Origin of the sequence: Dolichospermum planctonicum (genome assembly GCF_005402965.1) — a bacterium.
Classification (GTDB): domain Bacteria; phylum Cyanobacteriota; class Cyanobacteriia; order Cyanobacteriales; family Nostocaceae; genus Dolichospermum; species Dolichospermum planctonicum.
In genome coordinates this window covers 1-57,671 of record NZ_BJCF01000020.1, presented here as the reverse complement: position 1 = coordinate 57,671, position 57,671 = coordinate 1, and the positions used below count along the sequence as shown (strand labels likewise).

The following is a 57,671-nucleotide window of genomic DNA, read 5'->3' as shown; positions in this document are numbered from 1 at the left end:
CAGCATTTGGCCATCGGGCTAAGGAGGCCATATATGTGGTTTTTCCAGAAGTGCGATCGCCTATAATTCGTAATACTGCACTACTTTGTAATGGGGGCTGATTTTTATTCTTAAATAAATTAAACATCTTCTTTCATCCTCTTACCTGTACTTAACCAATAGAGAGGTGAAATCATGCCATAGGGCGACCAGTTATCAGTTTCTCGTAACACTGAATATCTGCCCCCTTGTCCTAATTCTTCCTTACGATTGGGGCGCGGATCTTTATTTCTTAAAACCCCAAAGGTAGATATGGCATAAAACTGTAAATTTTTATGAGAAATATTGTCTTTTAAAAATGACAGTGTTTCCGGGAAATGAATAGCAAATAAATCATTTTCAGGATCTAAACGACCAGGCCACAGTTCCCCCCGTTCACATTTACTCATGGCTACAGCTAACCGTAAATCATGCAATCTTCCCTGTTTATCCATTAAATCTATAAACCTTTTAAAGACTCGTTTATAAAATTTATCCGTTCCTTGTCTCCACTCTGTTAATAGAATTAAACACCCTTGAGTATCTTTACTTAAACACTCATTCATAAATTCTTCATGTAATGGATCGGTAGAGACTGATTCTAACTCTTTAAAAACCTCTCCTGGATAGTCTCGCACAGCTAAGTTTAGCTGCTCTAGTTTTCGCCATTTTTTCTGAATTTCAATCATGAATGAATAGACTTTCAAATCATCAATTGATTTCACATATTTCTGAGTAGGTTCTAAAGATGCACCCTCTAAAATAATGTTTTCCGCTTTGTCTGCTAATTCTTTGGTTTCTTCATTCAATGCTTGCACTTTAAAATTTTTCTTTTTCCATGTTGCTTTTCGTGGTTGATAAGCCAAAGCCGCTAAATAAGTAGTTTTGCCAGAAGCCTGTGGTCCGATGATATGAATGTTGCTCATGTTACACCCTTTTAACTAATTAATTATTTAATTATTTCAACAACGGAGAATGATGAAGATAGTCCCAGCAATATACAGCAAGTAGCTTTGAGTGAGGTACACCTTGTGCGGGCAAGATGCCCGCACCACAAGAGTTTTATTATTAATATCTGTACTTCATAAACGGATAACTGCTGTAATTTGCGGCTATACAAACAAAGTCCGCAGAAAGTGGACTAAATAAATGATGAATTTCCAATCAGTACCGGCGGGTTTTGCCTGTGTAGATGGGATTTCTCATGACCGGTGCTGGTTTCAATCCCTGAAAAAACCTGAAAAAATCTGTTTAACACAATTCCCACCTATTTCGCTAAAAAACTACCCAAATAAATCCAAGGTAATTCTAATAAACCTCGATGATGAATAGATGTAATGAAACACCGCACCGAGCCACCGGAAAGACCATTATTTAATTGTTCTAATTGGGAATAAATCGGACGAAAATATCTTTGTAAAACATAAATATGCCGCTGCTGCCAGTTGAGGGAACTACCATAGGGCTTATAAGCTAGTTTACCACCTTCCTTGGTCAAATCACAAAATAAATCAGCTTTATTGATACAAATCGCTAAATGTCTGACATTAGGACATTGGTGATGAAAAAATTCTACCCACCTGTCAAAACGATTACACCATTGTTTTTGCGTGGCAAACTGCTCCACATCCGTACCCGGTTGTAAATCCATGCCCCGATGGGGTGGCAGAATCAGTAACAGTCCCTCGCTGTTACGAAGAGTTTGTAAAAATTGATTCCATCTTTCAGGACCATCCTTTTGCAAATTCCTGTCCCACACCTCCCCCGCTGTATCAATCCAATCTACCACCATTTGCTTATTACCAGACGGTAGCCGCACCTCCATCTCCAAATACCTGGGGTGTGGCATTTGCCGAGGTGTTGCGTAGGGCTGTGAGTTCTCATCCAACAATTGCACCCTCAAATTGTCATAATCGAGATTGGCAACTTTGACATATTCACCTTTGGGGTTGACCAACTCTAGGGCCAAGTGAGTCTTACCTGTTGCGCGATCGCCTATGTATACTACTCCCACCTTGATTATCTTTAGTACATTGGGTATATTTAAGTGCCATTATACAATAATTGTTTTGATACAAATAATCATTTTTAGATCAAGTTTTAAGTTTTGAAAAATTAATCATAGCTTCCGTAGGTTGACATGAAAAAACCAAGCCCTGTAAAAAATCTAAAAAAATCTAAAAAAATCTAAAAAAATATACAGCAGTTTCCGATATTCACAAAGTACAGATATTAATAATAAAACTCTTGTGGTGCGGGCATACTATGGCTAACGCCACGCTACGCGAACGACCAAGTGTTACAGTGAGCTTGTCGAACTGCTCAGTACAAGTCTTGCCCGCACAAGGTGTACCTCATTCAAAGCTACTGGCTGTAAAATCGCTGAAAACCTCTTGCATTATACAATATAGAAATTAGGTGCGTTTTAACTTACACACCTAAATTTACTTGATATCTAATAAGGATCTGAGTCAAATCTTCCCCGCTTGACACTTCTGAGATAATAACCTCGTGACGGTAGTTTATTCAAATCAAAACTGTCACCTTGAGGAACTCTCCAAATTTTATAGTCGTGATAAGTGAGAGGAGTTCCTTTTTCACAAACTTCTGGGGGATGATCTCCTAACACAAAATAGGCTGCACCTTTACCCATAACTTTAGCAATACCATATCGATCAATCAACAAAGAAGTTTCTTCACTAATTGCTATCCCTAAAGCAGTTGAAGATACACCATCTTGAATTTGCCGAGCAATAAAAACCATAATTCTCCCCATTCTTTTGCGTTCATTAAAATGGGTATCAATAATAGTCCCTCGCAAATGCTTCCACTGAAAAAAGTTATAGGTAAAAGTAATATTTCTGTAAGGGTCATCAAGGGCTTCGTAAGTTTCAATGCTATCCACACAAGCGCAAGAATCATAAACATATTCACTTTGAATCATTGCCCCGGCACTTGTACCACCAATAGCACCACCTTGATCATAAACCGACTTGATAGCAACTTCTAATTTAGTATTTTTCCAGTGACGAATATATTCACATTGATCACCTCCAGCAAAGAAAATTACTCCAGCATTTCTGACTTTATCAAAAATATCCGTTCTGTTCGCTTCTTGGCGGTTACGAATGATGAGAGTTTCTACATATTTGACACCTTTCATGGAATAAATTAACTGATTGTAATCATCCTTACCAGCAGCCCGAATCACTAAAACATTAACTTTAATATCGCTGTTACTACCCCCCCTGACTTGATTAATCATCCATTGAATGGCATCATCAACATCAGTACCACCACCACCTAAGTTATGAACAGGACCGGCTAGTTTAGGTAATTGATAAATAGGTTCAGGGGGAGGAGTTTGGTGATCAGCAATGATATCCTTGAGGAACTGCTTTAACTGTGCTGTCAGACGGCCGATAATTTGGTTTACCACCCTCAACAAGCTGTTTTTTGCATTCTGCAAATGCCTGGATATATTTGGGAATGCTTTTGTCATATTCAAATCTTGTCAAGCAAACAGCAATCATTTCTAACTCTCGCATTTGAGGAGCTAAATTCCCAGCGTACAGGGTTTGTACTGTTTTTTTACGGCTAATAATCAGAGTAGTCTTTAATTCTCCTCAGAGAAGATGAATGCAGTAGTCTAAATTAATATTAAATTAATATTAGTTTGGTTAGTTTGGGCAGTTATCAACCGCGTCTACACAGACAAAACCCACCTGCATGGGTTGAGAAACCCTGATTTCATCAATTACCGTTTTTTATCACTACCAGATAATTTCTCCTCGTTCTTTGACTGTTCTTTTGTAAACCATTTCTGTTTGCTGACCTAATTTTGGCCAACTAAATCGTTTTTCTAAATCTGCATAGGCATTATTTACCAACCATTGACAATAATCTGGGTTTCTCAAAACTTCTAAAATTCCCCAAGCTACAGAGTCAGGATCATTTACCCAGGTAGTAATTCCCGTTTTTGTATGTTGAACTACTTCAGGAAAACCACCAGTATCGGAAACTATCACTGGTACGCGAGAGGCAAAACTTTCTAAAGCCACAATACCAAAGGGTTCATAAAGACTGGGGAAAACCGCACAGTCGGCGATAGTTTGAAATCTATCTAAGTATTCATCAGAGAGAAACCCGGTAAAGTAACACTTGTGCCAAATTCCTAAATCCCAAGCTTGACGTTTTAGATGTTCAGTATTACCGCCGCCGACTATGATAAATTTAACATTACCGCCCATTTCCCAAAGCACCTTGGGAGCAGCATTAAGTAACACAGGTACGCCTTTTTCGTAGGTCATGCGACCAAGATAATAAACAATTTTTTCATCATCCGTGGCAAATTGTCGCCGAAAATCTTGAGGATGAAAATCTTTGTCATGTCGTTTCTTTTCTGGGCGAATACCATTATATATTACGTCAATTTTATCACTAGCAACAGAAAGCGATCGCCCGATTTCTCGACGCATATATTCACTACAAACGATTACCCGCCAAGCATTTTCAGCTAGTGCATATTCTTTATTATGAATATAGCGTTGGGTATCATTGTGAATACCATTATAACGTCCATGTTCCGTGGCGTGAATGGTGGCAATTAAGGGAATTTTAAAGATATACTTAAGAGCGATCGCAGCATCACCAACTAACCAATCATGGGCATGAATCAAATCAAATGGCTCCTTTTCCCTCAACAACTTACCACCATAAGCGCCCATACTCTCATTTAAATTCACCACCCAGTGAAAAAAATCGTTACTAGCAGCCACGTGGACACGATGAATATGAATCCCCTCAACGACTTCATAAAGGGCTGCTTGACCAAATTCAGGGGTAATGAGGTGAATGTCATGGCCTAACTTGATCAGTTCCGGGTACAACTCAGCAACGTGACGAGCAATTCCCCCGACTATCCTGGGTGGAAATTCCCAACTCAGCACTAATATCTTCATTGACTTGACTCCCCGATGATTGACAAAAAAATCCAAATATATAAAAACTATATTTATAGCAGGGAACAGGGAAAAGAAAATTAGAAATTAGAAATTAACGAAAACTGCTCCTGAAAAACCGGACAAAATAGGACATCATTCAACAATTGTACTAAATAAATCATCTCAGGGTAATGGATAGCCGAAGCGGTTATACAAATTTATTGAATTTATCGAATAGGTTGGGTTAAAATAATACAGGACATATTATAAATAAATTCACCAACGGGGGAAGAAAAGCTAATGCAAATCATCCGTCTGCCGGTACTTTCAGACAATTATATATTTTTACTGCATGATCCACAACAGAATATTGCGGCTGTTGTTGATCCGGCCGAAGCGCAACCAGTATTAGACGAATTGACAAAATTAAATGCTGATTTGGTAGCAATTTTTAATACTCACCATCACGGTGATCATGTGAGTGGAAATACTCAATTGATGAAAAAATTTCCCCAAGTGACAGTTTATGGAGGTGCGGAAGATAGAGGCCGGATTCCGGGACAGCAGGTATTTTTAGACAACGGTGATCGCGTCCAATTTGGAAATCGTACTGCTGAGGTGTTGTTTGTTCCTGGCCACACCCGCGCTCATATTGCTTACTATTTCCCGCCAGAAAGCCCAGGAGAGCCGGGGGAATTGTTTTGTGGTGATACATTGTTTGCTGGTGGTTGTGGTCGTTTATTTGAAGGTACACCGGGGCAAATGGTAGCATCTTTAAATAAACTACGGGCTTTACCGGATGATACTCGCGTTTGGTGCGCCCATGAATATACTTTCAGCAATTTGCGGTTTGCTGTGACTGTAGACCCGGAAAATGCGGATTTGCAAAAACGCTACCAGGATGTTAAAACTCAACGGGAGGCCAATGAAGCCACAGTTCCATCACTTTTGGGAATAGAAAAACTCACAAATCCTTTTTTGCGTTGGGATAAACCGTCTTTACAAGCAACAGCGAAAAGTCATGAAGAAGTTCAAACCTTTGCCCGGATTCGAGGCATGAAGGATAATTTTTAGTCTGTACTGCATTTAATTTGTAGAATGATAGCGGGCAGGTATAGCGGGCAGGATGCCCGCACCACAAGACTTAGCTATATTAAGATTGTATATAGGGTTTGCTGATAGCGTAGCGTGGCGTTAGCCATATAAACCTAAAACCATTTATTAACAAAGGGTTTCGCGGATTTTTACCATAAAAAAGTGCCAGGTTTTGGCTAATGGTGTCTGAAAATGAATTGCATTTTTCTTTGTCGGATTTGGAAAATTGAGGATATCCAGACAGTTAAAACTGTTCCCAGTTAAGAGTTAAGAGTTCCCTTTTAATTTTTAATATTTTTATTTATGGGATTTAGTATTGCGATCGCTCCCCAAATTTCGCTACAATATCAAGGCTGTGGGTATGTTCAAAGTCGCTGAGGATCAAGCTACAATCTTGTCAGCCACACTGATGACATCCAAATAACTAAGATATTACAAAGAAAAGCGAAAAACAATGGCGAAACGTGTGCAATTGGTTTTAACAAAAGATGTCAGTAAACTGGGAAAAATCGGCGACTTAGTAGAAGTAGCTCCCGGTTATGCTCGTAACTATCTGATTCCCCAGAGTTTAGCAGATCGGGCGACACCGGGTATTCTCAAACAAGTAGAACGGAAACGGGAAAAAGAACGCCAAAGACAATTAGAACTCAAACAACAAGCAACTGAACAAAAAGCAGCTTTAGAAACAGTTGGTAACTTAAAAATTGCCAAGCAAGTTGGTGAAAATGAGGCTATTTTCGGTACTGTTACTACCCAAGATGTAGCAGATGCTATTTTAAAAGCGGCTAATCTAGAAATAGATCGTCGTGGTATTACCATTCCTGATATTAGCCAATTGGGTACTTATAAAGCGGAAATTAAGCTCTATTCTGAAGTAACAGCAGAAATTAATATTGAAGTCGTCTCTAACTAACGGATTTCAATTTTAGATTTTGGATTTTAGATTTTAGATTTTAGATTTTAGATGGACTCCAGTAATTAGTCCGGGGGCTTGTCAATTTTGGATTTTAGATTTATACCCGCATAAATTCGGCGGAATCAGATTCAGACTAGGTATGAATTTTCAATCTTTAATCCAAAATCCAAAATTTAAAATCCAAAATTTAAAATCTAAAATTTGGTGAATTACAGCTTTTGGTATAGTTAAAGTATAAATACAAACTATAAGAATCCAATAAACCTAATGGCTGAAGAACTGAGTTTTCAAAGTGATGGTAGTAATCGCCTACCACCACAAAATATCGAAGCAGAGGAGGCGATTCTAGGGGGTATTTTACTAGATCCGGAGGCTATTGGTCGAGTGAGCGATCGCTTAGTCCCCGAAGCCTTTTATATTAGCGCCCATACAATAATCTATCAGGCCGCTTTGCGTCTTCATACGCAACAAAAACCCACAGATTTGCTTTCCATCACCAGTTGGTTAACAGACAATGATCAACTAACAAGAATTGGTGGAAGAAATAAATTAGCCACACTAGTAGACCGCACGGTTTCAGCGGTGAATATTGATGCTTTAGCAGGGTTAGTCATGGAAAAATACCTGCGACGACAATTAATTAAAGCAGGTAATGAAATTGTACATCTGGGTTATGAAACAGAAACAGAATTACCAATTGTTCTAGATCAAGCCGAACAAAAAGTTTTTAATGTCACCCAAGAAAAACCCCAATCAGGATTAGTTCATATTGGTGATACATTAATTAATACTTTCCAAGATATTGAAACTCGTCATCAAGGTATTGCTTTACCAGGAATACCCTGTGGTTTTTATGATTTAGATGCTATGACTAGCGGTTTTCAGCGTTCTGATTTAATTATCGTAGCTGGGAGGCCGTCAATGGGGAAATGTCTCAGTTATGATTCAGAAATCGTCTTAGCAGATGGACAAATTGCCACAATTGAAGAATTATATCAGCAACGGCAAGGTTCATTATTAACATTAAATGATGATTGGAAATTTACCTTTACCCAACCATCTGCATTTGTAGATGATGGAATTAAACCAGTTTTTCGCATCACAACTCGCTTAGGACGGGCAATTGAAACCACAATTACTCACCCATTTTTAACTATTAAAGGTTGGCAAAGATTAGAAAATTTACAAGTAGGAAATAAGATTGCCATCCCTCGCAAAATAGATGTGTTTGGAACAGAAACTATCCGCGAGTGTGAAGTCAAATTATTAGGTTATTTAATTGGTGATGGTGGTTTAACTAATAGCACTCCTAGATTTACAAACAGCAACCCATTATTGCAAACAGATTTTTCTGAAGCAGTAACTGAATTTGGTGGTTTGTCAATAACAAGGGAAGATTCCCCAGGACAACAGACACCTTCATTATGTGTTGGATTAGAAAAATTAGGTTTATGGGATAAAGATGCTCATAATAAAACTATCCCAAACATTGTCTTTAAATTAGAAAAATCACAATTATCATTGTTTCTAAATCGTCTTTTTGCCACTGATGGTTGGGCTACTGTGCTTAATAGTGGTCAATCACAATTAGGTTATTGTACAGTCAGCGAAAGACTAGCAAGACAAATTCAACATCTGTTGTTAAGATTTGGTATTATTGCTGCTTTGAAAAAGCGGTCTGTGAAATATAATAATACCCGTAGACCAGCATGGCAATTAGATATTACTGATGCTTTATCTATCAAAAACTTCATTGCAGAAATTGGCATTTTTGGCAAAGAAGCAGCATTAGCAAAAGTTACAGCAGCAATATCTCAAAAAAGATATCAAACCAATCGTGACTTAATACCTGTAGAAATTTGGGAACAATTAGCAGCAGCTAAAGGTAGCGAAACCTGGAGTAGTTTAGCAAAACGATCTGGGATTAAAAGCTATACCAATATTCATGTCGGTAAACGGGCATTAACAAGAGAAAGATTATGGATTTTAGCCACTGCATTAGACAAATTACCACTTCAGCAATTAGCAAATAGTGATGTATATTGGGATGAAATCATTTCCATTGAATCAGTTGGTAACAAACAAGTTTATGATTTAACAATTCCTAAAACACATAATTTTGTCGCTAATGATATTTGTGTTCACAATACCGCCTTTTGTCTTAACCTTGCTCATAATATTGCTGCTGGTTATAAACTACCGGTGGCTGTTTTTAGTTTAGAAATGTCCAAAGAACAACTAGTACAAAGACTATTAGCTAGTGAAGCGGGAATTGAAAGCAGTTATTTAAGAAGTGGTCGCATTAGTCAAACGCAATGGGAACCGTTAAGCCGTGCTATTGATAAGCTTTCAGAAACACCAATGTTTATTGATGATACGGCAAATATTACAGTTACACAAATACGAAGTCAAGCCCGAAGACTGCAAGCAGAACAAAATGGAAATTTAGGATTAATAGTCATTGATTACTTGCAATTAATGGAAGGTGCAGGTGATAATCGTGTGCAAGAATTATCAAGAATTACCCGTTCTTTAAAAGGTTTAGCGAGGGAATTATCTGTACCGGTTCTTGCTTTATCACAGTTAAGTCGGGGGGTGGAAGCAAGAACTAATAAACGGCCAATGTTATCTGATTTAAGAGAATCGGGATCAATCGAACAAGATGCGGATATAGTAATGATGTTATACCGTGATGAATATTATTCACCAGATACTCCAGATAGAGGAATTGCCGAAGTGATCATCGCTAAACATCGGAATGGACCAACAGGAACAATCAAACTATTATTTGATCCTCAATTTACAAAGTTCAAAAATCTAGCCAGACAAAACAGTTGGTAATATGTTAAAAAAATACTTTTTTAGCTTGATATTTCTATTTATCAGTATCCAAATTGGTAGCATTCAGAAAGTAGCTGCAGCACAAACAGTAGTTCCAGAAGTTACTACTAGCAAATCCCTTTGTCCCGCTCAATTATCATCAACAATTAATACTATTATCAATCGGCCTCAATTTAGTCGAGGACGTTGGGGAATTTTAGTTAAAACATTATCATCAGACAAGATTCTTTATAGTCAAGATAGCCAGAAATATTTTATTCCCGCTTCTAATATTAAGCTATTTACCACTGCTGTAGCATTACAGAAATTAGGTTCAGATTTTCGGATTCGTACCTCTATTTATGATGATGGTAATGGTATTTTGCGTGTAGTGGGTAGGGGAGATCCGAGTTTTAAAAACCCTCAATTAGTATTATTAGCAAAACAACTTTATCAACAGGGAATTAGAGAAATTAATCAGTTAATTGCTGATGATAGTTATTTTCAAGGTGAAGTAGTTCATTCCAGTTGGGAATGGGAAGATATACAGGCTGATTATGGCGCTCCTGTTAATAGTTTAATATTAAATGATAACGCTTCTGGATTAAGTTTTTTACCCCAAAATATCGGACAACCATTACAACTAAAATGGGTTGAACTTACAGAAGCATATCAGTGGAAAATTGAGAATAATACCATTACTACTCAAGCAGATAAACCCGGTTTTGTAGAAATTAACCGCGATTTAAAAGGACAGATTTTGAGGATAAAAGGACAATTAGCGGTAAATTCCCAACCGGAAATTACTGCTATAGCTGTATTTGATCCAATTAGCAATTTTTTAAAACAATTTCGTCATAATTTAATCATAGCAGGAATTACCGTTCAAGAAACTGTAATTAGTAATTTGAATAAAAATAAAAATGGCAAAGAAATAGCCGCAGTAGAATCTCCACCTTTGTCTGAATTATTAATAGAGACAAATGTAAATAGCAATAATTTGTATGCTGAGGCTCTACTCAGAAGTTTAGCTATTAAAAAACCAAGAGAAAAAGATCAAAATACGGCTGATATCGGATTACAAGTTATGAAAGAAACCTTAACTCAATTAGGAGTTGAACCAGAAAGTTATGTAATTGTAGATGGTTCTGGGTTATCTCGCAAGAACTTAACCACTCCCGCAGCTTTAGTACGAGTTTTACAAGCAATTGATAAATCACCTCAAAGAGAAATTTTTCGGGCTTCCTTACCCATTGCAGGTATGACAGGTAGCTTAAAAAATCGCTTGATTAATACTGCTGCTGTGGGAATTGTCCAAGGAAAAACCGGTTCCATGACAGGAGTTTCTGCTCTTTCTGGATATGTAAATTCAGCTAATTATGAGCCTTTAGTTTTTAGTATTATGGTGAACCAATCTGAACAACCTAGTAAAATTGTGAGAACAGCAATAGATGAAATTGTGGTTTTATTAACCCAATTAAAACGATGTTAAAATAACTTTAAGCAATGCTACCGCGTTTTCTGGCTTCTTTAGAGGAAATACCGACATTTTTAATCCCAGCTTTGATCATTTGTCGTTCTAAAAGGGCAAAAAAACGGGTCCTGTCACCACCTCTGACTACAGCCTGATTATGGGCTTCCGCAATAGCCACAGGATAACCGTATCCTTTTTGTACTTGTGCCAACATTAGTCCTAGTGCTTGATCAAACATAGTTTGATTGGCGACAACCCAAGCAGGGACTTCAATCCGGGCGATTTCTGTACCGACATGGACGTAACAAAAATAAATAATTTGGTCGTCATACAATTCTAAAATTCGCGCATTACTCCGCCATAATGGTCCTCGTTGTCCAGGTTGGAGTTGGCTAGTCATGATGCTTGTATCGCGCAAAGTATCAAATTTTTTACAAGGTACGTATTCTAGTTGGTTGGGGCAATAGGTGATACAATCGGGGACAGGATAGGGACAAGCCAAAAACCGTAAAAAGTTAGTGGCTTCCGTGCTGCGAGAGGCACTAAGATAACCCATGAGGGGTATTTGAGCTTGTTGGAGTTTTTGCCAGGCCTCTAAAATAGGTGGTAAAATGCGATCGCGGGCATCCATCGGTAACTGATCTAAAAACCAGTATATTAACGAACCATCAACCATGGCTAAAGTTGGTGCTGCTGTTTTCACACTACAGGCCAGTTCAGCTAATACCGTAGCCTCCGAAGCAGTACGCCGATAACCCATCCATTCTTCCGCTCTAATTCCCCATTGACGGGAGATATATAAATCTTCGGGGCGATAAAATATCTCCGGTAGACTATCGAGAATGGGGTGAAGATTTTGACCATAGTGTAAAACCACCCTGCCGATATTGAGTAAGTAACAATACGCAATTTCGTGATGATTAGGGGCAATTTGCGAACCATCAGTAGAAATGACAGTATGAATTTTCGGGGGAACAGGAATAGTAATACAGGTTTCTAGGGGTTCAATTGGTGTAGCATTAGCAAAGAGAATCCGATTGTGCCATTTTTCCTGACGTTCAACTAACTCCTGTTGACACTCTACAGCCTGTTTAAAAAATTGTTGTGCTAATTCTAACCGCTGATGACTCGCGGCCACTTCTGAAGTCAAATGTTGACTGAAACCTTGCATTTGTCCCGATATTTTTGTTAAATCAAGCATAGTGTTTGTAGTTGTGCGAATAGATGTAAATACTATATAATTAACAACTGTATGCTAATAACTGGAAAAATGGTGTCATGAAAAAATGGAAATTAACAATGACAATCCTTCTATTCGGAATTATATTATATACTCCAAAAGTGAGTGGTAAGAATTTGGCAAGTATTTCCGATACTAGAATCAAATCATCACTGTTAGCACAAGCTGATAAAAAAGAGGCTATCATCTATTTTCATAGAGGAATTAACCGCCATACATCAGGAGATATCAAAGAAGCAATTGCAGAATATAATCAAGCCTTGAAGTTACGTCCTGATTTTGCTGAAGTTTACTATAAACGAGGAATATCTCGCTATAAACTGGGAGATTTAAAAGGAGCAATTTTAGATTATAATCAAGCAATCAGCCTAAATCCTAATTATGCGGGTGTTTATAATCATCGCGGATTTACTCGTCATGATTTGGGAGATTTCCCAGGAGCTATTAAAGATTTTAACCAAGCATTAAAGCTGAATCCTAACTTTCCTGAAGCTTACCAAAATCGAGGTATTACTCGCAATGCTTTAGGTGATAAACAGGGAGCAATTAGCGATTTAAATACAGCAGCTAACTTATTTCAAAAACAAAAAAGAATCAGTAATTATCAAGAGGTAATTAATCTTATTAATAAGCTCCCCGATTTGTCTAAGAAGTCGGGGATGTAGATATTCTAGATATTGGTTAAATTACAACCAGGTTGCAAAATCGTAAGTAAAATGAGAAAGTGATATTAGTTGAATACGGGAATCATTTTTTCCTGCTTCCCGTTCTAATGAAGTATTATAACCCCAATCTGCGAGAAAAAGTTTTACATGATTTAAGTCTGATTGTTGTTGCACTAATTGTAAAGTTTTTAATCTATCTTCAACAAACCATAAATTAACAGTTTGGGTATTTGCTTTCTTGATTAATTCTCGTAAAGTTGCATATTTTGGGCGTTTTACCTCTTTACCAAAAATATTTTCTGATGGTAAATTAACTCCTTCTTGTTGTAACAATTGCTTGACAAATCGCCCTTCTTTAGTAGTGACAATATATAACTGAACTTGAGTCTCAAGAGTTATTTTCAGTCTTTCAATTACACCAGGATAAAATCTATGTAGACTTAACCAACCATCTAAATCTTTCTCAATCCATTCATCTCGCAAATTATCTAATTGTGTAGAAACTGCTTTTGCTTCTAAGTTATTTGCTACTAAAATTTCGGCGGTAATAGTTGTCCATGATTGCAGGATTTGAGCATCAGAAAAACCTGCAATTAAAGCTTTAATTAAAACAGGCATTTCCCAACCGGTTTCAATTACAGGACGTAAGCGATAGAATCTCAAAGCTAAATCATCTGGTAGTGTATCGTCAACCGGCGACCAAATTTGACAGTAGGTACGCCATGCTACCTCAAAATACTCAATTAGTCCATCGCAAACCACTCCATCAAAGTCTAAAGCCAAAATCGTGGGACTATTTGCTGTCATTGTTCTGAGGTGAAAAACTGCTTTTGTTAGTTTACCGCACCTTGATAGCCAGATATGTAGCGATTAACCTTTAAAATAGCAAATAAGAAATAAAAACATAAAAACATAAAATTATTTTAAAGTTTTTCAGTACTCCTATGGAAATGGAGCAGAATATTAATGTATTAATATTATCAATAATATCTCAAGATGTAAATGGGGGCATCAAAACCATGCAAATCAAACTGATTTCCGAAAATAAACTGACACAGGAGCAGGAAGAACAGGTTTTTAACCTGCCAGTAGCTATCGGCAGGGATATGAGTCAACTTCCTGCGGTTATCAATGGTGAAACGGTGTCTCCTATAGTTTTATTAGACTCTCATAAGCAAATTTCTCGCTTTCATGCTCAAATTACCTTAGAAAACAATCAGCTTTATATAGAAGACAAGAGTGCCAATGGCACTCAAGTTAACGGTGAAAAACTACTTAAACAACGTCGGACTTTAATCAGTGGGGATAGACTGGGAATAGGTAACTACACCATTACCGTTATCCTCATTCGATCTGGGGATGAGAATATTACCATTGTACTTGAAGGTAAGTCCACAATTTTTAACCCCCAATCGGAGATTATTCCCGTATCTAGGGTGCGGAAATTACCAGATTCTCAATCATCCATCATTTTTAATCCTTATACGGATGCTTTAGAACAACAAACTCCCGACGCTGTACCCATTCAAATAGCGGGTTTTCCCTATAATTTCAACTTTTGGAATGCAGAAAAGGTTCCCCTAGAAGCTATTCGTCGCAGTGGTATTTTAGTCAGAGAAACAGAATATGTGGCCTGCGGGGGAGGAATGGGCAGTTTTGTTTGGGTGGATATGTTGAGAATTGCGGGAGTTAAACCGGAAAATATTAAAGTTTTGAGTGTTCAAGACAAACCTTATAAACGCTATGAAAGCCTACTGAAAAATTGTCAAATTCCCCGACATAAACGAATTCGTTCCGGTTCAGATTCCTGTCCTGATAATATTTGGGGCTGGCCAGGATATGCTTTAAGAGATGCTTGGAGATCCTTCTTTTCTGGACAAGTTGGTGCAGCTTTAGGATTTTTGTGGCAAGTTTTTGCTGAACCTGTTTATGCAGATACCTACACCCCCCGTGGACGAGATGTATTTGAGTCCATGGACCGGGAGAGCGATCGCATTAGTTGGGGTAAAATGTTAGAATATGGCAGTATTCGTAGTCTACGACAAACGGAAGACGGGCGTTATTGTATTGCCTATTCCACTTCCAACCAAGAAGACGGAAATCACCAATTTTTATTAGCTAAATATGTCCATCTCTGCACAGGTTATCCCGCAATCAAACTACTACCAGACCTGGAAAAATATCGTCAAGAATATCCCGAAGAAACAGGAAATTATAAAACAGTAGTTCAAGGTTATGAACCCCATGATCATATTTACCAACAATTAGAAAAAAAAGGCGGTACTATTGTCCTTCGTGGGTCGGGAATTGTAGCCTCACAAATATTAGAAAGGCTGTATGAAGCCCGAAAAATGAAACATATTCAGGTAATTCATTTAAACCGAGACCCCCGCAAAGGTCAAGAATTTCAGCCAGCTAAACGCTACGTAGAAAATGATTGGGAATTTCAACCTTTTAACTGGCCAAAAGGAACTTGGGGCGGTGATATGCGAACAATGCTAGAAGCCGCTGACCCGTTAAGACGACGGGAATTATTACAGGCTTGGGGGGGAACAACCACAGCTAGTCGCAAAAAATGGCGCGACATTGTTCGTCAAGGAATAGCTCAGAAATGGTATGAAATTCATTATGGTTTAGTCACCAAACTAGAACGTAATTCCCAAGGTCAAGTTGTTACTCATGTAGTCACTAGCAAAGGTCAAAAAACCCTAATTGCTGATTTTGTGATTGACTGTACAGGATTGATTTCCGATCCTTTAGAAAGTCCATTTTTAAAAGACCTAATACTGCATTACGACCTAGATTTTAACCCAGAAGGACGTTTTCATGTAGAAAACAACTTTGAAATCAAAAAACTGCGAAATAATCGTTCTCGCATATATGGGGCAGGAATTATCACCTTAGGCGGTCCCTACGCCCCCGTAGACACATTTTTAGGACTACAATATGCTGCCCATCGTTCTATCGAGGCTTTGGCTGCTGTAAAAGCTCCAGGAGTCCGCTATATTCAGGGAATTTATTCCCTTTGGCAATGGCTAAAATGGGCATTGAATCAAAAGCCTTAATTTTTCAATTCCAGAATTCCAGGACTTACGGAAAATATTCCTCAAACCCTCATTTCTCTGTGTTCTCTGTGCCTCAGTGGTTCGTTATTCCGTGACTCATGCGTAAGTCCTAAATTCTTCTGAATTTTTTCTAAAAACCTTAATTTACACTACTTCTCATATCATTATGACTCCAACTTTATTCGGACGCTGGCAAACACGAATTTTTTTGTTAGCAACAGTGGGAATGTTAGTTTCTCTGCTTTTTTATGGGGGATATTTAGGCATTGCTTCCAACTTAGTTTACTTTTGGGTTGTGTTTTATGTAGGTTTATTTGGCATTGCTTGGGATGTTTTGTATGATTTTCTGCAAAAATATCTCTGGGACCATGACTGGCCTGGGGTATTTCAACTTTATGCAGGAGTTATAGAAGGGGTATTTCTGGCTTTAATAATTGCCAATATCGGTTTACCTCATATTCCTAAAACCGAATTTGACTTAACCAGATTTATTCAACATTATGGGTTAGTTTGGTTAGCCGTTTATTTATCTGCTTGGGTAGTTATGCGGTTATTATTTCCCCGTTGGCGTTTTCGCGGTGGAGAATGGATTGGTAAATGGCCGAGAATTTCTTAATAACAATTTCTAACAAGACAATTCTTGCCACTTTTCCATCATTCTATTTAACATCTGTTCAAAAAATTCCCTCTTGAGGAAACTGGAATCTAGTCCCCTCCCCTTATCAAGGGGAGGGTTAGGGTGGGGTAAGAACCTGATATTGTCCTAAAACAAATAAACATTTTTATGAATCACCAGTTTATGAATCACCAGAATTTTATCGCTTTGATCACATCCTCAATATTCATGGTGGGGTTAGCTTCCGGTTATCGTTCTCAAGCAACCACTACAACCGTTATTCCCAGCCTTCAACCCACCAACCATGGTAATTTTGCTCCAAATGCTATTCAAAGGCAAAATACCCCGGTTAATACCCCTTTTAAGCTGGCTGGTAAGGTGTTTAATCTACAAGACTCTTTTGTTTTAAAAGGTTTTGATGCTGTAGCCTATTTTCAACAAGGAAAAGCAACCCCAGGTAATGCTAATTTCACCTATAAATGGCAGGATGTAAATTGGCGATTTTCCACAGCCGAAAACCGCAACCTATTTATGAAAAATCCTGAAAAATACGCTCCGCAATATGGAGGATTTTGTGCTTGGGCTGTCAGTAGAGGATATACTGCACCTATTGACCCTAATGCCTGGAAAATTGTGTCCGGTAAGCTGTACTTAAATGTTAATTTGGACACTCAAAAACGCTGGGAAAAGGACATTCCTGGAAATATTCAAAAAGCTGATCAAAATTGGCCTGGTATAGCTAGGAAAATTCGTCGTTAATGAGTACAAGTAGGTCGGGTTAAGCGACAGCGCAACCCGACGTTCATGTTGGGTTTCATGCTTCAACCCAACCTACAAACTTTATCTATTTTTTGTAAGTCGGGTTAAGCAACAGCGTAACCCGACGCTCATGTTGGGTTTCATGCTTCAACCCAACCTACACATCTACAAATCTTATACATCTGAATATATCTAATAAGTTATTTAAATCATTCTTCAGCAAAAAAGCATAAGTACCCTATATTAGCCTATATTCTCAATAATCTTGAGAATTTTCTCAATAAGCTAACGCAAAAAGTTAATTTCAGGGCTTGCAATTCTCAACTATTTTTTGTATGATTTTTTTAGATAGAATCTGCTTGGGCTTTTTTTAAGAAAAAACCTTAATTATCGTCAATGGGTTTTCAAGAAATATTATACTAATACTAATATCTTCAAATCTGATCAAGGTTGTGGATGTAGTGGGTAATTCATCAATTACCCATAAATTACTCAGCTGTACTGCATTTAATTTGTATAATTCTTGCGGGCATCTTGCCCGCACCACAAGAAATAACAAGAAATAACAATATCAGGATTATTGGATCTAGCTGCGTAACAGCTTATTGTGCCGAAAATCTTGCTAATAACTCCCCACGAGATGATTGTAGAAGTAAAGGAGTAAATTCTTCTCTACTCATAGCCATCAGGGGGTTAATAATTCTTGTCAATTCGGCATCAACTTCACCAAAACGCACTTGTAGAATACTCTCAATGATAGCGCGTCTTTCCCTCTCTACACCAGTCCTAAGTCCTTCCTGTTGTCCTTCTTGTCTTCCTTCTTCTCGTCCTTCCTGGAGTCCTTGTTTTCTCAGTTCTTCTAATTGTTGTTGATACATTTGGGATAATTTCATAATTAACTCCTGATCATCCTGATCAATATCTTGTTCTTGACGCTGACGTGCCGATAACACAGCAATTAGGTTATGTACTAATTCTATGACATCTGCTAGAAACGGACTATTATTTGTCAGTGTTTCCAATTCTTCCACCGCTTGTCTTTGTACTTTTCCCTTACCTAATATCCGCAAAAACAGGGTTTCGGGTGTACTGGGTAATTGATGAATACTCACAATGACGGTTTTAAATCCTTTACCAAAAAGGTAAATCCCCTGACCCCAGTTTTCCTCATCCAAACTAGCATTAAAGCTATCGAGGATTTCTACTGATACTGTAGGAGTCAAAATCCACAAATTAGCTAATTCGGATTCATTTATTCGCGTGTCATTGCGTTTAGCTTGACGTTCAACCTGGGCATGAATGTCAAATAATTTACCCATACAACTGCGGATTTCACTTCTACCCACAGCATTGCGAAATGGTTCAAATACCGCATAATTAGCCGCCATTTTCCCTAATACGCCTAGTGTTGCTAGGTTGGTGGGTGGGGATGAGGGGATAAATAATACGTCAATTTGTCTGACTTCTGCGGTGATGTCTTTACTGGTTTCTACTTGTCCATAGGGTGTTAATAGTTCTGTTAGATATTGTTTAGCAAATTGATCATGTATAAAGCGAGTCATTTATTTTAACTTTAATTAGTAGATATGGGTTATATAGCAATCCTAAATGAAATGTGAATATCTCTTATTTTCCTACCTCTGTGTCCTCTGTGTCTCTGTGGTTCGTTAAAAAAACTAGTTTCATGCTTCAACCCAACCATTCAGCTTTATCTATTTTTTGTAGGTCGGGTTAAGCGACAGCGCAACCCGACGTTTATGTTGGGTTTCATGCTTCAACCCAACCATTCAGCTTTATCTATTTTTTGTAGGTCGGGTTAAGCGACAGCGCAACCCAACGCTCATGTTGGGTTTCATGCTTCAACCCAACCTACAAATCTAGGTTTTTAGGTGTAATGTGTTTATTAAGTAGGGTGTGTTAGCGACAGCGTAACGCACCATCATCAAGGATTATTATACATATGAATATATCCAATAAGTTATTTAAATCATTCTTCAGCAAAAAAGGACTAGTACCCTATATTAGCCCATATTCTCAATAATCTTGAGAATTTTCTCAATAAGCTGACGAAAAAAGTTAATTTCAGGGCTTGCAATTCTCAACTATTTTTTGTACAATCTTTTTAGATATAATCTGCTTGCGCTTTTTTTGAGAAAAAACCTTAATTATTGTCAATGGGTTTTCATTCAAGAAATATTATACTAATACTAATATCTTCAAATCTGATCAAAGTTGTGGATGTAGTGGGTAATTTATGAATTACCCATAACTGATAAATTACTATTGTGCCGAAAATCTCGCTAATAACTCCCCACGAGATGATTGTAGAAGTAAAGGAGTACTTAAGACTTCAAACGAAAAGACTTAATCATGGTTTGTTCTACATATTGAAGAAATACGTCATAGACTTGTTCTTCGGCTCGATAGGTCAGAATATAAACTTTTGAATTACTGATAGTCCAAACTTCCATAGCTTTAAACCTAAAGTTATTAATTTGATCTTCACCTGTATAAACTATTTGATATCCCTCTCGATTATCTATTTTTTTCGATTGCTGTTCAAGAATTTGGACGTTTTTAACGGATTTTTTAATTTGTTCGATAGCAGCCTGATTATACTCTGATAAAGTCTGAGATTTTTGTATATCTTCAATACGGATAAATAGCCCTACTTCGAGATTCAGACTAGAAGTATTAGGGAATATTTTGGCAATAGTTCCCCCGGTTAACGGACTATATTGTTGTTTTTCAGCCTTCCAATCTTGAGGATATTTGATCTCAATTCCAAATTGTTTATCCTCAAATAGTTGACCAGGAATAGTTTTAATATTTACTTGTGAGTCTTGATTTTGATAGCGATAAATAGCTATCAAAACCCCAGTAGTCGTCAAAATAATTGCTGTTATCAATAAAACTTTAATAAATTGAGGTTTGGGAGGAGAGATAATTTCTGTCGTTTGATCATCACCATTATTTTTATCACTAGGATCATCTCCTTTATTTAGAGCTTCCATTACTTCCTGTGCTGACTGGAATCTATGATCAAGATCTTCTTGGAGCATACGCTTTAGTATCTTACCTAAATGTTCACTAATATGGGGATATTTTTGCCAATTCCAAAGATTATTAACATCGCGGGAATCGTCTGGAAATTCACCTGTTAATAATTGCACACAAGAAGCAGCTAAAGCATATAAATCACTGGAATAATCAACCTTTTCCCCTCTGATTTGTTCTAGGGGAGCATAAGCAGGAGTTCCAAAGACCATAGATGTTTCTGTGGTGTCAATATCACCTTTTATCACTTGTTTAACTGCTCCAAAGTCAATTAAATAGAATTTGTTATCTTCTTCTTTGGAGTGCATAATATTACTAGGTTTAATATCCCGGTGAATAACGTTATTTTTATGGATAAATTTTAAAACAGGTAAAATATTATTTAATAAGGCCAAAACCTTGGCTTCTGAGAAACGTCCTTGTTGTTCCAGTTCCTTTTTTAGATCCTCTCCTTCGATATATTGTTGAACCAAATAATTAAACTCCTGTGGGGTACTGAGTTCGGGGTCAGTTACAGTTGAGGAAAAATAATCATATAAGCAGGGAATGTTACCGCTTCTATCTCCTAAATCTTCCAGAACCTTAGCCTCCTTTTCAAAGGCTTTTTTAATCCCTGCAACTATTTCAGGAGAATGATGACTATCAATTCGTAATCGCTTGATCACACAGTAGCGCTGAGTAAGCGTATTTAAATCAATAGCTAAAAAAGTGTCCCCAAAACTCCCTCCTCCTAAACGTCCAAGAAGTTGGTATCTTCCTCTGTTTCCAGTTAAAATCGGGAGTTGTCCTTGGATCTCATTCATTTTCTTTCCCCTGGGTGGCTGCACTCTTGATCTAACACCTCAAGAATATAATAACGGTAATTGTGAACACTTTTCCAGTTTAGTAAAATAACGGCAATTAGCGATCGCTACTACACAAACAAAGTCTATTTACGTGGAATTATGTAAATATAAACCAGCATTAAATGTAATAAAAATACCGATTTGATAATTTGATAATTTTATTTCCTATTCACACTAGGAATCAAAATCCCATGTCGAGGACTAAACAATAAAGCCAAGGTAAATAAACCAGAAACCACTAATACAATAGCTGGACCAGAAGGTAAATTATAAAAGTAGCTAAGATACATTCCGCTAATACTAGAAATTACCCCAATTACCGCCCCTAAAATCATGACTTGATGTAAACGTTTGACTAATAAATAAGCAGTTGCACCAGGAGTAATTAAAAGCGATAATACTAATATTACTCCCACAGCTTTCATACTGGCAACAATTGTCAAAGCAATTAACAACATTAAACCAAAATTTAAACGATTAACTGGTAAACCAGCAGCTTGCGCTCCTAAAGGATCAAATGTGTAAAATAACAGTTCCTTATATAATAAGAAAACTACCATTAAAACAATAGCTGCAATAATAGCTGTATCCCTGACTTCATCAACAGTTACCCCTAAAATATTACCAAAAAGAAAGTGATTCAAATCAATTTTATTATCCTTTTGAATGACTGTAATTAAAGTAACTCCCAGAGCAAAAAAAGCAGAAAAAACTATGCCCATAGCAGCATCTTCCTTAATGGGAGATCGGGTTTTAATTAAGGCTATGGCCATGGTACTTAAAACCCCCGCAATAAACGCCCCAACAAAGATATTAGCACCAATCATGAAGGCTATAGCCAGTCCTGGTAATACTGAATGACTAATAGCATCTCCCAGTAATGCTAGGCGTTGTACCATTAAATAACTACCGACTATAGCACACAATAATCCTACTAGTATGGCGATGATTAAGGAACGTTGCATAAAGCCATATTGCAACGGTTCAATTAGTGTTTGCAACATAGATGAAAATGAACCACGAAGGCGCAAAGAACGCAAAGGAAGAGGGGAAGAGAAGATATTTATTAATTATTATGCTGCTTCAGCAAAGTACATGACTTTTCCACTATAAGCCCGATTTAAGTTATTTTCTGTTAACACCTGTTGGCGTGAACCGGTGGCGATTAATTCACAGTTTAGTAAGATTAAATCATCAAAATGGGTAATAGATTCACCTAAGTCATGATTAACTACTAAGACGATTTTATTGGCTTTTGCTAGTTCTTGAAAGACTTCAAATATGATAGTTTGGGTTTTTTGATCAATACCTACAAATGGTTCATCAAAACAGAAGATTTCGGCTTCTTGAGTTAAAGCCCTGGCTAAAAATACCCGTTGTTGTTGTCCTCCTGAAAGTTCACCAATGGGACGATTTTTTAATGCTTCTATTCCCACTTTTGTTAATGCTTGTGTGGCTATTTGGCGGCTGACTGTAGAGAAACTACGTAACCAGCCTGTTTTTTTAATACGCCCCATCATGACTACATCCCATACGGTGGCGGGGTAATTCCAGTCAATTTGACTACGTTGGGGTACATAAGCAATTTTCTCTAGTTGCTGGGTTAAGGGCTGATTTTGGTATATAACTTGACCGTTAGTGATGGGAACTAACCCTAAAATAGCTTTCATTAATGTACTTTTACCTGCACCATTGGGTCCAAAAATACCTGTTATCTTTCCTGGTTTAATTGTGCAGTTAATATCTCTTAATGCTTCCTGTGTCCGATAATTTACATTTAGATGGGTGATATTGATCTGTGTAAGTATATTTGCTGAATTTTTGGTAGATAGACTAGATTTTCGGTAATCAGAAATGTTTTGCATAACTTTGATTAAAATAGTTATTTTTTGAGTTTACTATAAAAATGAGAAAAATATGAGAATATCTATAATTATCTATAATTAGAAGTAATCACTGAGATAAATGAAACTAATGCTTAATACAATGTATGACTTTTACTCCCTTTCTAGGACAAAAAAGGGGTTGGGAGTTAGGTTTAATCCCCTTTGTCTGGGAATGTTGGTATCTTTGGCTGTAATGGGTTGTACTCCCAACTCCTTACACGGAGGAAATAATCCGCCGCAGGTTGTAGCGACGAGTACCATTATTGCAGATTTAGCTGAAGAAATTGGCGGAGAAAAATTACAAATTACGGGAATTTTGAAACCTGGTGCAGATCCTCATATGTATGAACCAGTACCCGCAGATAGTCGAGTTTTGGAAAAAGCTAATTTGATTTTGTACAACGGTTACAATTTAGAACCGGGAATTATTAAGTTAATGAATGCGACTGGAGACAAAGCGCAAAAGTTAGCTGTGGGGGAAGTTGTCAAATCCTTAAAATTAGATAAAGGTAAAGGGAAAATTGTTCCAGATCCTCATGTTTGGGGTAGTGCAGAAAATGTTATATTGATGGTGAAAGCAATTAAAAATAGTTTAATCGCTTTGTCACCAGCAGATAAAAATAAGTTAACTGAAAATGCAGATAAGTTAATTGATGAATTACAACAATTACATCTTTGGATTTTAGAACAAATCCAAACTATTCCCCCAGAAAACCGTAAATTAATTACTACTCATGATGCTTTTCAATATTATGGAAATGCTTATAAAATAACAATTGCTGGAACTTTAATCGGGATTAGTACGGAGGAACAACCAAGCGCCCAAACGGTGAGAAAATTAGTAGAATCAGTGAAAAAAATAGGTGTCCCAGCGATATTTGCAGAAACAACAATTAACCCAGCTTTAATTAAAACAGTTGCAGAAGAAGCAGGGGTAAAATTAGCACCAACTTCACTTTATTCTGATTCCATTGGGGTAAAAGGTAGTAATAGTGATACTTATATAAAAATGATGGTTGCAAATACCCGCACTATTGTTGAAGCTTTGGGTGGGAAATATACACCATTTCAATTAAAGAGTAAAAAATAAGGATTAGATCCCCAAATTCTTAGAGAATTTGAGAATCTTGTTGGTCATTCAACTTTCCCCTTTCCCTAACTAACAAACTTGTTGACGAGTTGCTTCTGCGTCTATGGGTTTAATCAGAAAAATCTTGAACATATACCAAAAAATCATCAAGACTAAGGGAATTTTTTGGAAATATTTGATAATTCCCCAATCGTTGATTTTGTTGAGATCAATTATTTTCTGATTATACAATGCACATTGTTCTAAATACCAGAAGAAATAGGGATGATTGGTATTTAAAATAATCGGAAATGCTTTAGCTGCGGTTTTGTTAGTTTCTTCAATTACCTGATTATTGTATTTACGAGGATGAATACCTAATATTTCATAGAAATTACCTCTTTCAAATACTGTCATGGTGTGAGTTGCAAAAACGGTTATTAAGAAAAACCGTACCCATAACCGAGATTTCCAATTATTCCATAATTGAGGTTGAGAACGTAACAAAGCTTTGAAAAAATCACCGTGTCTATTCTCATCTTGACACCAACTTTCAAACTTCCGAAATAGAGGATAAAATTGGTATTCGGGATTTTTTTCCATGTGACGATATACTAAAATATAACGCCAATAACCTATTTTTTCCGATAGATAAACCGTGTAAATAACCCACTCTATAGGGAAAAATGTATAGGTGCGATTTTTAGTCAGATAACTTAAGTCAAGGGAAAGGTTAAAATCAGCCATTGACTTATTTAAAAACCCCGCATGACGGGCTTCGTCTCGTGCTAAATAAGCAAATGCTTCTGATAATAAGGGGTTATTCTCCTTGAGACGACGGGATAATTCTTTAAACAGTAAAAACCCGGAAAATTCGGAAGTACAAGAACGTTCTAAAAAGTCAATAAAAGCCAGTCGTTTTTCACCAACAATGTGATCCCAACCTTGCTTAAATTCATCATCTCGTATAAAGTGATGACGATTATAATCTGCTTTGAGTTCCTCAATTACAGCCCTTAATTCCGTTTCATACCCCGAAATATCCATTTTGGCCACTGTGTCAAAATCAGTGGTATAAAAGCGGGGTGTTAATAGTGTTTCTTGAACGGGTGTTTTTACCCCCGATTTCGGTAACTCAACTGGGGGTTTATCCAACGACCTAACCATAAGTATTCCTTTTGCCATTGTCTGCCTTAAAATTATATAAGCATGAATATTTGTTATTAGTCATCAGTTAAATTATTGAAACTAATTCTTACAAAAATACTGAATTATCTAGGATTTATTTATGGTTTAAATACCTATTTACTAAACAAATGTATTTAGGAAACTATAAATAAATATGAATACTTTTATAGTTATACAAAGAATAATAGTTAAATAATTTCAGGAGCGGTAAAAATAGCCGAAATTACTATTGATAGTAATTTATGCTGGACATTTATGCTGGAGATTTGTGCTGGAGAAATTATGCTGATAACTCTATTCATATAGAATAGCAATTTTCTGTAATTATATCGGCTGTGAACTGATAAACGAGTCGCTAAAATTTGGAAAAGAACACTACAGACATCAACAAGAGGGAAGAAACAATGAGTAATAATTTAGCAATGAAACTGCGTGTGGGAACGCAACAAGCGCATACAAATTCTGAAAATGTCGGTTTCATGAAATGCTTTATCAAAGGAGTTGTAGACAAAAATTGTTTTATTCAATTGTTGAGTAATTTCTATTTTGTTTATAGTGAACTAGAAGCAGCAATTGAGAAACATAAACAACATCCTGTAATTAGTTTAATTTATTTTCCCGAACTAAATCGCCAATCTTCCCTCAAACAAGATATGTTATTTTATCATGGGAATCAATGGCAAGAAACCATTAAACCTTCATCTGCTACTCAAACTTATATTGCGCGTATTCAACAAATTTCTACCCATGAACCCGCACTATTATTAGCTCATTCCTATACTCGTTATTTGGGTGATCTTTCCGGTGGCCAAATGCTCCAAAAAATTGCTCAGTCAGCCTTAAAACTGTCTGGATATACAGGAACTTCCTTTTACAATTTTGAGCAAATTCCCGACAAACAGGCTTTTAAAGAAAAGTATCGTCAAGCATTAGATAAACTCCCCATTGATGATACAAGTGCTGACAAAATTGTCGCAGAAGCTAACTATGCTTTCAAATTAAATATGCAGATATTTCAAGAGTTAGAAAAGATTTTAATAGAGACTATTGGTAAAGACACTTACAATAGTTTAATTTGAGTCTCTGCATAATTGACAAAGATATAATTCATCACTCAATTAATTTTGAACATGATGAATTATATAAAGATGCTCAACAAGATGCAAACATCTTATGTATTCTCTTCCTCTATTTTCTCTGTGTCTGGAGTGGTTCATTAAAAAAATAATGTTCACCACAAACAAATAGGATAAATATATTCTATTTGTTAATAGCTAAATCCTAAATTACAACATTAAATCGAAATTGGGAAAATCAATTGTGATTATTTCCAATCATCACACAAATTCACTGGAGACTATAATGGTTTTTCTATTACCTGGTGTTAAGTTTGATTTTGATCTAATTCAAAAGTATGATACTCGCGCTCCTAGATACACAAGTTATCCCCCAGCAACAGAATTAACTGATACTTTCACAGCGGAAAATTTCCAAACTGCAATTACCGCTTCTAATCAAAGAAAAACTCCCCTATCTTTGTATTTTCATATTCCTTTTTGTCAAAGTGCTTGTTATTTCTGCGGTTGTAATACTGTAATTACTAATAACAAGAATATGGCTATACCGTATCTGGAACATTTAGAACAGGAAATCAAAAATACCTCAGCTTTAATTGATAAAAATAGACAAGTTTTACAAATTCATTGGGGTGGAGGTACACCGAATTATTTAGAACTTGAACAAGTGGAATTTCTCTGGAAAAATATTACTCGTAATTTCCAAATTGCGGAAAATGCAGAAGTTTCTATCGAAATTAATCCCCGTTATGTGAACAGAGAATATATCTTATTTTTGAGAGATATTGGCTTTAATCGCATTAGTTTCGGGATTCAAGATTTTCACCCAGAAGTGCAAAAAGCAGTGAATCGAATTCAACCAGAATCACTACTTTTTAATGTCATGAGTTGGATTAAGGAGGCTAATTTTGATAGTGTCAATGTAGACTTAATTTATGGTTTACCTTATCAAACTTTGGCAACTTTTCGGGAAACATTACACAAGACAATGGCTTTAGATGCTGATAGAATTGTCGTCTTTAATTTTGCTTATGTACCTTGGATTAAACCTGTACAAAAAATGATTCCCCAAGCAGCATTACCGGGAGCAGAAGAAAAGTTAGATATCCTGAAAATGACAATTGAGGAATTAACTAATCATGAGTATCTGTTTATTGGGATGGATCATTTTGCCAAAAATAATAATGAATTAGCGATCGCTCAAAATCATGGTACACTAAAACGTAATTTCCAAGGTTATACTACCCACGCGGAAACTGAATTATTTGGTTTTGGGGCTACATCTATTAGTATGTTGGAAGATGCTTATGCTCAAAATCATAAGGAATTAAAGGACTATTACAAAGCAGTCGCAGCGGGTGTAATTCCTATTAGTAAAGGTATTCAATTAACCCAGGATGACATTATTAGACGGGATGTAATTATGTCAATAATGTCTCATTTTCATCTCAATAAACTAGAGATTGAACAGAAATATCATCTTGATTTTAATAAATATTTCTGCTACGAACTCCAAGAATTACAACCCCTAGAAAATGATGGATTAGTCAATGTATTTACTGATGAGATCCATATTACTGATATTGGGAGATTGCTGGTGAGAAATATTGCGGTTCTCTTCGATACTCATACAAGAAATAGAGAAACTAAATTCTCTCGCGCTATTTAATTTTGCTGAATTTTTGCAGTAAATTTAATCAAAATTGGTATGTAATTATGATTTATCAATAAGTCCTAATTACATACCTTTTGACTGATACAGATTATGTCATTAGATAGAAATAAATAATATTAAGCTTTGATAAATTTGACATGAGTTGAATTTTTTTAGGAAGCAATCAATGAATATTATTACTTGGATGATTTTGGGACTATTAGCCGGTGTAATTGCTAAATCTGTCTATCCTGGTTATCAAGGTGGAGGAATGATATCTACGATGATATTAGGTATTGTTGGTGCTTTTATTGGTGGAACTTTATTCACTCTCATTCGCACAGGAACTTTACAAATTACATCTGCATCTTTAAGTATTCCTGGGGTAATAGTAGCAGTTATTGGGGCAATTATTGCTATTTATTTATGGGGATTATGGCAAAGGGGTAGCAGAGTATAATTTACTAATCGTTAGCTATTGATATAGCATTAATTAAACTCTTTTTCATTAATATAAAATGTTGGGTTGACGCAAGAAAACCCAATATCATATTGTCAAAACTTTTGTTAGCTTTGTTAGCTTGCACTGTATCAGACATTTTTACGGTTTGATTCGAGATTCCTCAGATTGAATCTAATTTAGGACTTACATAAAATTTCACTTACAAGCTTATTCTTGCCTACTGATAATTTATTTATGTAGCAATATATCCATAATAAGCTGTGACGCAGCTAAATTGTACATTCCTAATACAGTCCTAACATAGTTAAATCTTGTTGTGGGGGCATCATGTCCGCTATAATTATACAAATTAAATGCAGTACATTTGAGTACCTACACTGCTTGATATTTTTTAAACATCATTTACCAAACCCAGATAATTTTAAATTCAAACCAAAGAGTCACTAGCTTATATGAATATAACTGTGCCTATATCTTATGGAGTATTTTTGGTAGATTTGATTGATAATACAGCCAAAAAAAGCATTAACTATGAAAAAACTCAACTTAACGAGGTTTAAATCGTTGTAACTCCCATTCTTTAGCGATAACATGAGAATAAGTTTACTACAAGCTTTTCATTTCTCGTTTAGCTGAAATTTTTTTTATGGAAATTCAATTAATCAATATCGGGTTTGGTAATATCGTCTCTGCTAACAGAGTCGTGGCCATAGTTAGTCCAGAATCTGCTCCCATTAAACGGATTATTACCGATGCTAGGGATAGAGGTCAACTGGTTGATGCTACCTATGGAAGACGCACTAGGGCGGTAATTATCACCGATTCTAGTCATGTAATTCTCTCCGCAATTCAGCCTGAAACCGTAGCCAACCGGTTTGTCATTTCCCGTGATCATCATGTTGTAGATAATTAATCACCGGAATAGTTATCAACCCAACTCTATTTGTACCATATCCTCCGTACCATCTCGATTAGACTGGTTTTCTGTCACCAGTGCTACAAATTCTTTAGTCTTGATGCTAATTTGAACAGTGCGGATCAAAGGTGCAGCCGCAAAGGCTTATATTGTAGATATGCAAAAATCTCAAGTCCCAAATTCAAAATAGCAATTAGTTGTTTTACCAGCTAAAACAAGACTAAGGAATCATGTACACTTATTAATTTATTAACTCACTCTTTTCACGGATAATGCCAGTCTTACCTTTCTATTATGCTAAAAATACCCAAGAATGTCCGACCTTGGGCAAACTAATTGTTTTAACAGGTCCTAGCGGAGTCGGTAAAGGCACTTTAATGAATGAAATTCTCCAGCGTCATCCAGAATTATATTATTCAGTCTCCGCCACGACTCGTTCTCCACGTCCAGGAGAAATAAATTGTCAAAAATATTACTTTATTACCCGTCAAGAATTTCAAGAATTAGTGACTAAAGGTGAATTTTTAGAATGGGCAGAATTTGCTGGTAACTTTTATGGTACACCCCGTGCAGCGGTGCTTAACCATATTCAGTCGGGTAAGTTGGTGCTATTAGAAATTGAATTAGAAGGGGCAAGGCAAATCAGAACTGCCTTTCCTAGCGCCCTGAGCATTTTTATTTTACCACCTTCATTTTCAGAATTAGAAAACCGGATTCGTGGACGGGGACAAGATTCTGAGGAAGCAATTTCTCGTCGTCTCAAACGTGCTGAAGCAGAAATAGCCGCTGCTAATGAATTTGATTTACAAATTATCAATGACGATTTTGAGCAAGCTTTAAAGGAAATAGAGAAAGCTATTTTTGAATAAGTATGTGGTAATGGGTAATTGGTAATGGGTAACATTAGTAACTACTACCCATTACCAAAAATCAAATTAACCCAATAAACCTTGGATTAAACCAGAATTACCTGTCAAGAAGAAAGCGACTACTGCACCACCGATACCACCAATTAAGAAAGCACTGGCGAAATTATTCCAGCTTTCCTTGGAGTTGAAAGCATCAACTGGAGGATTAGGTACAGCAATACTAGCAAGGGCTTTATCAGGATTGCTATTTGCATATAAGGATAGGCAAGCTGTTAAAATCACAACTAAGCCAACACTGCCCAATAAACCAGCTAAGTTAGCGTTGGGGGCGTTACGTAAAGGACCTAATTTGTCAAAAGGTCCAAATAGCAAGTAACCATGAGCCATACCAACTTCTAAACCGCGTCTAAAAGGATTCAAACCAGCGCGGTATGCCGGCAAGTTGCTAATAAACCACTTCACCAAAGGAGCGGAATTGATGGGGGTTTCTAGATCGCCTTTTTGCGGATCACGTCCTGCTGCTATTGCCATAAGTATTTTTAGATTCCTTGAATCACTCTTGTTAGTTTGTGATGAATTTACTACTTGTGTTGTTTGCTGGCCTTCAAATGATAAAGGTGGCTTTTTCTATTAGAAATAATTTTTCTGAAAACTGCCATAAGCAAGTTGAGAAAAATTAATTTTGCCACTTTCTAATTTAGAAAAGTATGAAACCCATAAATAATGGATAATATACGAGTTTCATACATTAGCAAAGATTGCTGATTCGAGGGACACTTTTACCTAATTAGGTTTGACACTCAATTAGACAATCTACCAGCAAAAGCTAAGTAAATTAGCTTTTTTGAACCGTATTTTCAACCTATAGGGGGTGAAAAAGTAGGTCAGGGAAGAAGCGATTAAATTCAATTAAAATTCCTGCTGTGATTGTCAACCAGATAGTTGCCGCAACAGGAGCAGTGGAGATGAATGTAATCAAGTAGTTAGTTTCGTTACCTTTTTCAGCCATGAATTTAGTCTCCAGAATAAGTGAGTGAAAACAAGTGAATTAACGTGGCGAAACGGTAATTTCTGAATCCTTAGCTGTTAGCTCGCCGGAGAGCAATTCTTTAATTGCTGCTGCTGGCCAAGCAAAACCAGAGGTGATAATAGGTAGAGCAATACCCAAATCAATTTGGATTTCTTTTTGTTCGGCATTCGCTCCGTTTTTAATCGCTTGTAAATAAGCACGGCCTACCCAACCAATCCAACCAGCAATGTAGAGGAAAAGAATACTGGGGATCAAGAAATCTCCAGCATGATTCAGGCTGCCATCTACAATCAAGTGGGGATAGCCTTCGGGTCCACAGAGAGCCTGAGAATAACGTTCAAACCGCTTTTTACCTGATTCGGGGTCAGCGGTGGTATTGCGGGCATTTAGTGCTAGCTCTTGAAAGGCGGGAGAGTCTTTGCAAGGTACAAGGTTAGCCCCTAGTGCTTGCGCTGGAGGAGCAAAATTGAACCAAAGGGTCATCGCCAAAAGCAAAGCAAACAATCGTGTCATGGAGTTGTTTCCTTTTGTTACAAAACGAGAAGTTCCTTGTACAAAACGAAGCGGCTTGTACAGTCTTTATTTTAGATAACTAGGAAGTTATCATACTCTTGGCTGGGAATAGAGTAAAGTTTAAGTCAACAAAAGTTAAAGCTTCTCAATCAAAATATAGGAAAGAGGCAAGAGAGAATATATATTGGTCAGTTTCCTGTTCCCTGTCACCTGTTCCCTGTCACCTGTCACCTGTCACCTGTTCCCTGTCACCTGTCACCTGTCACCTGTTCCCTGTCACCTGTCACCTGTTCCCTGTTAAGAGTTCCCTCTTCCCTAATTAATTATGACAACCGTTTTAGCCATTGAAACCAGTTGTGATGAAACTGCTGTTGCAATAATTAACAATCGTCAGGTCTGTAGTAGTATTGTTGCTTCACAAATTCCTGTTCATCAACAATATGGTGGCGTAGTCCCAGAGGTAGCATCACGTCAGCATTTAGAAACGCTGAATTACGAAATAGAACAAGCGATCGCCTCTAGTCATCTAAATTGGAGTCAGATTGATGGTATAGCTGCCACTTGTGCGCCTGGACTTGTAGGGGCATTGCTGGTGGGATTAACAGCCGCCAAAACCCTGGCCATGGTACATGAAAAGCCTTTTTTGGGAGTACATCACCTGGAAGGTCACATCTGTGCGACTTATTTGACTGAGCCAAGTTTAAATCCTCCCTTTCTTAGCTTACTTGTTTCCGGGGGTCACACAAGCTTGATTTATGTCAAAGATTATGGTATATACGAAACTCTGGGGGAAACCCGTGATGATGCAGCCGGTGAAGCTTTTGATAAAGTAGCGCGGTTATTAAAATTGGGTTATCCCGGCGGACCAATAATTGATCAACTATCACAAATCGGTGATCCCCAAGCCTTTACATTACCGGAGGGAAAAATTTCTTTACCAGGTGGGGGTTATCATCTTTATGATTGTAGCTTTAGCGGATTAAAGACAGCAGTATTACGTTTAGTGCAACAATTGGAAAAAGAGGGTAAAGAAGTACCAATAGCGGATGTAGTGGCTAGTTTCCAGGATACTATAGCGCGATCGCTGACGAAAAGAGCGATCGCCTGCGCTCTTAATTATAAACTAGACACTATTACGGTAGGCGGTGGTGTAGCAGCAAATAGTGGACTCAGAAAGCATTTACAAGCAGCAGCCAATAAACATAACTTGCGGGTTCTTTTCCCCCCCCTAAAATTTTGCACTGACAACGCGGCCATGATTGGCTGTGCTGCTGCTGAACACCTCTCCCGTGGTCATAGATCATCTATGACATTAGGAGTGCATTCCCGGCTCTCCCTGAACCATGTCATGAAGTTATACGAAAATTAATTTCCAACCTATTAATTTAATATTAATTAATATTAATAAGGACTAATAACTAATGACCAATAACTACTGACTGAATATGTTCAGCGACGGCTTCCGGTTGCTCTAACATAGCCAAATGCCCACAATCAGGAATTTCAATCACATTATCACCAACATACTGGAAAAGCCAATGAAAACTGGCCAAATGGCGGACATATTTCGGTTCCATTACTTTATCGTCAGCACCCGCTAAGAAATATACTGGCTGCTTCAATTTCGATACTAACTGGGGTAAACAGTTAATTTCTTGTTCCGTAGTAGATGCAAAAAGAGTTCCCAGAGCAGCTTCTGGATCAGCTACAATAAAATCAATTAATCTTTGACGCGCCCAATATCGCTCTAAAGGACGCAATACACTAGCTTTAGTAAATAACAAATCAATTAAAGGCATTTGCGAAAGCCAACGGGGACGGACTTGTAAAAATTTCTGTCCTGCGGCACGGAATTGCTCAAATGCTTCTTTAAGATAAATTCCACCACCGGCATTAATACAAATTACACCTTGAATACAATCATGTAATTGGGCCGCTGTCCACAGAGCAATAGTACCACCCAAAGAATGACCTATGAGCCAAGCACTAGAAATATTCAGATGTTTGAGAAGAACGGCTAAATCTTGAGCATAAGCGAATGGAGAATATAAGGAATCCAAGGAAGAAGTAATCATGCTAGAGTCTGTGGGAGTCAGTTCTATATCTGAATCTGATGTTACCTGGGACTGTGATTCACCGAACCCTCGTAAATCGTAAGATAAACACTGTAAATCTAGTGATAGACGAGAAATTACGGGTTGCCAGTATACACGGCTATTTAGCCAACCGTGGATAAATACTAAAGTATGGGGACATGATGTAGGAGCGGTTAGCTCATAAGTATGTGGAACACCTAAGATTTCTATTGTTGCCATAGTTAAATATCGTACCCATGATTTTGGGTGCGAATAAATACAACTAAATACAAACAGGAAAAGAATAATTCAAAAATTCAACAAAACAAAAATTAAATTTTGAACTAGCTGAATTATCTAATTCTACAGTGTATCAGTTAAATTACCTGTTATTCTTGTGTCATTGAATTTGATATTGATTAGCTGAATCTCAGCTTAAACTTGTCTATTTATGTTTATGAAAGTAGTGCTGAAGAAATTTATGACTTAAACCAGAAACATAGATCAATTTGGGAAAAATTTGGACTTTCGACGAGTTTTATAGAGTAGTACGAAAACAAAATGCTAAAGTTAAAGGTGATTGGTAAGAAACACCCGATAACTCGCTATGGTCATAGCGATGTTAAATGTGAATCAACACTCTTAAAAAGTGGTAACCAATTTCAGTCATACTACCCGAACTGCGTTGGCATGGGTTTTTGGAAAACTTGGTTTAGCACTCCTGAATCTTTAGCGACAAATAAAACTGCTGCTGTTAACGAGCATACAGCGGCCGTTGAAAGTAATTCTAGTTTAGATAAGGATCAAATCATTTTCAGTACGGAAAGAGATATTGACCTGTATGAATTAGAAGAACTCTGTGACGCAGTTGGCTGGTCACGTCGCCCTCTGAGAAAAGTAAAAAAAGCTATTGAGCATAGTTTCCTCGTGGCCTCTATGTGGCAAGTACGAGGAAACAAGAAGCGTTTGATTGGTTTTGCCCGTGCTACCTCAGACCATGCTTTTAATGCCACCATTTGGGATGTAGTGGTTCATCCTGATTTTCAAAGTAGAGGACTAGGTAAGGCATTAATGAAATATGTCCTCAAAAAACTGAAGAATGAAGAAATTAGTAACGTGACTCTTTTTGCTGACCCTCATGTTGTAGATTTCTATAAGACTATGGGCTTTATGTCCGATCCTGAAGGTATCAAAGGAATGTTTTGGTATCCTCAGTAATTTGGTGTGGATGAGGCATTGGGGAATAGTCGCGGTAATTTAAAATCTAAAATTTGGTGAAAATTCCGGGAAAATCCTGGTTTGTGCCTGATTTCTCCCAGGATGTTTTCCATAGTCTGATTTTTTATAGATTATTGGGTTTGCATTTATTCTTTTTTATGATATGATGAGTCAGATGAACCAAAAAAACATAATTTAGGTTATGTAGAACTTGGTTTTGATAGATTTACGGGATGTAGCGCAGCTTGGTAGCGCGCCTGCTTTGGGAGCAGGATGCCGCAGGTTCGAATCCTGTCATCCCGATTTTTATGTCAAGGTGGTTGTATTCCGCTAACTCAGCAAAGTTGCAAATGGAAACATTACAGCATCCAGGCAGGTTATAATCTTTTTGCGGAGCAACTTTACAAAAATTTATGAGTAATCCCCTTGTGCAAGCCTTTTTCGTGGGCAGAGCAGTAGCCGAAGTGATTAATGAGCGTGTAGAAGTCGCCTTGACTGATGCTTTGAGTGAATTGGGCAAATTTGATGCTGAAGCTAAAGAGCAGCTACGCCAGTTTACAGAAGAAGTGATGGCACGAGCTAATCGGGCTGCTGAATCCTCTGCAACTGGAAAACCGGCAAATAGTTCATCTGGTGCAGATTCTTTAGATCTACAGACCGAAATTGACGAATTAAGGGCGGAAATCGCTCTATTAAGAAGTGAATTGCAGAAGTATCGCAATGCTGCAAAATAGGTAATGGGTAATGGGTAATGGGTAATAGGTAATGGGTAATGGGAAAATTCCTCCCAGCTGCCCCAACCGCCCAGATCCCTTACCCTCCCAGCTTCTCCTGCTCCCTCTCAAGCCGACGGTATAAGAAAAATATGGAACAAGGTTACTCAGGCAAAGCATACCGTTGGAATCGGGAAGAATACTCTAGCAAACGCCGCTTTGTGGATATTTGGTCTTTTGTCTTGACCTTGATGTTCAAAATTTGGCGCTATAGCAAGCCCTGGAGTTACCCCGGTGGTATGACGGAAGCCAAGCAAGCAGCTAGACGCAAAGCCCAAGCAATCTGGATTAGAACTACATTCTTGGATTTGGGTCCGACTTTTATTAAGGTGGGACAGTTGTTTTCTACTCGTGCTGATATTTTCTCGACTGAATATGTAGAAGAGTTATCTAAGTTACAAGACAAAGTTCCAGCATTTAGTTATGAACAGGTGGAAGGAATTATTGAACAGGAGTTGGGTAAACCAATTTCCTCACTTTTCCAAGATTTTGAACCTGTTCCCCTGGCTGCTGCTAGTTTGGGTCAAGTCCACAAGGCTACTCTATATACTGGTGAGTCCGTCGTTGTTAAGGTGCAAAGGCCTGGACTGAAAAAGCTATTTGAAATTGATTTAGACATTCTTAAAGGTATTGCCCGTTACTTTCAAAACCACCCCAAATGGGGACGAGGTAGAGATTGGATGGGTATATATGAAGAATGTTGTCGCATTCTCTGGGAAGAAATTGATTATCTGAATGAAGGTCGCAATGCCGATACTTTTCGCCGCAATTTCCGCATTTATAACTGGGTAAAAGTACCGAGAGTATATTGGCGTTATGCTACTTCTAGGGTAATTACTTTAGAGTATTTACCTGGAATTAAAGTTAGTCAGTATGAGGCCTTGGAGGCTGCGGGTGTAGACAGAAAAGCGATCGCTCGTTATGGCGCACAAGCTTACTTGCATCAACTTCTGAATAATGGCTTCTTTCACGCTGACCCCCATCCTGGTAATCTGGCAGTTAGTCCCGACGGGGCTTTGATTTTCTACGACTTCGGGATGATGGGTACAATTAAGTCGAATGTCCGGGAAGGACTAATGGAAACTTTATTTGGCATCGCCCAAAAAGATGGCGATCGTGTGGTAAAATCCCTAGTTGATTTAGGAGCGCTCGCCCCAGTTGAGGACATGGGACCTGTCCGTCGTTCTGTCCAGTATATGCTGGATAACTTCATGGATAAGCCTTTTGAAAACCAATCGGTGGCAGCTATCAGTGAAGATTTGTACGAACTGGCCTATGATCAACCATTTAGATTTCCAGCAACTTTTACCTTTGTCATGCGTGCCTTTTCCACCCTGGAAGGAGTCGGTAAAGGTCTAGATCCAGAGTTTAATTTTATGGAAGTTGCCCAGCCCTATGCAATGCAGCTTATGACAGATAACAGTAGTTCTGAGGGGAATAGCTTCTTGAATGAATTAAGTCGTCAAGCAGTCCAAGTTAGCAGCACTGCTTTAGGATTACCACGGAGATTAGAAGATACTCTAGATAAAATAGAACGTGGGGATATCCGGCTTCGAGTTCGCTCCGTAGAAACAGAACGTCTGATACGGCGACAGAGCAATATTCAACTGGGAATAAGCTATGCTCTGATTATCAGTGGTTTTACAATTGCCGCTACAATTCTCCTCGTTAGCCATTATGTATGGTTAGCAAGTCTGATTGGTTTAATTGCAGCATCAGTTTCATTCATGCTGATTCGGTTGCTTTTGCGTCTCGACCGTTATGATCGAATGTATTAATTAGTCGCTTACGAAAAATCTATGAAACTTGACTCTACCGGTTTATCAGATCCGGGGCTTATTCGTGCTTATAATCAAGATTCCTACTATATTGACCCCGCAGGGCGATTCTTTATCGTCGCTGACGGTATGGGTGGTCATGCGGGAGGAGAAGAGGCTAGTCGTATCGCTACTCAAGAAATTCGTTCATACTTGGAGCAAAATTGGCAATGCCCCGAATCAGCATCAAAACTATTACAACAAGCCCTATCTACTGCAAATCAAGCTATAGTCCAGGATCAGCAAAATCATCCTGAACGTGCTGATATGGGAACAACAGCGGTAGTAGTTGTGATTCGTCCCGGAGAATCTCCCGTATGCGGTCATGTTGGTGATTCCCGTCTTTACCGTCTGCGGAAATCACAATTACAACAAATTACAGAAGACCATACCTGGATTGCCAAGGCACTGAAAATAGGCGATATTACTCCTGATGAAGCTAGGGTTCATCCCTATCGTCATGTTTTATCCAGTTGTTTGGGTAGAGAAGACCTGAATCAGATTTCAGTCCAACAACTAGATTTAGAACATGGCGATCGCTTATTATTATGCAGTGATGGACTTACAGAAGAACTTGTAGACGATAAAATTGCCAGTTACCTTCAAGGCACACCTTCCCTAGAAATAGCAGCCGAATCTCTCGTAGAAGCCGCAAAAGAAGAAGGTGGAAACGACAACATCACCGTCGTTCTCGTCTCTGTAGAAACCTGATTTTCTAATTATTCAGTGATAGTAGTCAGGAGTCAGTAGTTAAGAGTATCTTGCCTATTTTCTCTTGCCTATTTTCTCTTGCCTATTCCTTCCCCCCTCACTACAAAAAGTAAATATACTGAATATTTTGTTCAATTTGAGCATTTTTCCCATCAATAACTTGCTAAAAATATTTCTACCCTCCAAATATCATAGGAGTTTAAATTTTTCTAATTACCCCAACTGGCATATTCCACCGGGTAATATGTCTAAATAAACAGCAAATATCATGTCAACTGTCTACAGCATCTAGATGAAAACCCAATTAGTTACCTCTGATTAGAAATAAATCTAAAAAGATGGGCAAACTGTCAAACATTTGTTATATTTCTTAATATAGAGAAACAAATGTTAACCAAAATCTAGAAATCACTTCTGCGGATGTTTATGTGACATAGCAAATTGCAGAAAAAAGCAGTACAGAACCTAAGTAAAAAGTAAAAGCCAGTTTTACTTTTTACTACTGACTCTTAACTCTTCAATTCTGTTGTCAATGTCGTTTTTATACGTTGTTTGTTTTGGAGTTCATTATGAATCAACCAATTGAACTGTCCTTGGAACAGCAATTTAGCATTTGCTCCTTTGCTACACAAGTCCAACAGATGAGCCACGAACAAGCTCAAGACTTTTTAGTTAAGCTCTATAGACAAATGATGGTGCGTGAAGCAACTTATCAAGAACTGCTTAAACAACAGTGGGGTCTAGACTCAGGTTCTAGCATGGCCTAGAGAAAAATCCGGGGATATATCCTTAAATTAGGGATAATTAGCAATAATTACCGTGAATTTCTCCTAACAGCACCTCTTGAGATGCTCCTGTCACAGAAGGTAAGTTACCAGGAATACCGATACTGCGCCAATATGCTAAAACCGCAAAAGCGATCGCCTCCTTAAAGGACGCGCTTATGCCCAGCTTGTCCGTAGTAGAGACTGGAACTTTCCCCAATAACAACTCTAGCCGCCGTTTTAAGTAAATATTACGACTACCACCACCACATAATAACACCTGATGTGGCCTTCTTGGTAGAAAAGTGTCATAATTGTGAACAATAGAAACCGCCGTCAGTTCTGTAATGGTTGCCAAAAAATCCGCAGGCCATGTACTGAACTGATAGCCTTGAGCATCTTCTAAACACTGATGTAAATAAGCGACACCAAATAACTCACGTCCAGTAGATTTAGGCGGTGGCAAGTGAAAATACTCATGACTGAGCCATTTTTCTACCAATGGATAACATGGTGTACCACTAGCTGCCCAATCACCATTTTCATCATAAGTTTTAGCACCATTGGTAAAATGTTGTACAGCCAAATCCAATAGACTATTACCTGGACCTGTATCCCAACCCCGAATTTGGGACAACCAATTATCACTGACTGCTGGTAGGTAAGTTACATTACTGATACCACCGATATTTTGTATACAACGTTCTTCCCGTGAATCACCCAGTAAATAGGCATCAACTCTAGGAACAAGGGGCGCACCATGGCCACTAGCTGCAATATCAGCAGATCGGAAATTACTGACAGTAGTAATACCAGTTAGATGGGCAATTAGTGATCCCCGTCCCAGTTGGAAACTATAACCCAGTTCTCCTGCTCCCCGACGGGGACGATGGTAAACAGTTTGACCATGAGAACCGATCAAAGTAGCTGCTTGATGACCAACTTGGATAAATTGAGCAGCTTCAGCAAAAGTCCGAGAGATAGCATCATCTATGGTAGCTAATTCTGCCATTGATACAGCAGCACCAGCACCAAGTTCTAGAATTTGTTCTCTGAGTTGCGGGGGATAGGGATATGTTTCCCCTGCTATTAACTCCACCTTGAGATCCAAATCCCTACCAGAAATTTCCACTAAAGCGGTATCTATACCATCTACAGATGTACCACTCATTAAACCGATAACGCGAGTCGGGTGCATTGACTCAAATACTTTTATGGATATCAATAGTAGTGTAATTCATACCATTACCCATGTCAAAAGAAAATGACTAATTGACCACTGACCAACAACTAATTTTGTTCACGATTGATCTCTTGTAAATCCAGGGCATAATTTAAGCGTAAAATATTCACCCCTGGTTCACCGAAGATACCCAAAAATCTACCATCAATATACTTAGTAATTAACGGGATGATATCATCTTCCTTTATCCCCCGTGCCTGTGCCACTCTTTCCATCTGTTCTCGTGCTGCTTTCAGAGAAATATGGGGATCTAAACCTGAGCCTGATGTATAAATCAAATCAGCTACAGCTTGTTTATTTTCATTTTGTAATTCTTCCGCTTGTTTGAGAATGCGTTCCTTGAGTTGAGGATTAGTAGGAGCAAAATTGCTACCTCCAGAAATACCCGCAGGTTGAGCTTTTTTACCTTGGCTATATCTGACAGCACTAGGACGACCATGAAAATAACGGTCTGAGGTAAATCCTTGACCAATCAAAGTTGAACCAATGGGTTGAGCATTGACATTTGATATGATACTACCATTAGCTGAAAACGGAAAAATTGACTGGCCTACCAGCAATATAAACAGGGGATATATCATTGCTGTTAATAACCAAATCACCAGAGTAATTCTGACCGCTCTGAAAATTTCTCTAAAAATAGACATAATTTCATTTTTAATTTTATTGAAACTTGTTTTAATTTGTAAATTATTAAAAGCGTTCTGGCTGAAAAATCACTATAAACAAATAAACTACTAACATTAAAGTAGTAAAACCTAAAATACCAATTGCCCAAGCAGAAACTTTATCTAAACTACCACCACTATTAGCATAAACCACTGGGGCAATCAATAAATTTAAACACATCACCAGAAAAATAATCATGGGTAATTGGTATTTAAATCTGGATAATCTCATAAATTGTATCAGTTTCATCAGATGTCGTTATGACAAGGGAACTCTTAACTCTTAACTCTTAACTGGGAAGAGGTTTTGGGCAACTTTACTTTTCGTTACTTATGTCGGTTTTTTTCCGTTCACCTACTTAGTAAGATCTCAAGAATAATTAACCGCTTAATTTAATAATTTAATTTAATTTAAGCTAAACCGACAAATGTAATCATCATATCTATTAATTTAATCGCAATAAATGGCGCAATTACCCCACCTAATCCATAAATTAAAATATTTCGTTGCAGAAGTTGATTAGCTGTCAAAGGTCGAAATTGAACACCTTTTAATGCTAGGGGAATCAAAGCCGGAATAATTAAAGCATTGTAAATTAATGCGGACAGAATAGCCGAATTAACACTAGTTAACTTCATAATATTCAGACTTTCTAGTTTAGCAGCAGTGAAAAGTACGGGAATAATCGCAAAATATTTAGCAATATCATTAGCAATAGAAAAGGTTGTCAATGCTCCACGAGTAATTAACAATTGCTTACCAATACTAACAATATCAATTAATTTGGTAGGATCAGAATCTAAATCTACCATATTAGCAGCTTCTTTGGCTGCTTGTGTTCCCGTATTCATGGCCACACCTACATTAGCCTGTGCTAAAGCGGGAGCGTCATTAGTTCCATCTCCCGTCATCGCTACTATTTTACCCTCAGCCTGTTCCCGTTGAATCACAGTTATTTTATCTTCTGGAGTAGCTTCAGCGATAAATTCATCTACTCCCGCTTCTTGAGCAATTACAGAAGCAGTAATACGATTATCTCCCGTGAGCATGATTGTTCGTACCCCCATGCGTCGGAGTTGGTCAAATCGTTCACGGATACCCGGTTTAACAATATCTTTGAGATAGATAACACCGTAAATTTCATGATCAAGACAAACAGCTAGAGGTGTACCACCTTGACGAGAAACTTGCTCATAAGCAACATCCAATTCTGGGGTATTCCGTCCATGACGCGACAGGATAAAGCCTTTAATTGCTTCCACTGAACCTTTCCGTACTTCCCTACCACCAGGTAAATTAGTACCACTCATGCGGGTTTTGGCCGAAAATTCTATCCCTTGGGCTTGGTTGCGGTCTAAATCAAAATTTGCACCTAACTTTTCTGCCAGTCGGACAATAGATTTACCTTCTGGAGTATCATCAAAGATACTAGCTGCCAAAGATACATTAGCAATTTCTATGACTGAGTGGCCATTGATAGGAATAAACTCCTCTGCTAAACGGTTTCCCAGAGTGATTGTCCCAGTTTTGTCAAGAACTAGGGTACTTATATCTCCACAGGCTTCTATGGCTCTTCCAGAGGTAGCAATGACGTTAAATTGAGCTACCCTATCCATACCCGCAATACCAATGGTACTCAGTAAACCGCCGATAGTTGTGGGTATAAGTGCTACTAAAAGAGCAATGAGAACCGGTACACTAACAGGACTATTCACATAGTAAGCAAAGGCGGGAAGAGTTGCCACTACAAATAGAAATACCAAGCTCAGAACCGCTAATAATACTGTTAAAGCAATTTCATTAGGCGTTTTAGTACGCTCTGCTCCTTCTACTAAAGCAATCATCCGATCAATAAAGCCTTTACCGGCTTCGGCCGTGACACGAATAATTAGTTCATCGGATATAATGCGTGTACCTCCCGTAACAGAACTAGCAACATCCGAGCCTGATTCTTTGAGAACAGGGGCAGATTCGCCAGTAATCGCTGATTCATCCACAGACGCGACACCCATGATTACTTCACCGTCCGCAGGGATAATATCACCTGATACGACGTGGATAGTATCCCCCCGGTTTAAACTGGTGGCCGGAACTTCTATAATTGTCCCGTCAACACCAATCTTTTTGGCGTTAGTAGCTGACTGCGTTGAACGTAAAGTATCAGCTTGGGCTTTCCCTCTTCCCTCCGCTACAGCTTCAGCAAAGTTACTAAATAGAATTGTAAACAGCAAAATTCCCGTTAACAGCCCGTTAAATAAATAGGGGTTTTTTTGGTTTATCGGTCCAAATAATTGGGGATAAATCGTCACAAAAAAGGTGATAATTGTTCCTACCCATACCAAAAACATCACCGGATTTTTGATAGCATATTGAGGATGCAATTTCATAAAGGCATCCCTAATTGCTCGAATATAAAGGCCTTTGTTCGTTACCCGCGTTTTTCTGTGTTTTTGACGGCGATAACGAGGACGGGAGGCTTTAGAATTAGAATTAGTTCCGTTTGAATTCATATATAACTAATTTTTTAGGAGTCACCGAGTCAGGAAGAAGAAACAAGAAACAAGAAATAAAGAGGGAAAATTATCTTCATCTTCTTATAGCATTTCCTAGTTCACAGAAGTACAGATTTATCTGCGGTTAATTTCTTATCCCTGTACCTAACTGAGATGGGAAATGCTATATTGTCTTATCTATATTAACTACCAGCAGCGAGTTTAAAACCTTCAGCGATGGGACCTAAAGCTAAAACCGGGAAAAATGTTAAGATCCCTAGGATTAAAGTGACACCAGCAGTAATACTGGTAAATAATAAAGAATCAGTTCTCAAAGTTCCCCGGCTTTCTGGACTTGCTTGTTTTTCAGACATACTATCAGCTAATAGCAACAACGCAATAATTGGTATATAACGTCCCGCAAAAATACTGATAGTTGTACTTAAATTCCACCATAATGTACCGTCATTTAATCCCTCTAAACCAGAACCATTATTAGCTGCGGCTGAAGCGTATTCATAAACCACTTGGGAAATACCATGAAAACCAGGGTTACTAATGCCTGATAGAGATATAGGATAAGCTAAAGCCACCGCACTAGGAATTAAAACCATTATGGGGTGAATTAATAGCACCACACTAGCAAGAACAATTTCCCGTTTTTCAATTTTGCGCCCAAAAATTTCTGGAGTGCGCCCTACCATTAAACCAGTCAGAAAAACTGTGAGAATTAGATAAATGAAGAGATAAGCAGTTCCTATTCCCTGTCCACCCCAAATTATTTGTAAAAATAGGTTGAATAAGCTAGAAAATGTCCCATTGGGCATAAGAGAATCGTGCATTGCATTCACAGCACCGGACATGGTAGCAGTGGTTGTAATTGCCCATAATGCGCTCTGCGCCCAATCAAATCTGACTTCTTTACCTTCTAAATTTGGTAATTCTAATCTCAAAGCGTTGTTAATTAGTGGGTTTCCTTGTAATTCTCCTGTGGCTGTAACGCCAATAAGAACAACAAAGATTATAAACACCATCCAATATAATAACCAACTTTGTTTCAGGTTGTTAGCAAATACTCCGTAGGTATAAATTAAAGATGTGGGAATGGCCAGCATAGCGATAATTTCTATCAAATTAGAAGCACCATTGGGATTTTCAAAAGGGTGAGCGGAATTAGCAGCAAAAAAGCCACCGCCATTTTCCCCTAACATTTTGATAATCTCCCAAGAGGCTACTGGACCTCTAGCTATATACTGAATTCTTCCTTCCAAGGTTTCTACCTCCAGCGTTCCGGCTAGGGTTTGGGGTACACCTGTGATGATTAGAGCGATCGCCCCAATTATTGATAAAGGTAGTAAGATCCTAGTGATAGTCTGGGTAAAATCAACATAAAAATTCCCCAGTTTTCTCCCCGTTAACCCCCGGATAAAAGCAATTCCCACTACCAATCCACTAGCCGCTGAAGTAAACATCAAAAAGCCTAAAGCCGATGTTTCACTAAAATAACTAAAGGTGTTTTCCGGTGCGTAATGTTGTTGGTCGGTGTTGGTCAGGAAGGAAATTGTAGTATGTAATAATAAATCCCATCTTATCCCCCCCAGTTCATTGGGATTCCAAGGTAAAACTTTCTGACAAGAGATTAGGACATAAACTATACCACCCATGACTAAGTTACTGTATAGTAATGCGCGGATATACTGCCAACCTGTCATGTCATTTTTTTTACTCACACCTCCTAAAATATAAATTATTGCCTCTATGGGCTTCATTACAGGATCAAGGATTGTCCTTTCTCCCAAGAAAACACTGGCTATGTATTTTCCTAGTTTTGGAGTAATAAATACTATAATACATAGCGTTAAAGCAATTTGTAAAAAACCTTGTCCCATGTAGTTTGCACCCTACTTAAGTTCTGGTCAGTTAATACTCAACAATAACAATAATAGCTAAATTACTAGGAAGCTGAATTTTTAGCGAGTTAGATAGCCATTCATATCTGATCCTAGTTAAATATTCTATGTAATATAGAAATCCTATGTGATTTTTGATAACCTGCGTGTCCTAGCCATACAATACTCAGTACACACTTTTACTCTTCTTCTCTGTTAGGAGTTTCCTCCCCACGCCAACTAATTCAGGAACCCTGCTTGATTCCTATATATTTTTAATTTATTTAACTGCACATCAAATTATAGCATTTCCCATCCTCATTGGGAACAGGAATCAGAAATTTCACCGCAGACAAGTTTGTCACTCAGTGGAATCTCTAAAAATATAAGTGTCCTACTTAAGCTTATAGGTTTTAAATACGTCCTTAATTTTATATTGATGTTTCAAAAGAGAATGAAGGGTTAAAACCAGAAAATTAATCAAGATTATCATACATCAGTTGCCATCCCTCTTATCTAATTCCTAAATATGGCAATTTAGCTATATTTTCACCTGAATAGCCAAGAATAAAGGCAGGTGGTCTAATTCTGGTAACTCCACTGCTAAAGTATAGGTTGGCTGACTTCCATCAATTTGCAATTCTATAACTGGCATTTCGCAAGCCTCAGATTTTACAAATTCTTGACTATTATTACCCTCAAGTTGCAAAATCCCCGATGTTGGTAATTTACCGTGAACCGTTAAACTCGTAAATTTACCTGAATTACGTAATTCTACCCGAATATTCAGAGTCCCCACAGTAGTCAGCCATTGTCTTTCTACCAAAGGCTGATTCAATGAAATCGGCAAAGTTAAATTTTCCAGCAGTTGTTTAGCTGCCATTAACGACAACGCCATTTGCTGACGTGGTAGTAAATCAAAATAATCGCTCTCAATATTAGGCACTGTCAAGGTATCTGCCGAACGATAAGAGCTTCTCAGGACTAACGCAGCCAAATCATTAATTGACTGGGTATCCGTGGGGAACATACTTTCTACCACCTGAACTAATTTAGCTCCCAGAGGTATGGAAGATGTCAATAAAACTTGACATTTTGCTAACAATTGCCAGAAAACTTGATCAGGCAAGGGAATAGGCAAATTTAGTTTAGACTGGTGGACTCTCCACCCCCAAACGGGAACTAATCCCAGAGATTGTTCTTCTACACAGTCAGGATATTCTCCCAATTGTGTTTCCCAGGGGAACAACGGGGGATTTTTTACTATTTGGTCTTGTAAACGACGCTTAAGAATAGCTTGAAAACGTTCTTGCACAGTAGGAATTTCTCCCAATTGAAAGGTTTGGGGCTTTTCTTGTCAAGCTCAGTTCACCGTTAAAAGGCTACCGTCTTGAGACGAATGACTACCCCATCAGTTTCGTCACATTCTCACAAACTACACCTGTAGGTATTGAAGTTATGATTTTTCAATGCCCAAGGAAGTTGATAATTTTATGAGGATTCACAAGTCACCATTCATGGGTAGATGCACTAGATCCGGAAACTAAGGAGTTACGAATTTCCCAAGCTTGTTCTAATATCTTAAACCAACGTTTCTGTAATTGTGCCATGGACAAGCCTACAGTCTTAGATATTTGCTCATCAGGTTTTCCTTGCTGCTTCAAATCTAAGATAGACCTTTGTTTATCATCTAGCTGGGCTAAATAAGTTTCCCATTGAATCGGAGTTAAACCCAAATTAGTGGGTAAAGAAACTTCTAACCACTCATGTACCAATTCCCAGCGATGTAAAAGGGCAAACCGAATTAAATGATATTTAAACCGTTGCTGTAAGTAATCACGCTGCCGAGATGTTAAACCCAAAATTGACTCAATTTCTGGTGCTGATAAATCCTGAAGACGAAGAGTAAAGTAATCAACACAGTCAGATTGTTCTTTTTCCTGTAAATAATTGATTAATTCTGTAATGACAACAGACCGCAGGGTATCTTCTTCCGGTTCGGGCTGGGAAGCCATAGCCGAACGCAATTGGTGGATAGCCGGCTCTTCCCAACAACTATCAGACTCACCACCACCACCTTCAGAAGCCTGTTCTATATCTACACTTGTTTCTGGAGGTTGCTGTTTTGAGAAAGTTTGCGCCCGGAGAATAATTAATTGTTGCTGTCTTCCAGGTAGGGGAATCCGACGTTTACCATATCTCTCGGTAAATGCCATGTATTCTCCCAATTCCAATAGAGTCTGGGGGCGATAGGTCGGACCTAGTTGGTTCTCCCTTCTAAAGGCATTTAAAGCCTCCAAATAAAAACTCTGAAGGAAATCTTCAATGATAGTCAACCGCCCTTGATAGCTTAATTGCTTGTGAGGGGGATTAATATAACGGTAAACAATTGCACTCAGTGTACTGTGGAGTTCTACCCTGCCACGACTTGAACCTAACTGATAGTATCGGATACACTGTTGTAAGCGATGTTTAGCTAGGCTCATGGCTGAACTTTCTACAGACCCCGAAGTTTGAATGCGTTTACTTTCATTACAAACCCGCAGGACTTCGTTAGTAATTCTCACGGATACATCATGACAATTTTGCTCCGAAGCCCTAGTTGACTGTTGAAGTTCCCTAAATAGGAATTGAAAGATGACCTCCACGCGGATAGAAATTTTCCCCTGAGTAGTTGCGATTGCGGCTGAATTCATAGTCCCAGTTCTCAAAACGACCCTAACATATTTTGGACACGACTTGTTAGACTTTGGATATTAGCTTCATGGTTTTTTTCTTGAACCCAAACCAATTTATATTGAGGGTGTGGCCGCCAAAAAATATTGAACTCGTAAATCTCAATTTTCTGGGATATTCTTTCCTCATTTTTTAGCCATTACCCAAAAGTCATTAACAATTCATGATGGATTTAGAAGCACAAATTCAATTGCTGATAGACAATGCACCCCAGGATGGTATGACACCACAACTTATGGTATCAATCGCTCCTGTATTAGTCGCTATTGCCCAAAGGTTAAAACACTACCAATACTTTATCCTCGAAAATTCTGAGCAGGATTGGGTTTTAACTACGTTGAGCAATCGCGCAAATCCAGGAATAGAAAAGCAAGTTATTTACGCTTTCCCTACCATACAGGATGTTTTCCTGATCTCGGATGCTGGGCGTGACCCTCAAGTGATGCCAGCCTCCATGTATGTTACCCACCTTTTGTTCCAATTAGTAGCCCTCAAACCATTACACAGCATAGTTTTCCTGGAAACACCAGGAATTATCACCCATACCGTCGAAGTGCGGCGCTCTGAACTGGAAACCCTAATTGGGCAACAACTACAAAGATTTAGACACTCAAGAAAAGTTCCTCCCCAGATTGCTTAAATACCCGAAAAAACTCAAAAAAGATGGGAAATCAACTCGGAAGCGTGGAGATTTAACACCCAACATCCCAAATCTTAGATCTCCCTCAATTTTTTAGTAGAGCCGACTCAGTACATAGTCAGTTAAATCCATTAAGGCTTGGCGTGATTCTGATGGCTCTAAAATGCTGATATGCTCATTGGCTAATTTGGCGTGGTGAGCAGCTAATTCTCTAGCTCGCTCAATACCCCGACTATCATGAATTAGCGCCAATGCCTGCTCTAAATCCCCACTCTGGGCAAACTCCCTGGCAATTAAGGCCTCTAAGTCGGGTTTTTCCTCCAAGGCATATAAAGCTGGCGCTGTGAGGTTGCCACTTTTGAGATCAGAACCGGCTGGTTTACCCAGGGTGTCTGTTGAACTGGTGAAATCAAGAATATCATCTACTATCTGGAAGGAAAGACCTAGATGACGACCATAACTGTACAAGTGTTCGGCAGTTTCTAGGGATGTTTCACTAATTAGTCCAGCCGCTTTAGAACTGTTGGCAATTAATGACGCTGTTTTGTAATAGCTCTTTTGCAGGTAAGTTTCTGTAGAAAGACTAGCATCAAAACGATTTAGCCCTTGCTGGATTTCCCCAGCCGCTAAATCCATAATTACTTCTGAAAGTAGTTTGACAACATCTAAATTGTTCAGGTTCGCTAAATACCAAGAGGATTGAGCAAAAAGAAAATCCCCCGCCAGCACAGCAATGCGATTACCAAACAAACTATGTACGGTCGGTACGCCACGCCGGACGTTTGACTCATCTACTACATCATCATGTACCAAACTAGCTGTGTGGATCATTTCTGTAATCTCTGCCAATCGTCTGTGACGCGCTGTGATATCTGTATTTAACATAGTCGCCCGCGATATAAGCAGCACTATGGCGGGTCTGATGCGCTTACCCCCAGCACCGAATAAATGTTCGGCTGCGGCATAAAGAATGGGGTGGCGATTTCCAACTAGCTGTTTAAGGTTATTTGCTAGTATTTGCAGGTCTGCTTCCACAGGGGTAAACAGGGAGGTGGCTGGGGTCATGGATGGGCGGACTCTGGCTTAGTTTACGAAAGTTTACATATCCTTTAATTTTAAGATAACCCAGTGTCACCGCAAAGTTTTCCTCCAGTAATCTGATTTTTAATATCTATTAAGTTATTTATATATCGGATTGGAATTATGTTATAATAATAAGTTATTTTAAAATGCTCGATTTGTGCTAATTCCCCGAAAAAGATCGTCATCATCGAAGATACAATGTTAATAAAATAACACTTAGTATAGATTAATCTAAGTTACTTGTCAACAGTAAAAAAATTTAAAATTTAGTCTAGAAGTTAGCTTCAAATTCAAGGTGGTTGTGTTACGCTAAAACCTAGAGATATTAAATTTTTGAGATTATTCACTTCCTAAGTAAAACCATTTTCTGATGATTTTACGCAATAGCGTTGTGAGTCTAAAATAACTCGTCGCTCAAGAGAAGATGGAAGTTATTCCTATTTAGACTTTGTGCGACAAGCATACCTTTTGAGTTGAATTATGCTTTTCCAATCATGGAACTAACTCAACGTATTCAGCCCACGTTGAGTAACGGCGTATATCTATTAAAATTGGTGTGAGGTCAATAACACAGGCTAGGTAAACTGCTGATGAGCGCGGTTACAGATTGCTACTTAGCAGTTTGGCTGCTGTCGGATGTATGGTCTGGGAAAGTTGATTTTAAAGAAAATAAATGGATTGGCCAGAGAAATTCGGGTTTTCTGCTGGTTGTTCTGGTATAGCTAACTACATTCATCAAGAATACACTTGGTTGACTGGAGTTTTGCTAGTTTCGTATGCAATTTTATATTCCTTAGCAATCAAAGATGGTGGAACAATGATTTACGGAAATATGCCTATGATGATATTTATTTTAGCTGCTGGATACTTATTCAGTGTATACCTGTTATTAGCATTGGCAAAGCGAACAGGCAAAAAAGATGTGCATCAAAGCGATTCATTTAATTCTAGTATTGGACGAGATAATTATAAGCAGCAGAGGGGATTAACCGCGAACGTTACCGAAGCAGTGAATAGTCGGTGAAAGAAACCAGCACAGGGTAGGGAAACAATAGACGAATTTTGTTTGTGCTTCCCTATTCTGACCCTGTGAGGAAAGGGAATCCCGTCTTTAAGAGACAACGGCATCCGCAAAGCATACCTGTTCCACCATCGGAGTATAGCCCAACCACTGCAAACCAGACTGAGTAAATTGTTGCGGACAACCGCTGACAGCGAAGCGGGTAGGCAGGGGTGGATGAGTATTTTTAATACCTAACATATCTAGCTCTTGGGAGCAAGCGACGACAACATGAACTGCTGGGTCAATTAGTTTGACCTGGGTGGGGAGGAGCGATCGCAAAACTGGTGATAAATGAGGATAATGGGTACAACCATAAACTAAAGTATCTATTTCTTGGTGGAGTAAAGGTTCTAAATAAGTTTTGGCTATTTCAGTAGTATAAGGGTCATGGATGCGATTTTGCTCAATTAGAGGGACAAACTCTGGACAACTCACTTGCCAAACTTGGACATGAGATTTAATTTCTAAAATAGCTTGCCGATAGGCATTGCTTTTAGCCGTTGCTGGGGTAGCAATAACACCAATGCGCTGCCCTTGCTCAACAGCAGCCTTTGCACCTGGTAAAATCACACCTAAAATGGGGAAATCAAATTCTTGACGGACAATATCTAATGCCAGAGCCGAACTGGTGTTACAAGCCATAATTGCCATTTTAACCCGTTGCTGCTGCATCCAGCGCAGGATCTCCCGGACAAATTGCAGAATTTCTGTTTGAGAACGAATACCATAAGGAAGACGGGCTGTGTCCCCCACATAAATAATTGATTCATTGGGAAGTTGCTGATACAGTTGTCGCAGTACGGTTAGTCCACCGACACCGCTATCAAATACCCCAATAGGAGCGCGTTGAGGTTCTTGACGGGAGAAAGCATGAAAATGACTATCAAAAATAGAAGATGAATACACAGCAAATATTAATTTAGATTGTGGTTAGTGGTTAGTGACCAGTGGTTAGTTGTTAGTGGTAAAGAGAAAAAAATATACCATTTCCTAGTCCACTGAAGTAAAAAATTATCTGCAGTGAACTTCCTGATTCCTGTACCTAATGAGGATGGGAAATGCTATAAACAACTAATAATGAATGATTAGCAATGATTAGCAATGATTAGCGTTGTTTTAAATAATTGAGAACACCACGAGCTATGCCCTCAGCCATAAGAGTTTGATAGTCTGATGATCCTAGACGGGGATTATCTTCTCGACCAGTCATATAACCTGTTTCCACTAAAATAGCAGGCATAGAATTTTTTCTCAGCACATAAAACCTAGCTTTACGAGTTCCTCGATTATTCAAGGTACTAATATTTTGGAGAATAGTTTGACGAACAGTTTCTGCCAAACCATAACCACTGTCATAATAGTAGACTTCTAAGCCATTGACATCAGGGCGATTGTCCACGGAATTAGCGTGAATACTGACGAACACAGTAGCATTGACACGCTTGGCTATATCTACCCGTCCTTGGAGTTCCACAAAAAAGTCAGCATCTCTAGTCAGTACCACCTGCACACCATTTTGCTCTAAGATTCTAGCCAATTTTGTGCTAATAGGTAAAACAACATCCTTTTCTAGTAACCCACCGAGTCCAGGAGCGCCAGAATCCTTACCACCATGTCCCGGATCAATAACTACTAAAACCTTTCCTTTAGGGACTGGTAGAGGTGGCTGGCCAAAAGGTGTTTTAACGGTTTGGGATAAATCCGTGATCAAATCCGGGGTATTTAATGGTGGTGTAGGCGCGACAGGAGGTGTAATCTCAGGGACTTGAGGGCGGAGAGTACTTTGTAATGGTAGTGCTAACAAACTAGAGGGGACTTGATTCAGTACGCCAAAGCTAACACCAGACGCAGGTTGAACAAGAACAACTACGGTATTGGGAGCTTGGGGTTGAAGACGGACTTTGAGAATAGGGCTATTGGTATTAAAAGTAGGACCTTGGACCTGATTAGCTAACTTAGCATTAGGAATAGTGATCCAAAATAGACCTGAGCTTTTATCCCAGTTGCTAGTAGCAGATATAGCTTGGTCGGCTCGAATTAGTAATTGTCTGCCATTTGCACCTATTTCTACAGATTGAATAGTCGCAGGGGAGTCACTAACTGATGGTGTAGAGGATTGATAGTTATTAGATAACTTAGTCACACGATCTGGTATGACGATAAAACCGCTATTACCACTAGCTATTGCTCGCCAATTGCGACTAGTGTTATCTAACTGCAAGGTCATGCGAACAGCAGACGGACTACTTGGTAATTGGCTAAATTGGATGCGCCGGACACCATAGCGGTTAATTAATAGGTCACTTTGTCCCATATTTGGTGATAAAACCGCACCAAGGATATCAATATTAACAGAGCGATTATCAAGACTGGGATTGACTTGCAATTGGGCATTACCGGACAACCACGGGGAGTTTGCCCCTACGCCCACAAAAAAACCATCTCCTGTGACTTGTAATTTCTCGATTTGAGTTACCTGTTTAGACGGGGTAACGGGATTTTTTGTGACTACGTTGTAAATACTGTTGGGAGAGCGTGTAGCTTGAGATAATTGAGATAATTGAGATGATTGATCTAAGGATGAGCGTGTTGATGGTTCTCTAGTTTGCCCAGAAATAACTTCTGGATTCGGTAATTCTACTATCCAGCGTTTACCATTTGTGGGAACAAATTTGATTTGCGCAGAGTTGAAGGTGTAACCAGGGGCAAGTTCTACAACTAAGCGCGTTGTTTGTGCGTCAAATTGCCCAATGCGGATAGCGCGAATTTGGCCACCAATTTCTTGTATTAATTGTGGACGACCAAATTCTGTCCCTGGTAAGTCAATTACCAAGCGAGTCGGGTCAAAAATCAGTTGGGCTTGGGGTTGGACAGCAGTAGATGTATTAATTTCCAGCCGATTTTGATTAGGATCAAACCGCCAAGATTCCAATTTTCCAGCCAAAGCAGGCGAAGATAGCATGAAAACCGCGCCAAAAGTGCTGGGTATTAACCAATGTAGTTTCACAATCCTTTCTCCTGATTTGCATTTATCATGATTCAATATCTCAATTTAGGGGCTAATCTTCACACTATCACCGCCTCAACTTTGACTTTGCTCAAGTCCAAGATTGTTGCTTTACCATAAGACACGGCTAATGGCGTAGTATTTTAGCATATAATTTTATTTTTGGGATTTTTTGAGCAAATTTATTTTTCTGACAATTTTTCCGGCATTGGTGATCATATCTGGTGGTGAGTGTTGCAAATTACTATTTATCTGGATCTTAAATACTGAAGAATCCCTTGGGCGATCGCATCTGCCATTTGATTTTGATAAGCTGGACTATTGAGATTAGCAACATCTTCTCTACCAGTTACGAAACCAGTTTCTACTAAAATTGACGGCATGGAGTTTTTGCGAAGCACATAAAATCTAGCTTTCCGTACATTCCTATCTTTAACATTGAGACTTTGCAGAATTTTACTATGGACAATGCGAGCTAATGTTAGACCACTGTCATAATAATAGGTTTCTAACCCGTTAACTTCTGGACGATTCGCACCTGCTGAATTAGCGTGGATACTCACAAATACATCAGCTTTAGCTCGTTGGGCCATAGTTACCCTTCCCGGTAAAGTCACAAAATAGTCAGAATCCCTAGTCATAATCACTTGAATACCGTTTTGTTCCAAAACTTCAGCAATCCTTTTCCCAATAGGTAAAATAACATTCTTTTCCTGCACTCCCCCGATACCAACCGCACCTGAATCTTTACCACCATGTCCGGGGTCAATTATAACTACTAATTTTCCTTTGGGAACTGGGGTCTGAGGTCTGATTTCTGGCTGTTTTGAATTTAAGTCAGGTAGTTCTTGCCTTGGTGGTGATAAAGGTGGTAAGCTCAGAGGTGGTCTAATCAGACGAGATCCTTGCAGTTTTAAAGCCAACAGGTTGTCTCCGGCTGGATTAATCGCGCCAAAGCTAATACCTAATGCAGGTTGAATAAAAATCACCACAGTATTTGGCGGTTGGGGTTGAAGACGGAGTTTGAGAATGGGACTATTTGTCTCAAAAGTTGGACCTTTGACCTCCGGGGCTAACTTAGCGTTGGGAATGGTAATGCGAAATAAACCAGATTTTCTATCCCAACCAGTGGTAGCAGATACAGCTTGGTCGGACTTAATGAGTAATTGTGTGCCATTATTAACAATTTCTACAGATTCAATGGTTGCAGTCGAGCCGTTATTGCCGTTATTATTTATACTTGGCGGCAGATTCTCATTTTCAGGTAAACTCACAACTCCCCTGCTAGGAAGCAGAACTAAACCACTGCTACTGGAAGTTACTCGCCAGTCAGGGCTATTTTCCTCTACCCTCAAGGTCATACGCACAGATGTTGGTGTCGTTCGCAATTGAGTAAATTCAATACGGGAAACACCGTATTTATTAACTGCTAAATTTCCTGGAGTTAAATTTGGTGATAAAGTTGTATCCAGGATATCAAGAAATATAGTAGTTTTATCACGGCTTCTGATGATTCTCGTTTGAGGACTACCGCCATTAGTGCGAACAAAAAAGCCGTCACCAGTAATTTGTAAATTCTCCAACTGAGTTTTTCCCCCACTACTACTCGCTATTGGTGAAAAGTCAGGTTTAGATTGGGGGACGATATTAGCTAGATTGTAATTATTATTAGTAGTATTTTCAGGATTTTCCCCCTGGGGTGATAGAGACTCCCTTTCTAATTTCGGTAATTGTACAGCCCAACGATTAGCACGTTTAGGAACAAATTTTACCTGATTAGGGTCTAGGGTATAACCAGGACTCAATTCTAAAACTATCCGTGTTGTTTGTTCGTCAAACTGGCCAATGCGAATTTCCCGCACTCCTCTACCAGGTTGGGTTAACTGAGAACGTCCCAATTTCACACCCGGTAAATCAATTACTAAGCGAGTGGGACTAAAAATTAGCTGTGCTTGTGGTTGGACACCACCACTTGTATTAATTTCTAACAGGTTTTGATTGGGGTCAAATCGCCAAGATTCCAGGGTTGTGGCTAAACTCGGCGACGATAGCATGAGTATACTTCCAAAAGTACCGGGTAGCAACCACTCTAATTTCACAGTTCTTTTCTCCTGATTTATATTTATTGAATTAGTGAATATCAAATTAATATCTTTAAATATCTCAAAAATTTGATAATTTGTCACACTATTTCCATTATTCTCCTTGACTTGAGAGCAAGAAATTTATGAAAAACTATCAGCGATTATAAATCCCTACTAGACAAACAGCGTCAATACTTAAACAAGCTTAGTCATACCCTGGACTAAGGAAAAATCCAGGGTTTTGTCTGTATAGCCCGCCACTTCTAGTCGCCAATGTCAATAAAAAATACCCACCACTGTCAACTGCTGACATAAAGAAAGCAGGTTATTCTCCCTACTAAAAAATCTGCAATTTATAACAACTAAACAGAGAAAAAATAGAACCATAAAACATGATCAAGTCTACTAATAATGGGAAACAAAGAAAAATTTGTCAAGACCAAAGGAAATTCAATTAACCCTTCTATTCATTTTCTAAGTGAGATGATGACAATATCAAAAGAGACGGATCTCTAATAACATAAGTTTCCTTTAACCTCCTTACTTAGTCAACTTACAAAGCACAACAGATATAGAAAAACTAAATAGCTCGATTATAGCATTAATTCACCAATTATTGAGATGATTAAGGAACAAGTCGGGGATTTGAGACTTTTGTTGATTCAACCCCCTAAATACTTGCTTTTTAAATATAGGAATTTGCCTTCATTTAAACCTCCTCCAGGAGACCCCCACCAAAACTGTACTCAGTTTGGTGATGGGAGGAATGGAGGGTTAATTGTGAAATGTCCCTTGAGTAATTTTGTGCGTCAGCACAAACAGCGAGAGGGACAGTTGAGCAATTAACAAATCTTTTATACTGCATACGAATAACCATCCTTTGCGTGAATGCGTTTACAAAACTTATGTGATATTCCTTGAATCAATCCATTTTTAGTATAAATATTGAAACTACCAGTTGAACGAATAGCCACTTTTCCTACATAAGTACCAATCTTTTTACCCGTGGTGACAACTGCTTTAGCGATATCGCCAGTTTGAAAACCAAAATGTATTTTTTCTCTCGGTACGTGCCTACTCGGAAAACCGTACTTGTCGGTTCAGCAAGATTGTCTAGAACCGTGACCGTTAGCTGTAATTAGCAGTGGTTTAACACCTTTGATATTGAGAATTGGAGTTGATTTACCAACACAAGCGGCATCAATCCAATGTGTTTTTTCTAATTGTTGT

At 38.3% G+C, this 57,671-nt stretch carries 49 protein-coding genes, 1 tRNA gene and 1 pseudogene (1 of these 51 running past the window's edge); 23 read left to right on the top strand and 28 right to left on the bottom strand.

Annotation, left to right across the window (positions count from 1 at the left end):
• From FFO06_RS10710 to FFO06_RS10690, 5 genes are all read right to left on the bottom strand, one after another.
• On the bottom strand, positions 1-127 hold the beginning of the coding sequence (locus FFO06_RS10710) for a GTPase domain-containing protein (RefSeq protein WP_137908028.1). It extends 752 nt beyond the left edge of the window; the window shows 127 of its 879 coding nt (coding positions 1-127); it begins with the start codon at positions 125-127; its stop codon lies off the left edge, out of view.
• Positions 120-944 (bottom strand): TRAFAC clade GTPase domain-containing protein, encoded by an 825-nt coding sequence (locus FFO06_RS10705; protein ID WP_137908027.1) that lies wholly within the window; start codon positions 942-944, stop codon positions 120-122. Before FFO06_RS10705 ends, FFO06_RS10710 begins: the two co-directional genes overlap by 8 nt.
• A 341-nt stretch (positions 945-1,285) precedes the next feature.
• Positions 1,286-2,032 (bottom strand): hypothetical protein, encoded by a 747-nt coding sequence (locus FFO06_RS10700; RefSeq protein WP_137908026.1) that lies wholly within the window; start codon positions 2,030-2,032, stop codon positions 1,286-1,288.
• 441 nt (positions 2,033-2,473) lie between these two features.
• The gene (locus tag FFO06_RS10695) at positions 2,474-3,520 is read right to left on the bottom strand and encodes a cyanophycinase (RefSeq protein WP_137908025.1); all 1,047 of its coding nucleotides are present in this window, start codon (positions 3,518-3,520) and stop codon (positions 2,474-2,476) included.
• Positions 3,521-3,791: 271 nt separating this feature from the next.
• Positions 3,792-4,979 carry a glycosyltransferase family 4 protein gene (locus tag FFO06_RS10690; protein ID WP_137908024.1) on the bottom strand — a complete coding sequence of 396 codons (1,188 nt, stop codon included), beginning with the start codon at positions 4,977-4,979 and terminating at the stop codon, positions 3,792-3,794.
• A 282-nt stretch (positions 4,980-5,261) separates the two neighbouring features.
• Between FFO06_RS10690 and gloB the strand changes: the two genes are divergently transcribed.
• The 4 genes from gloB (at position 5,262) to dacB (ending at position 11,284) form a co-directional block, all read left to right on the top strand.
• Complete coding sequence (gene gloB, locus FFO06_RS10685) at positions 5,262-6,035, top strand: hydroxyacylglutathione hydrolase (RefSeq protein WP_137908023.1); 774 nt, start codon at positions 5,262-5,264, stop codon at positions 6,033-6,035.
• Positions 6,036-6,510: 475 nt separating this feature from the next.
• Positions 6,511-6,969, top strand: coding sequence for a 50S ribosomal protein L9 (rplI, locus tag FFO06_RS10680; RefSeq protein WP_137908022.1), 459 nt, complete (start codon positions 6,511-6,513; stop codon positions 6,967-6,969).
• 270 nt (positions 6,970-7,239) lie between these two features.
• Positions 7,240-9,813 (top strand): replicative DNA helicase, encoded by a 2,574-nt coding sequence (gene dnaB / locus FFO06_RS10675; RefSeq protein WP_137908021.1) that lies wholly within the window; start codon positions 7,240-7,242, stop codon positions 9,811-9,813.
• Position 9,814: 1 nt separating this feature from the next.
• The gene (dacB, locus tag FFO06_RS10670; protein ID WP_137908020.1) at positions 9,815-11,284 is read left to right on the top strand and encodes a D-alanyl-D-alanine carboxypeptidase/D-alanyl-D-alanine endopeptidase; all 1,470 of its coding nucleotides are present in this window, start codon (positions 9,815-9,817) and stop codon (positions 11,282-11,284) included.
• A gap of 7 nt (positions 11,285-11,291) precedes the next feature.
• Here the strand turns inward: dacB and FFO06_RS10665 are convergent, their stop codons facing one another.
• Positions 11,292-12,467 carry a DNA double-strand break repair nuclease NurA gene (locus FFO06_RS10665; RefSeq protein ID WP_137908019.1) on the bottom strand — a complete coding sequence of 392 codons (1,176 nt, stop codon included), beginning with the start codon at positions 12,465-12,467 and terminating at the stop codon, positions 11,292-11,294.
• Between the two features lie 98 nt (positions 12,468-12,565).
• On the opposite strand from FFO06_RS10665, the gene FFO06_RS10660 reads away from it, so the two are divergent.
• The gene (locus FFO06_RS10660; RefSeq protein ID WP_236097122.1) at positions 12,566-13,171 is read left to right on the top strand and encodes a tetratricopeptide repeat protein; all 606 of its coding nucleotides are present in this window, start codon (positions 12,566-12,568) and stop codon (positions 13,169-13,171) included.
• Between the two features lie 21 nt (positions 13,172-13,192).
• Here the strand turns inward: FFO06_RS10660 and FFO06_RS10655 are convergent, their stop codons facing one another.
• Positions 13,193-13,978: an HAD family hydrolase gene (locus FFO06_RS10655; RefSeq protein ID WP_137908017.1), complete on the bottom strand. Its 786-nt coding sequence runs from the start codon at positions 13,976-13,978 to the stop codon at positions 13,193-13,195.
• A gap of 212 nt (positions 13,979-14,190) precedes the next feature.
• On the opposite strand from FFO06_RS10655, the gene FFO06_RS10650 reads away from it, so the two are divergent.
• From FFO06_RS10650 to FFO06_RS10640, 3 genes are all read left to right on the top strand, one after another.
• Positions 14,191-16,236: an FHA domain-containing protein gene (locus FFO06_RS10650; protein WP_137908016.1), complete on the top strand. Its 2,046-nt coding sequence runs from the start codon at positions 14,191-14,193 to the stop codon at positions 16,234-16,236.
• Between the two features lie 166 nt (positions 16,237-16,402).
• Entirely contained in the window at positions 16,403-16,852 is a 450-nt protein-coding gene (locus tag FFO06_RS10645) for a hypothetical protein (protein WP_137908015.1), read from the top strand.
• Positions 16,853-17,035: 183 nt separating this feature from the next.
• Entirely contained in the window at positions 17,036-17,611 is a 576-nt protein-coding gene (locus FFO06_RS10640) for a YHS domain-containing (seleno)protein (RefSeq protein WP_137908014.1), read from the top strand.
• A gap of 602 nt (positions 17,612-18,213) precedes the next feature.
• Here FFO06_RS10640 and FFO06_RS10635 read toward each other — a convergent pair.
• From FFO06_RS10635 to FFO06_RS10620, 4 genes are all read right to left on the bottom strand, one after another.
• Complete coding sequence (locus FFO06_RS10635; RefSeq protein ID WP_137908013.1) at positions 18,214-19,173, bottom strand: FliH/SctL family protein; 960 nt, start codon at positions 19,171-19,173, stop codon at positions 18,214-18,216.
• A 780-nt stretch (positions 19,174-19,953) separates the two neighbouring features.
• Positions 19,954-21,471, bottom strand: a complete 1,518-nt coding sequence (locus FFO06_RS10630; protein ID WP_137908012.1) for a serine/threonine-protein kinase — start codon at positions 21,469-21,471, stop codon at positions 19,954-19,956.
• A 200-nt stretch (positions 21,472-21,671) separates the two neighbouring features.
• Positions 21,672-22,517: a metal ABC transporter permease gene (locus FFO06_RS10625; protein WP_137908011.1), complete on the bottom strand. Its 846-nt coding sequence runs from the start codon at positions 22,515-22,517 to the stop codon at positions 21,672-21,674.
• 69 nt (positions 22,518-22,586) lie between these two features.
• On the bottom strand, positions 22,587-23,378 hold the full coding sequence (locus tag FFO06_RS10620) for a metal ABC transporter ATP-binding protein (protein ID WP_137908010.1): 792 nt from the start codon (positions 23,376-23,378) through the stop codon (positions 22,587-22,589).
• A 193-nt stretch (positions 23,379-23,571) separates the two neighbouring features.
• Between FFO06_RS10620 and FFO06_RS10615 the strand changes: the two genes are divergently transcribed.
• Positions 23,572-24,489, top strand: coding sequence for a metal ABC transporter substrate-binding protein (locus tag FFO06_RS10615; protein ID WP_370743662.1), 918 nt, complete (start codon positions 23,572-23,574; stop codon positions 24,487-24,489).
• Positions 24,490-24,558: 69 nt separating this feature from the next.
• Here FFO06_RS10615 and acsF read toward each other — a convergent pair whose 3' ends face one another.
• Positions 24,559-25,635: a magnesium-protoporphyrin IX monomethyl ester (oxidative) cyclase gene (gene acsF / locus FFO06_RS10610; RefSeq protein WP_137908008.1), complete on the bottom strand. Its 1,077-nt coding sequence runs from the start codon at positions 25,633-25,635 to the stop codon at positions 24,559-24,561.
• Between the two features lie 425 nt (positions 25,636-26,060).
• Between acsF and FFO06_RS10605 the strand changes: the two genes are divergently transcribed.
• The 5 genes from FFO06_RS10605 to gmk all read left to right on the top strand — a co-directional run bounded on the left by FFO06_RS10605 (position 26,061) and on the right by gmk (position 30,634).
• Positions 26,061-26,735, top strand: a complete 675-nt coding sequence (locus FFO06_RS10605) for a biliverdin-producing heme oxygenase (protein ID WP_137908007.1) — start codon at positions 26,061-26,063, stop codon at positions 26,733-26,735.
• 283 nt (positions 26,736-27,018) lie between these two features.
• On the top strand, positions 27,019-28,401 hold the full coding sequence (gene hemN, locus FFO06_RS10600) for an oxygen-independent coproporphyrinogen III oxidase (protein WP_137908006.1): 1,383 nt from the start codon (positions 27,019-27,021) through the stop codon (positions 28,399-28,401).
• 172 nt (positions 28,402-28,573) lie between these two features.
• A complete protein-coding gene (locus FFO06_RS10595) occupies positions 28,574-28,846 on the top strand; it encodes a GlsB/YeaQ/YmgE family stress response membrane protein (protein ID WP_028083755.1) in 273 nt (90 codons plus the stop codon).
• 649 nt (positions 28,847-29,495) lie between these two features.
• Positions 29,496-29,762, top strand: a complete 267-nt coding sequence (gene remA / locus FFO06_RS10590) for an extracellular matrix/biofilm regulator RemA (RefSeq protein ID WP_015080662.1) — start codon at positions 29,496-29,498, stop codon at positions 29,760-29,762.
• Positions 29,763-30,037: 275 nt separating this feature from the next.
• Positions 30,038-30,634 carry a guanylate kinase gene (gmk, locus tag FFO06_RS10585; protein WP_137908005.1) on the top strand — a complete coding sequence of 199 codons (597 nt, stop codon included), beginning with the start codon at positions 30,038-30,040 and terminating at the stop codon, positions 30,632-30,634.
• 66 nt (positions 30,635-30,700) lie between these two features.
• Here the strand turns inward: gmk and FFO06_RS10580 are convergent, their stop codons facing one another.
• From FFO06_RS10580 to FFO06_RS10570, 3 genes are all read right to left on the bottom strand, one after another.
• Positions 30,701-31,165 carry a photosystem I reaction center subunit XI gene (locus FFO06_RS10580; RefSeq protein WP_028083754.1) on the bottom strand — a complete coding sequence of 155 codons (465 nt, stop codon included), beginning with the start codon at positions 31,163-31,165 and terminating at the stop codon, positions 30,701-30,703.
• A gap of 331 nt (positions 31,166-31,496) precedes the next feature.
• On the bottom strand, positions 31,497-31,643 hold the full coding sequence (gene psaJ / locus FFO06_RS10575; RefSeq protein ID WP_015079100.1) for a photosystem I reaction center subunit IX: 147 nt from the start codon (positions 31,641-31,643) through the stop codon (positions 31,497-31,499).
• Between the two features lie 39 nt (positions 31,644-31,682).
• Positions 31,683-32,177 (bottom strand): Photosystem I reaction center subunit III, encoded by a 495-nt coding sequence (locus FFO06_RS10570; RefSeq protein ID WP_137908003.1) that lies wholly within the window; start codon positions 32,175-32,177, stop codon positions 31,683-31,685.
• Positions 32,178-32,502: 325 nt separating this feature from the next.
• Between FFO06_RS10570 and tsaD the strand changes: the two genes are divergently transcribed.
• Positions 32,503-33,546, top strand: a complete 1,044-nt coding sequence (gene tsaD, locus FFO06_RS10565) for a tRNA (adenosine(37)-N6)-threonylcarbamoyltransferase complex transferase subunit TsaD (protein ID WP_137908002.1) — start codon at positions 32,503-32,505, stop codon at positions 33,544-33,546.
• Positions 33,547-33,595: 49 nt separating this feature from the next.
• Here the strand turns inward: tsaD and FFO06_RS10560 are convergent, their stop codons facing one another.
• Complete coding sequence (locus FFO06_RS10560) at positions 33,596-34,492, bottom strand: alpha/beta fold hydrolase (protein WP_137908001.1); 897 nt, start codon at positions 34,490-34,492, stop codon at positions 33,596-33,598.
• A 450-nt stretch (positions 34,493-34,942) separates the two neighbouring features.
• Between FFO06_RS10560 and FFO06_RS10555 the strand changes: the two genes are divergently transcribed.
• From FFO06_RS10555 to FFO06_RS10530, 6 genes are all read left to right on the top strand, one after another.
• Complete coding sequence (locus FFO06_RS10555; RefSeq protein WP_137908041.1) at positions 34,943-35,470, top strand: GNAT family N-acetyltransferase; 528 nt, start codon at positions 34,943-34,945, stop codon at positions 35,468-35,470.
• A gap of 229 nt (positions 35,471-35,699) precedes the next feature.
• A tRNA-Pro gene (locus FFO06_RS10550) sits at positions 35,700-35,773 on the top strand.
• Positions 35,774-35,883: 110 nt separating this feature from the next.
• Positions 35,884-36,204, top strand: coding sequence for a DUF6825 family protein (locus tag FFO06_RS10545; protein WP_137908000.1), 321 nt, complete (start codon positions 35,884-35,886; stop codon positions 36,202-36,204).
• A 131-nt stretch (positions 36,205-36,335) separates the two neighbouring features.
• Positions 36,336-38,021: an ABC1 kinase family protein gene (locus FFO06_RS10540; RefSeq protein WP_137907999.1), complete on the top strand. Its 1,686-nt coding sequence runs from the start codon at positions 36,336-36,338 to the stop codon at positions 38,019-38,021.
• Between the two features lie 21 nt (positions 38,022-38,042).
• The gene (locus FFO06_RS10535; RefSeq protein WP_137907998.1) at positions 38,043-38,771 is read left to right on the top strand and encodes a Stp1/IreP family PP2C-type Ser/Thr phosphatase; all 729 of its coding nucleotides are present in this window, start codon (positions 38,043-38,045) and stop codon (positions 38,769-38,771) included.
• 569 nt (positions 38,772-39,340) lie between these two features.
• Positions 39,341-39,538: an NblA/ycf18 family protein gene (locus FFO06_RS10530; protein ID WP_028083489.1), complete on the top strand. Its 198-nt coding sequence runs from the start codon at positions 39,341-39,343 to the stop codon at positions 39,536-39,538.
• A 37-nt stretch (positions 39,539-39,575) separates the two neighbouring features.
• Here the strand turns inward: FFO06_RS10530 and FFO06_RS10525 are convergent, their stop codons facing one another.
• The 7 genes from FFO06_RS10525 to hetZ all read right to left on the bottom strand — a co-directional run bounded on the left by FFO06_RS10525 (position 39,576) and on the right by hetZ (position 48,524).
• Positions 39,576-40,733, bottom strand: coding sequence for an anhydro-N-acetylmuramic acid kinase (locus tag FFO06_RS10525; RefSeq protein WP_137907997.1), 1,158 nt, complete (start codon positions 40,731-40,733; stop codon positions 39,576-39,578).
• Between the two features lie 92 nt (positions 40,734-40,825).
• A complete protein-coding gene (gene kdpC / locus FFO06_RS10520; RefSeq protein WP_137907996.1) occupies positions 40,826-41,425 on the bottom strand; it encodes a K(+)-transporting ATPase subunit C in 600 nt (199 codons plus the stop codon).
• Between the two features lie 46 nt (positions 41,426-41,471).
• Positions 41,472-41,678 carry a potassium-transporting ATPase subunit F gene (locus FFO06_RS10515; RefSeq protein WP_236097121.1) on the bottom strand — a complete coding sequence of 69 codons (207 nt, stop codon included), beginning with the start codon at positions 41,676-41,678 and terminating at the stop codon, positions 41,472-41,474.
• Positions 41,679-41,857: 179 nt separating this feature from the next.
• Positions 41,858-43,957: a potassium-transporting ATPase subunit KdpB gene (gene kdpB, locus FFO06_RS10510; RefSeq protein WP_137907994.1), complete on the bottom strand. Its 2,100-nt coding sequence runs from the start codon at positions 43,955-43,957 to the stop codon at positions 41,858-41,860.
• 185 nt (positions 43,958-44,142) lie between these two features.
• Complete coding sequence (kdpA, locus tag FFO06_RS10505; protein WP_137907993.1) at positions 44,143-45,828, bottom strand: potassium-transporting ATPase subunit KdpA; 1,686 nt, start codon at positions 45,826-45,828, stop codon at positions 44,143-44,145.
• A gap of 541 nt (positions 45,829-46,369) precedes the next feature.
• Positions 46,370-47,143, bottom strand: a complete 774-nt coding sequence (locus tag FFO06_RS10500; protein WP_306420213.1) for a PatU — start codon at positions 47,141-47,143, stop codon at positions 46,370-46,372.
• A 193-nt stretch (positions 47,144-47,336) separates the two neighbouring features.
• The gene (gene hetZ / locus FFO06_RS10495; RefSeq protein ID WP_137907991.1) at positions 47,337-48,524 is read right to left on the bottom strand and encodes a heterocyst differentiation protein HetZ; all 1,188 of its coding nucleotides are present in this window, start codon (positions 48,522-48,524) and stop codon (positions 47,337-47,339) included.
• 206 nt (positions 48,525-48,730) lie between these two features.
• Between hetZ and FFO06_RS10490 the strand changes: the two genes are divergently transcribed.
• A complete protein-coding gene (locus FFO06_RS10490) occupies positions 48,731-49,204 on the top strand; it encodes a hypothetical protein (RefSeq protein ID WP_137908040.1) in 474 nt (157 codons plus the stop codon).
• Positions 49,205-49,297: 93 nt separating this feature from the next.
• Here the strand turns inward: FFO06_RS10490 and sds are convergent, their stop codons facing one another.
• Positions 49,298-50,269, bottom strand: coding sequence for a solanesyl diphosphate synthase (gene sds, locus FFO06_RS10485; RefSeq protein ID WP_137907990.1), 972 nt, complete (start codon positions 50,267-50,269; stop codon positions 49,298-49,300).
• A gap of 835 nt (positions 50,270-51,104) precedes the next feature.
• Between sds and FFO06_RS10480 the strand changes: the two genes are divergently transcribed.
• Complete coding sequence (locus tag FFO06_RS10480; RefSeq protein ID WP_137908039.1) at positions 51,105-51,311, top strand: hypothetical protein; 207 nt, start codon at positions 51,105-51,107, stop codon at positions 51,309-51,311.
• Positions 51,312-51,398: 87 nt separating this feature from the next.
• Here FFO06_RS10480 and murI read toward each other — a convergent pair whose 3' ends face one another.
• The 4 genes and pseudogenes from murI to FFO06_RS10460 form a co-directional block, all read right to left on the bottom strand.
• On the bottom strand, positions 51,399-52,256 hold the full coding sequence (gene murI / locus FFO06_RS10475) for a glutamate racemase (RefSeq protein ID WP_137907989.1): 858 nt from the start codon (positions 52,254-52,256) through the stop codon (positions 51,399-51,401).
• A gap of 199 nt (positions 52,257-52,455) precedes the next feature.
• Entirely contained in the window at positions 52,456-54,357 is a 1,902-nt protein-coding gene (locus FFO06_RS10470; RefSeq protein WP_137907988.1) for an N-acetylmuramoyl-L-alanine amidase, read from the bottom strand.
• Positions 54,358-54,605: 248 nt separating this feature from the next.
• A complete protein-coding gene (locus FFO06_RS10465) occupies positions 54,606-56,456 on the bottom strand; it encodes an N-acetylmuramoyl-L-alanine amidase (RefSeq protein WP_137907987.1) in 1,851 nt (616 codons plus the stop codon).
• 839 nt (positions 56,457-57,295) lie between these two features.
• Positions 57,296-57,671 (bottom strand): annotated as a pseudogene (locus FFO06_RS10460) (RNA-guided endonuclease IscB); the annotation flags it as partial.

Bases quoted from the DNA above. Each gene is read 5' to 3' on its own strand.
- FFO06_RS10705 (WP_137908027.1), bottom strand. From the start codon at position 944: ATGAGCAACATTCATATCATCGGACCACAGGCTTCTGGCAAAACTACT.
- FFO06_RS10695 (WP_137908025.1), bottom strand. From the start codon at position 3,520: ATGACAAAAGCATTCCCAAATATATCCAGGCATTTGCAGAATGCAAAA.
- FFO06_RS10690 (WP_137908024.1), bottom strand. From the start codon at position 4,979: ATGAAGATATTAGTGCTGAGTTGGGAATTTCCACCCAGGATAGTCGGG.
- gloB (WP_137908023.1), top strand. From the start codon at position 5,262: ATGCAAATCATCCGTCTGCCGGTACTTTCAGACAATTATATATTTTTA.
- rplI (WP_137908022.1), top strand. From the start codon at position 6,511: ATGGCGAAACGTGTGCAATTGGTTTTAACAAAAGATGTCAGTAAACTG.
- dnaB (WP_137908021.1), top strand. From the start codon at position 7,240: ATGGCTGAAGAACTGAGTTTTCAAAGTGATGGTAGTAATCGCCTACCA.
- dacB (WP_137908020.1), top strand. From the start codon at position 9,815: ATGTTAAAAAAATACTTTTTTAGCTTGATATTTCTATTTATCAGTATC.
- FFO06_RS10665 (WP_137908019.1), bottom strand. From the start codon at position 12,467: ATGCTTGATTTAACAAAAATATCGGGACAAATGCAAGGTTTCAGTCAA.
- FFO06_RS10660 (WP_236097122.1), top strand. From the start codon at position 12,566: ATGACAATCCTTCTATTCGGAATTATATTATATACTCCAAAAGTGAGT.
- FFO06_RS10655 (WP_137908017.1), bottom strand. From the start codon at position 13,978: ATGACAGCAAATAGTCCCACGATTTTGGCTTTAGACTTTGATGGAGTG.
- FFO06_RS10650 (WP_137908016.1), top strand. From the start codon at position 14,191: ATGCAAATCAAACTGATTTCCGAAAATAAACTGACACAGGAGCAGGAA.
- FFO06_RS10645 (WP_137908015.1), top strand. From the start codon at position 16,403: ATGACTCCAACTTTATTCGGACGCTGGCAAACACGAATTTTTTTGTTA.
- FFO06_RS10640 (WP_137908014.1), top strand. From the start codon at position 17,036: ATGAATCACCAGAATTTTATCGCTTTGATCACATCCTCAATATTCATG.
- FFO06_RS10635 (WP_137908013.1), bottom strand. From the start codon at position 19,173: ATGACTCGCTTTATACATGATCAATTTGCTAAACAATATCTAACAGAA.
- FFO06_RS10630 (WP_137908012.1), bottom strand. From the start codon at position 21,471: ATGAATGAGATCCAAGGACAACTCCCGATTTTAACTGGAAACAGAGGA.
- FFO06_RS10625 (WP_137908011.1), bottom strand. From the start codon at position 22,517: ATGTTGCAAACACTAATTGAACCGTTGCAATATGGCTTTATGCAACGT.
- FFO06_RS10620 (WP_137908010.1), bottom strand. From the start codon at position 23,378: ATGCAAAACATTTCTGATTACCGAAAATCTAGTCTATCTACCAAAAAT.
- FFO06_RS10615 (WP_370743662.1), top strand. From the start codon at position 23,572: ATGTTGGTATCTTTGGCTGTAATGGGTTGTACTCCCAACTCCTTACAC.
- acsF (WP_137908008.1), bottom strand. From the start codon at position 25,635: ATGGTTAGGTCGTTGGATAAACCCCCAGTTGAGTTACCGAAATCGGGG.
- FFO06_RS10605 (WP_137908007.1), top strand. From the start codon at position 26,061: ATGAGTAATAATTTAGCAATGAAACTGCGTGTGGGAACGCAACAAGCG.
- hemN (WP_137908006.1), top strand. From the start codon at position 27,019: ATGGTTTTTCTATTACCTGGTGTTAAGTTTGATTTTGATCTAATTCAA.
- FFO06_RS10595 (WP_028083755.1), top strand. From the start codon at position 28,574: ATGAATATTATTACTTGGATGATTTTGGGACTATTAGCCGGTGTAATT.
- remA (WP_015080662.1), top strand. From the start codon at position 29,496: ATGGAAATTCAATTAATCAATATCGGGTTTGGTAATATCGTCTCTGCT.
- gmk (WP_137908005.1), top strand. From the start codon at position 30,038: ATGCCAGTCTTACCTTTCTATTATGCTAAAAATACCCAAGAATGTCCG.
- FFO06_RS10580 (WP_028083754.1), bottom strand. From the start codon at position 31,165: ATGGCAATAGCAGCAGGACGTGATCCGCAAAAAGGCGATCTAGAAACC.
- psaJ (WP_015079100.1), bottom strand. From the start codon at position 31,643: ATGGCTGAAAAAGGTAACGAAACTAACTACTTGATTACATTCATCTCC.
- FFO06_RS10570 (WP_137908003.1), bottom strand. From the start codon at position 32,177: ATGACACGATTGTTTGCTTTGCTTTTGGCGATGACCCTTTGGTTCAAT.
- tsaD (WP_137908002.1), top strand. From the start codon at position 32,503: ATGACAACCGTTTTAGCCATTGAAACCAGTTGTGATGAAACTGCTGTT.
- FFO06_RS10560 (WP_137908001.1), bottom strand. From the start codon at position 34,492: ATGGCAACAATAGAAATCTTAGGTGTTCCACATACTTATGAGCTAACC.
- FFO06_RS10555 (WP_137908041.1), top strand. From the start codon at position 34,943: ATGGGTTTTTGGAAAACTTGGTTTAGCACTCCTGAATCTTTAGCGACA.
- FFO06_RS10545 (WP_137908000.1), top strand. From the start codon at position 35,884: ATGAGTAATCCCCTTGTGCAAGCCTTTTTCGTGGGCAGAGCAGTAGCC.
- FFO06_RS10540 (WP_137907999.1), top strand. From the start codon at position 36,336: ATGGAACAAGGTTACTCAGGCAAAGCATACCGTTGGAATCGGGAAGAA.
- FFO06_RS10535 (WP_137907998.1), top strand. From the start codon at position 38,043: ATGAAACTTGACTCTACCGGTTTATCAGATCCGGGGCTTATTCGTGCT.
- FFO06_RS10530 (WP_028083489.1), top strand. From the start codon at position 39,341: ATGAATCAACCAATTGAACTGTCCTTGGAACAGCAATTTAGCATTTGC.
- FFO06_RS10525 (WP_137907997.1), bottom strand. From the start codon at position 40,733: ATGCACCCGACTCGCGTTATCGGTTTAATGAGTGGTACATCTGTAGAT.
- kdpC (WP_137907996.1), bottom strand. From the start codon at position 41,425: ATGTCTATTTTTAGAGAAATTTTCAGAGCGGTCAGAATTACTCTGGTG.
- FFO06_RS10515 (WP_236097121.1), bottom strand. From the start codon at position 41,678: ATGAGATTATCCAGATTTAAATACCAATTACCCATGATTATTTTTCTG.
- kdpB (WP_137907994.1), bottom strand. From the start codon at position 43,957: ATGAATTCAAACGGAACTAATTCTAATTCTAAAGCCTCCCGTCCTCGT.
- kdpA (WP_137907993.1), bottom strand. From the start codon at position 45,828: ATGGGACAAGGTTTTTTACAAATTGCTTTAACGCTATGTATTATAGTA.
- hetZ (WP_137907991.1), bottom strand. From the start codon at position 48,524: ATGAATTCAGCCGCAATCGCAACTACTCAGGGGAAAATTTCTATCCGC.
- FFO06_RS10490 (WP_137908040.1), top strand. From the start codon at position 48,731: ATGGATTTAGAAGCACAAATTCAATTGCTGATAGACAATGCACCCCAG.
- sds (WP_137907990.1), bottom strand. From the start codon at position 50,269: ATGACCCCAGCCACCTCCCTGTTTACCCCTGTGGAAGCAGACCTGCAA.
- FFO06_RS10480 (WP_137908039.1), top strand. From the start codon at position 51,105: ATGATTTACGGAAATATGCCTATGATGATATTTATTTTAGCTGCTGGA.